The sequence below is a fragment of the Nocardioides luti genome, assembly GCF_014212315.1.
Lineage (GTDB): Bacteria > Actinomycetota > Actinomycetes > Propionibacteriales > Nocardioidaceae > Nocardioides > Nocardioides luti.
Window position 1 is genome coordinate 57672 of the sequence record NZ_JACKXE010000001.1, and the last position, 56386, is coordinate 114057.

Genomic DNA, 56386 nt, shown 5'->3' on the forward strand with positions numbered 1-56386 from the left:
CCACCTTCAAGGACGGCACGAACAAGCTGGTCGGCGGGCTCGACATCGACTCGCTGCGGAAGTTCCTCCTCGCGCACGACCCGGTGAGCCCCACGGCCACCGACCGGATCTCGCAGACGCCCTGACGCCTGGTCCGAGACCGCACGACGGACCCCCGCTCCCCTCAGGGAGCGGGGGTCCGGTGCTTCCCGGGGCCGGGCGCGAGGGCCGGCGGCAGCGGGTGGGGCGGACGGCCCGAGGTCGCCCACGCCCACAGGCGCAGCGCCACGACCAGCACGGCCAGCACGCCCACCGAGAGGAGCGCGGGGACCGCGACGACCAGGACACCCGTGCCGGGCAGGGCCGCGGGGACCAGCCCGAGGTGGGACACCGCGGCGCCGGTCAGCAGGACCGCACCCACCACCCCGAGCGCGGTCCCGAGCTGCCGCAGCACCAGTGCCCAGCGGGCCCGGCTGCTGCGACCCTGCAGGGTGCGGTGCAGCTCCACGACGGGCATCGCCAGTGCCAGCAGGACGTAGAACAGCCCACCCAGGCCGGTGCCCGGGAGTCCGGCGTTGTTCATCTCAGTGCCCCTTCTCGTAGACCAGCAACGGCCGGCGCAGGACCCACTCGGTCCACATCGCCTCCAGCATGTAGAGACCGTTGACCGCCCGCAGCACGAAGAAGCCGGGCAGCGAGGCGAGCGCCCGGCCGACCTCGCGCCGTGGCCAGGCGCGCACCAGCACGGGCACGAGCACCGCGGGGAGGTCGATGACGTAGGCCAGGAGGAACCACGGGTTGCCGAGCACCACGGCCAGGACCGGGATCACCACGAGGAAGACGAGCGAGGCCACCACCGCGTCGACGAGCGCCACCCCGACCATCGTGCTCAGGAACGGCAACGGGAGGATCCCGCGCCAGTGGAGCCCGACGTTCTGCACGAAGCCGTGCGACCAGCGCCGCAGCTGCTTGCCCATGAAGTCCAGGTCGTGCGGCTCGATCGGGTGGCAGACGGCCCCCGGCACGAAGCGGACCGAGCGACCGGTCCGGTAGAGGCTCCAGGTGAGATCCATGTCCTCGGCGCGGGTGCGCTCCGACCAGCCGCCGAGCCCGCGGAGGGCCTCGGCCCGGTAGGCCGAGAAGCAGCCGGAGGCGATCATCGGCTTGCCGTAGTAGTCCTGGGTGGGCTTGTAGAACGTGAACGACAGGAGGTACTCGACGTACCGTCCGCGCTCCCAGATGCTGCCCACGTGGCGGGGCACCACGAAGCCGCAGGTGGCGGCCACCTGCTCGTCGGCGACGAGCGGCACCATGAGCCGCTCCAGCGCGTCGGGGGCCAGCGTCGTGTCGGCGTCGATCGCCATGACGTACGGCGTGTCCACCTGGGCGAGGGCGAAGTTCTGCGCACCGGCCTTGGAGCCGGTGTTGGCAGGCGGCGTCAGCACCTCGGCGCCGGCCTCGCGGGCCAGGTCGCCGGTGCCGTCCGTGGAGCCGTCGTCGACCACGATCAGCCGGGCGGGCGGCGTCGACTGCGCCAGGATGCTGTGGACGGTCTCGGCGACGGACGCCGCCTCGTTGTAGGCGGGCACGATCACGGTCAGGGCGTCGGCGGGGGTCGGCAACGGGCACCTCCTCGGGGGTGGGGGAGCGGGGCGCGGTGATGAGACGGCGGCGACCGCGGTGCATGACGCGGTGGGCGTGGATCGGTGAACCAGGAGCAGGCGTCGACCTCAGCGCCTACGGTGGACTCCGGATGTCCGTATCTCGGACCGGCAGCCAGGAGTCGACGTGACGGGGACGGGGGAGCGCGTGACCTGGGCGGCGTATGCCCTGCTCGGGGTGCTGGTGGCTGCCTTCGCGGTCTCGACGGTGCCCGGGGTCCGGCAGCAGCCGGGCTTCCTGGTCCACGTCGACGGCTGGCTGCAGGGGACGGCGTACGTCGTCTGCGCGCTCGTGGCGGGTCTGGTGGCCTGGCGGTCCCGGGAGTCCCGGCGGCTGTGGGCGCTCGTGGCGGTGGCGATCGCCCTGCGGGCGCTCGGGTTCGTGCTGTTCCTGACGCACGTGCGCCGGCAGGTGCCCGTGCCCTACCCGTCGGTCGCGGACGCCGCCTGGCTCGCGATGGCGGTGGTGCTCCTGCTGGCGCTGCTGCTGCTGGTCCGCTGGCAGGTGCCCCGGCTGAGCACGACGCTCGCCCTCGACGGCCTGATGGCGGCCTGCGCGACGGCGGGCGCGGCGATCAGCATCCTCTTCGTGGCCCTGGACGGGCTGCTCCACCGCCAGATGGCGACCCGCGTCCTGGCGACGAACCTCGCCTACCCGGTGCTGGACACCGCGCTGCTGGTGCTGCTCGCCGGCGTCCTGACGGCACTGCGCTGGCGTCCCACGCGCTCGGTGCTGGTGCTGAGCGTCGGGGTGCTGGGCTTCGCCGTCGGCGACGCGACCTTCCTCTACGTCGTCACCACCGGGAGCTACCACCCCGGCACCTGGCTCGCGTCGCTGTCGATGGTCTCCACGGCCCTCATGGCGGTCGCGGGAGGAGTGCAGAACCGCGTGCTCCGCGACGACGTCGAGCAGCCCCCGCCCCGGCTGGGGGTCCCGATCGCCTTCGCGCTGGTGAGCCTCGCGGTGCTGGCCTACGCCTCCTTCGTCGAGGTGCCGGTCAGCGGCGTCGCGCTCAGCGTCGCCGCCCTGCTCGTCGCGATGGCGCGCGCCGTGCTGACGCTGGTGGGGGACCGCGCCGTCGCCAGTGCCGCCCTGGACCTGAGCAGGGAGGAGCTGCTGCGCTTCCGGGCGCTGGTCGAGGACTCGCAGGACTTCATCGGGATGGCGGAGCTGGACGGCCGGATCGTCTACCTCAACCCCGGCGGGCGCGAGCTGGTCGGGCTGGCGCCGGACGTCGACATCGGGACGGTCCGGATCCCCGACCTGCTGTCCGAGGCGGCGTACCAGCACTTCGTCGAGGAGGTGCGGCCGAACGTGCGGCGCCTGGGTGCCTGGCAGAGCGAGTCGACGCTGCTCGACCTGCGCGGCGGTCCGCCGATCCCCGTGGCCAGCTCCACCTTCCTCGTGCGGCCGGTCCGCGAGGGCGGGCAGCCGGTGCTGGCGACGGTGCAGCGCGACATCACCCGCCGGGTGGTCGACCAGCAGGCCCTGCAGCACCTGGCGGACGCACGCCAGGACCTCCTGCGGCGCCTCGTCCAGGCGCAGGAGGACGAGCGGGCCTCGATCGCCCAGGATGTGCACGACGACTCGGTGCAGGCGCTCGCGGCCGTCGACCTGCGGCTGGGGCTGCTCCGCCGCCAGCTCGAGGAGCGGGAGCCGGACCTCCTGGACAGCGTCGACAGCACGTTGGTGGCGGTCACGGAGGCGACCCGCCGGCTGCGCACGCTGCTCTTCGACCTCGAGTCGCCCGCCCAGGCCGCCGATCTCGCGACCGCGCTGACCGAGGCCGCGACGTACGTGTTCGACGAGTCGGGGGAGCGGTGGCGGATCACCGGCGACCGCACCGTCGACCTCCCGACGCCGAGCCGGGTGACGGCCTACCGGGTGGCCAAGGAGGCGCTCGTGAACGTACGCCGCCACGCGGGTGCCCAGCAGGTCGAGATCCACCTGGGGCGTGACGGCGAGGACGTCGTCGTCACCGTGCTCGACGACGGCGCCGGCATCCGCGCCGAGGACCTCGTCGACCAGGCGGGGCACCTCGGGCTGGCCTCGATGCGCGACCGGACCGCGATCGCGGGCGGCCGCGTCGAGGTGTCGGTGCGGCCCGAGGGCGGCACCCGGGTCCGGTTCTGGGTGCCGGGCGGCACGACGGTCCCGGTCACCACATCCACGGAGTGACGGTGTGCAGCACCTCCGCGAGCCGGTCGAGGACGGCCCGGCGGTGCACCACCTCGACCACCTCGTCGGGGCCGGTCCGGACCCCGCGGTCGACGAGCAGGTAGAGCATCCGCAGGGTGTGGAGCGTGTTGCTGACGTGCGCCGGCACCGGCCCGGGCTCGCCCGCCGCCAGGAGGTCCGCGACGGGGTCGAGCCAGCCCAGGGCGTCCGTGGCGGCGAGGTCGGGGCGCGCGAGCACCAGGGCGACGGCGTGCGCCAGCCGGTCGTGCTCCTGGTCGTGCCAGACCTCGTCGACCGGCGCGACCAGGCGGGCGGCGGCGAGGTCGAGCATCCGCCGTGGCACGACGTCCGGGTGGCGGCCGGCCTCGCCCAGCAGGTCGGCCCCGTGGGCGACCGCGTGCACCCAGCCCAGGTCCGCGTCGTGCCCCCGGAGGTCCGGCTCGGCGGCGTACCACTGCTCGAAGGCGTCGATCCACCCCGGCTCGCAGACGCCCCGCGACACGAGCGCCGCCAGGACGAGCGGTGCGAACGACCTCGCCTGCACCTCGTCGGCGGTGAACCGCGCCGCCACCAGGTGGCCGAGGGGCCGGAGCCGGTCGTCGGGCAGCACCCCGTCGCCGATCCAGGTCACGAGGGCGGCGTACGCCGTCTCGTCACGCTCGAGGGGATCCCGCGACGCCAGCAGGTCGGTCAGCTCGGCCACCAGGGCGTCGAGCCGGGCCGGGTCCCGGCGGACCTCGTCGGGGAGGGCGAAGTCGCTGCTGCGGAGCTGCTGCCAGTCGGTCATCCGTGGACGCTAACAAGCCCGTGCCTACGCTGAGGTGTGCGCGCGCTCGGTTCGGTCGTCGGGACGGCCCTGGTCCTCCTCCTGTCGTCGTGCGCCGCGTCGGACTCCGCACCACCCGTGAGCGCGCCGCCGGCGACCGCCCCTGCGTCGGCCGCGCCGCCCGCGACAGCCCCGACGTCGGCTGCGCCGTCAGCGTCGACCAGCAGCGCGCCGCCCGCGGCGCCACGGGTCACCAAGCTGATGGTCGTGATGGTCGAGAACCACTCGCTGGACCAGATGCGGACGCAGCTGCCCTACACCTTCGGGCTCGCGCAGGAGCACGGCTACGCCACGCACTACGCGGCGCTGACGCACCCGAGCCTGCCCAATTACCTCGCCATCGCCGGCGGCAGCACCTTCGGCGTGACCGACGACGACCCGCCGGTCGCCCACCCGGTGCGCGGGGCGTCCGTCTTCGGCCAGGCGCTGGCCCACGGTCGCACCGCGACGCTCTACGCCGAGGGGATGCCCTTCGGCTGCGCGCGGGAGGACGGCGGCGAGCGCTACGGCGTCCGCCACAACCCGTGGGCCTACTTCGCCGACGAGCAGGCGGCCTGCGAGCAGCACGACACGACGCTGGCCCAGCTGCCGGCCGACGTGGCCTCCGGCGACCTCCCGAACGCCGGGATGCTGGTCCCGGACACCTGCCACGACGCGCACGACTGCGACGCGTCGGTGGCCGACGCGTGGCTGCGGACCGAGCTCCCGCTGCTGATGAGCGGTCCGGACTGGCGGGCGGGACGGCTCGCGGTCGTGGTCACCGCGGACGAGGACGACCACAGCCAGGGCAACCTGGTGCTGACGACGGTGCTGCACCCGAGCCTGCACGGGGTCGTGGTGGACACCCCGCTGACGCACTACTCACTGACGCGGTTGTACGACGAGGTGCTCGGCGTCGCCCCGCTGCGGGCGGCCCGCCGCGCCCCGTCGATGGCGCAGGCGTTCGGCCTGCCGGTGGCCGGCCTGCGCTGAGCGTCCCGTCGGGCGCTCAGGCCGCGCGGAGGTGCGTGGGCGCGGGCGTCGGCGCCGGGGTCGAGAGCACGGCGCGGGCGGCCTCCGCCCCGAGCCGGATCAGGTCCTCGGTGTGGGTGAAGTCGAAGACCCCGCCGCAGTCGAAGGCCTCGTCGAGCTTGATCCGCCGGACCGTGACGCCGGACGGGACCGGCGGCTCGTCCCGGTTGCGCACGGACGCCACCAGGGAGGCGATGAGCACGTCGAGCGGGCTGCGCAGCGCGCGGGAGCTCTGGGGGGTGCGGGTGACGTCGAGGACCCAGACCGTGTCGCCCGGCTCGGCGACCGCGAGGGTCCCGGTGAGCGGCACGTTCTCGGAGATGCCCGCGTCGATGTGGGTGGCGGGCCCGGTGGCGCCCCGCAGCACGACGGGCGGGAAGAGCCCGGGGAGCGCGGCCGACGCGGCCAGCAGGTCGGGGATGTAGCCGTGCTCGTGGTGGACCGAGCGGCCGGTGAGCAGGTCGGTGGTGGCGACCCGGACCGGGATCCGGAGGTTCTCGAGGTGGTAGGTCGGGATCCACTCGGCGACCATCCGACGGAAGCGGTCCGCGGAGAAGAGGTAGGGCCGGCGACGGGCGACGTTGACGACGACGCCGCGGCGGTGGCCGCAGAGGGCCTCCTCGGTCATGCCGCGCCACTTCGCGGCCAGGGCCTCGACGCCCTCGAGGCCCGGGTGCGACCCGAGGAAGCAGGCGTTGATGGCGCCGACGGAGCCGCCGACGAGCACGTCGGGCTCGATCCCGGCGGTCATGAGCGTCTGGAGCATCCCCACCTGACCGGCGCCCCGAGATCCACCGCCAGAGAGGACGAAGAAGGTTCGTCCCGTTGTCATGGGAGTTCCTCTACCCACCCGCGAGCGAGTCCGAACCGCGGGGCCGGGACGTCTAGTCCAGTCGGCCCCGCGGTGCGGGTCGGGTGTGCGTCAGCGGCAGGTCAGGCGACGTCGAACCGGTCGAGGTCCATGACCTTGGCCCACGCGGCGACGAAGTCCGTCACGAACCGCTCCTGCATGTCGTCGCTGGCGTAGACCTCGGCCAGCGCGCGCAGCTCGGAGTTCGACCCGAAGACCAGGTCGACGCGGCTGCCGGTCCAGCGGACCGCACCGGACGCGTCGCGAGCCTCGAACGACTCCGAGGAGTCGTCGGTGGCGTGCCACGTCGTGCCGAGGTCGAGCAGGTTCACGAAGAAGTCGTTCGTGAGCGTGCCGGGCCGGTCGGTCAGGACCCCCTGCGTCGACTGGCCGGCGTTCGCACCGAGCACCCGCAGGCCACCGACGAGCACGGTCATCTCCGGGGCGCTGAGCGTCAGCAGGTTGGCGCGGTCGAGCAGGAGGTACTCGGTCGGGAGGCGGTGGCCCTTGCCGAGGTAGTTGCGGAACCCGTCGACGGTCGGCTCCAGGGCGGCGAACGACTCGACGTCGGTGTCCTCCTGGGTGGCGTCGCCGCGACCGGGCGTGAACGGCACCGTGACGTCGTGGCCGGCGTCGCGGGCGGCCTGCTCGATGCCGGCGGCCCCGCCCAGGACGATCAGGTCGGCCAGGCTGACCTGGCTGCCCTCGGCGTTGAACGCGTCGCGGACGCCCTCGAGCGCCCGCAGCACGACGCGGAGCTCGTCGGGGTCGTTGACGGTCCAGCCGTTCTGCGGCTCGAGGCGCAGGCGGGCGCCGTTCGCACCGCCGCGCTTGTCGCTGCCGCGGAACGTCGAGGCCGAGGCCCACGCGGTCGAGACGAGCTGGGACACGGTGAGGCCCGAGTCGAGCAGGTGGCGCTTGAGCGTCGCGACGTCGTCGTCCGAGAGCGACGCGTCGCCCGCGGGGACCGGGTCCTGCCAGAGCAGCGTCTCCTGCGGGACCTCGGGGCCGAGGTAGCGCTGGATCGGGCCCATGTCACGGTGCGTGAGCTTGAACCAGGCGCGGGCGAAGGCGTCGGCGAACTCCTCGGGGTGCTCGTGGAAGCGCCGCGAGATCTGCTCGTACGCCGGGTCGAACCGCAGCGACAGGTCGGTGGTGAGCATCGTCGGGACGCGTCGGGCCGAGTCGGCGGCGGGGCCGGGGACGGCGTCCTGGCCGGCGCCGTCCTTCGGCTGCCACTGGTGCGCGCCGGCGGGGCTCTTCGTGAGCTCCCACTCGAAGCCGAAGAGGTGGTCGAAGAAGTCGTTGCTCCAGCGCGTGGGCGTGGTGGTCCAGGTGACCTCGAGGCCGCTGGTGATCGCGTCCTCGCCCTTGCCGCTGCCGAACGAGTTCTTCCAGCCCAGGCCCATCTCCTCGAGGGCAGCACCCTCGGGCTCGGCGCCGACGTACTCGTCGGGGTCGGCGGCACCGTGCGTCTTGCCGAAGGTGTGGCCACCGGCGATCAGGGCGACGGTCTCCTCGTCGTTCATCGCCATCCGGCGGAACGTCTCGCGGATGTCGCGGGCCGCGGCGAGCGGGTCGGGGTTGCCGTTCGGGCCCTCGGGGTTGACGTAGATGAGGCCCATCTGGACGGCGGCGAGCGGGTTCTCGAGCTCGCGGTCACCGGTGTAGCGCTCGTCGCCCAGCCACTCGGTCTCGGGGCCCCAGTAGACGTCCTCGTCCGGCTCCCAGACGTCCTCGCGGCCGCCGGCGAAGCCGAACGTCGCGAAGCCCATCGACTCGAGGGCAACGTTGCCGGTGAGCACCATCAGGTCGGCCCACGAGAGGCTCTGGCCGTACTTCTTCTTGACCGGCCACAGCAGGCGGCGCGCCTTGTCCAGGTTGCCGTTGTCGGGCCAGCTGTTCAGCGGGGCGAAGCGCTGCTGCCCGGCACCGGCGCCGCCGCGGCCGTCGCTGATCCGGTAGGTCCCGGCGCTGTGCCAGGCCATCCGGATCATGAACGGGCCGTAGTGGCCGAAGTCGGCCGGCCACCAGTCCTGCGAGGTCGTGAGCACCTCGGTGATGTCCTGCTTCACCGCGGCCAGGTCGAGGGAGCGGAAGGCCGCGGCGTAGTCGAACGCGTCGCCGAGCGGGTTCGCGACGGCCGGGTTCTTCGCCAGGATCTTCAGGTTGAGCCGGTCCGGCCACCAGCCGCGGTTGCCGCCGCCCTGGGTGGGGTGCGGGGCCCGGTCGTGGGCGACGGGGCACTGGCTCGCCTTGGGCTCGCCGGCCTCCTCGTTCATCTCGCCGACGACGGCATCGTGGTGCTCAGGCATGGCATTCCTTCCGGTGCGGGATCAGGGGGCGCTCGTGGGTGGAGTGGTGGTGGAGCAGGCGGGGCAGGTGCCCCAGTAGACGACCTCGGCCTCGTCGATCGTGAAGCCGTGGTCGGCCGAGGCCGTGAGGCACGGGACGTCGCCGACGGCGCAGGGCACGTCGACGATGACGCCGCACGTGCGGCAGACCAGGTGGTGGTGGTTGTCGGCGAGCTCGGTCTCGTAGCGCGCGACCGAGCCGGACGGCTGGATGCGGCGGACCAGGCCGGCCGCGGTCAGCACACGGAGCACGTCGTACACCGCCTGGTGCGAGACCTCGCCGAGCTCGGCGCGGACGGCACCGATGATCGACTCGGTGTCGGCGTGCGGGTGGTCGTGCACGGCTCCCATCACGGCGAGCCGGGGCCGCGTCACGCGCAGCTCGGCGGCGCGCAGCGACAGCTCGAGCTCCGCGGTGGTGGGCATGGGCCGAGTCTGGCGCGCCATCTGGAACGAGTCAAGAAAGGGACTGACGGGGTGTCGCGGGTCAGGCGCAGCCGAGCGGCTCCCGCTCGCGGGGCCACATCTCGACGCCGTCCGGCCCGCCGACGTAGGCGCGCGAGCGGTCCGGCGCGAGCCACAGGCGCTCGCCGTCGCGCTCGAAGCCGGTGTCGTGCGCGTCGTCCGGCAGCGTCGTGGACGGGTCCCAGTCCTCCACGACGAAGCCGACGTCCCGGGCGAGGGCCATGTCGGGACGGCGGACGTACGTCGCGCGGCCGAGCTCGAGGAAGGTCATGTCCTGCCAGTCGCAGTGCTCGGGCCCGGCGTACGACGTGATCGTGCGGGTGTCGACCGGCGCGCCGGAGGCGTCCGTCCAGACCTGCGTGCCGGACGCCTCCGCCACCTCGGGCGGGAGCTCGGCGAGGTCGCAGCGGGCCCAGGACTCGACGTACCACCCGTCGTCGTCGACGGTCCGACCGTCCCTCACCACGACGGCCACCACCGTGCGGCCGCCGGCGTCGTAGGTGAAGAGCCGGCGGTCCTCCTCGGCGGCGGTCTCCCGCAGCTCGTCGAGCACGTCCGCGGGGGAGACCTGGTCCGCCGCGCCGGCCACGGCGGCCTCCGGGTCGTCGTAGGCCTCGCCGCCGTCGTAGACCCCGGTGTTCTCGCCGCGCTCGCCCAGCCGGCCGGCGCACGACACGGCATCGGCGGCCGTGCCGATCGCGGTTCCGGAGGGACGGTCGCGGACGTCGGGGCTCCCGTCGGTCGTGTCCCCGCAGGCGGCGAGGAACGGCAGCAGGAGCGGGAGGACGAGGGCGATCCGGAGCGGGCGCATGGATGTGTGACGTCGGCCACGCGCGGGGCGTTCCCGGCGTACGGTGACCGCATGTCGACACCGCGCCTCCGGCGCCCTCGGGTCCTGGGTCTGGCGGTGGCGCTCCTGGTGGGTGTCGCCGGCCTCCTGCCGCTGTCCTCGCCGGCCGTGGCGGGCGGTGGACCGGGCACCACGGCGGTCCGTGCCGACCACGTCGACGTACGCCACCACCGGGGTCACTGGACCACGGTCGACCGCCTCGTGCCCGTCACGACGGGTCCGGACGACGACATCGACCTGGAGCTCGACACCCGGCTCTACGTGCCGGACCGGGCGAGCCGTGCGCACCCGCAGCCGGCGATCCTGATGACCCACGGCTTCGGGCTGACGAAGACCTCGGCGGAGGTCGTCAGTACGGCCCGCTTCTTCGCGGCCCACGGCTACGTCGTGCTCACCTACACGTCCTCGGGGTTCGGCGAGAGCGGCGGCTGCGTGACCCTCCAGTCGGCCGACTACGACGTGAAGAGCGCCCGCCAGCTGATCGACAAGGTCCTCGAGCCGCGCCGCGACGTCCTGCACGACGGGAAGGGCGCCGTCGTCGGCACCATCGGCGGGTCGTACGGCGGCGGCATCCAGCTGCCGCTCGCGGCGGCCGACCACCGCATCCGCACCAGCGTGGTGGGCCGGACCTGGAACAACCTGATCTACTCCCTCGACCCGAACAACCGCGTGGTGCCCGGCGACCCGACGGGGCTGACCCACGGGCTCAACCAGCAGGGCGTCTTCAAGCAGGAGTGGACGTCGCTGTTCTACGCGCTCGGCAACACCCAGCCGGCGATGGGCGGCGGCGACTGCCCCGGGGCGAAGGCCGCCTCGCAGGACCCCGCCGAGATCGCGGGCGCGTCCGGCTGCCCCGGGTACTACCTGGCCCTGTGCCGCACCTACTCGCTGCTGAGCTCCTCCGGCGACTCCGACGAGGAGGCGCGTGAGTTGATCCGGCGCGCCTCCGCCTCGACGTTCGTGAAGCAGGTCGACGTACCCGTCCTGCTCGTCCAGGGCCAGAGCGACACCCTCTTCAACCTCAACGACGCGAGCGCGACCTACCGCGACCTGCGCCGGCGCCACGTGCCGGTCGGGATGATCTGGAACTCCGGCGGCCACGGCGGCTACACCTCGCAGCCGGGGGAGTGCGAGGCCTACGACGGCACCCTGCGGACCGTGCGGACGATGAACCACTGCTACCTCAGCCTGCGCTCGCTGGGCTGGATGGACCACTGGCTGCGCGGCACCCGGGGCGGGCGCGGCCCGGCGTTCACCTACTACCGCGACTGGGTGAGGTACCGCGGCCACGGCCCGGACGACGAGCAGTACGCCGCCGCCGGGCGCTTCCCGCTGGCACGCCACGCCACGACGTTCACGCTGTCCGGGACGGACCGGCTGGCCCGGTCGGCCCGCAAGGCCGCCGCCGGGTCGGCATCGTTCCTCAACCCCGACGGTGGCGAGCCGGCGGCCTACTCGGAGACCTCGAACTTCTCCGGCCCCGCGTCCGACCCCAGCTCCGCCGACGTCCCGCCCTCGGAGGTCGAGGGCCAGTTCGCCGCGTTCACCACGAAGCGCCTCCGGCACCGCGTCGACGCCGTGGGCATCCCGTCGGCCCGGCTGCGGATCACCAACACCAACACGCAGGACATGGTCTTCTTCGCCAAGGTGTACGACGTCGCCCGCGACGGCTCCGCCACCCTGGTGCACCGGCTGATCGCGCCGGTGCGCGTCCCGGCCGCCGCCGTCGGCAAGCCCGTCCGGATCAGGCTGGCCGGCTTCGCGCACCGCTTCCGCAAGGGCCACGCGGTCCGGCTGGTGCTCTGCAGCACCGACCAGACGTCGTACAACTCCAAGGTCGCGGACGTGCTCACCGTCGCCACCGGTACGGGCTCGACCTTCACGCTCCCCGGGCGGGTGCGGCGGCGCTGAGGGTCCTCGGGGCGCGCGCCCGGTCCGGGTGGTTTCGAGACGGTTGCTGCGCAACCTCCTCAACCACGGGGAGGCCAGGGTGGTTTCGAGACGGTTGCTGCGCAACCTCCTCAACCACCGGGGATCCCCGACCACCGGGGATCGCCGGCCACCGGAGGGGAGCCCACCGGCGCCGACGTACGGTCGGGATCGACCTCCCCCGACGAAAGTGAGCGCACATGACCAACCCCACGGTGGCCGTCCTCGGCCTGGGCACGATGGGGGCCGCGATGGCCCGCAACATCGCGGCGGCCGGGATGGACGTGCGCGTCTGGAACCGCTCGCCCGAGCGGGCCGAGCCGCTCGCCGACGTCGCGACCGTGGCCGGGTCGGTCCGCGAGGCCGTGACGGGTGCCGACGTCGTGCTGACGATGCTGTACGACGAGCGGGCGACCGCGGAGACCATGGGCGACGCCCGCGGGGCGTTCGCGGCAGACGCCGTGTGGCTCCAGCAGGCGACGGTCGGCATCGACGGCGCGGACCGTCTCGGCGCGCTCGCCGAGGAGCTCGGGCTGGTGCACGTGGACGCGCCGGTGCTCGGCACGAAGAAGCCCGCGGAGGACGGTGCGCTCGTGGTGCTCGCCTCGGGTCCCGAGGACGCCGAGGAGCGGCTCGCGCCGGTCCTCGAGGCGATCGGCAGCCGCACCATGTGGGTGGGGGAGGCGGGTGCCGGGCAGCGGCTCAAGCTGGCCGCGAACGCCTGGGTCTTCACGGTGCTCGAGGGCGTCGCGGAGTCGCTTGCGCTCACCCGCGACCTCGGGCTGGACCCGCACCTCTTCCTCGAGGCGGTGCAGGGCGGCGCCCTGGACGCGCCCTACGTCCAGCTCAAGGGCAACGCGATGCTCGACGGCGCCTTCGACCCGTCGTTCGCCCTGGCCGGCGCGCTCAAGGACGCGGACCTGATCCTCGCGGCGGCCGAGGCAGCGGGCAGCGACCTGGCGATCCTGCCCGGCGTCCGCCGCCACCTGGCGCGCGCCGTCGACGCCGGCCACGGTGACAAGGACATGGCCGCGACCTACCTGCCGCACTGACCGGGAGCCGACGAGGCGACGGGGCGGGCCTCACTGGCCCTGCATCACGCCCACGTGCTCGCGCTGGAAGCCGGGGAACACCGTCGACGTCGAGGCGCCGAAGCGCGAGGCGACGACCTCGGACAGCACCGAGCGGTAGTCCGTGGTGACGAGCAGGTCGGAGTCGAGGTCCTCGGACAGCCCGGGCCAGGTGCCGTAGTAGGTGCCGCCCTTGACGCCCGCGCCGGCGAGGAACATCGCGTTGCCGTAGCCGTGGTCGAGGCCGTAGTTGGCGTTCTCCACGACGCGGCGGCCGAACTCGCTGAGCGCCACGAGCGTGACCTTGTCGCCGAGCGGGCCGAGGTCGGTGAAGAACGCCGAGATCGAGCCGGCGAGCTCGCGGGCGTTGCGGTTCATCCGTCCCCACTCGACGGTGCCGAGGTCGGAGTGCATGTCCCAGTCGCCCTGGTCCACCGTGATCACCTCGACGCCCACGTCACCGCGCACCACGCGGGCCACGGCGGACATCGCGCGGCCCAGGTCGCTGTCGGGGTACGTCGCCCCGTTGGCCGGCACGTCGGAGGTCTCGTGCACGGGGGCGAACGCGTCCACCGCGCTGAAGGTGGAGCGGATCGCCCGCCCCAGGGTGGAGCCGTCCTTCTTCCACATCGCCTCGAGGGAGCGGCGCCGGCCGCCGTCGTGGTCCCACTGGTCGGCGCCGGCCACCTGCACCCGGTCCAGGTCGCCCGCGCCCATCACGTCCTCGGGACCGTAGAGCGAGGCCGGCGGAGCGCCCTCGCCCATGTTGAAGCCCTGCAGCGGCGAGCGGTCCGAGTCGGTGCCGATCAGGCGGTTCAGCCAGCCCACGCGGGTGGTGGAGCCGGGGTTGGCGTCCTCGACCTCCTCCATCGCGGCGAAGTGCGAGCGGTTCGGGGCCGGCAGCCCGGTGGCGTGCACCGCGGCGACCTTCCCGGCGTTCCAGAGCGGGAGCATCGACTCGAGCTCGGGGTGCAGGCCGAACTGGCCGTCCTTGGCCAGCAGGCGGTCCGAGGGGATCGCGATGTTCGGCCGGGCGAGGTAGTACGTCGGGTCCGCGTGGGGGACCACGAGCGACAGCCCGTCCGCGGCCCCGCGCATCGAGAGCACGACGAGCACCGAGGCGGCCGGGGTGACCGTGGCGGCCGAGGCCCGGACGACGGCGGAGCCGACGACCGTGCTGGTGCCGGCCAGGGCCAGCGCGCCGGTCAGCAGGCCGCGGCGGGACACGGCGGCGTACTCCGCGCAGCACGGGGCTGCCGCGGGGGTCCGGGAGGAGCGGGGCGGGGTCATGGCACTCACCTGGTCAGGAACGCGGGGCTGTCGAGGAAGGTGGTGAGCAGCCGCGGCATCTCCCACTTGATGACGGGGTGGTTGCGGGTGATCCGCGCGTCGGGAGGTGTCCCGGTCGCCTCGCAGCAGGCCTCCAGCAGCGCCGGCGTCGAGCGCAGGTGCAGGATCCGCTGGGACAGGGCATCGACGAGCTGGTCGAAGCGGATGGGGTACTCCGGCGCCCACGCGCGACGTCCCCGGTAGTGGATCTGCTCGTCGGGCCACCAGCTGCCGCTCATGCCGTAGTGCACGCCCATCGAGGCGAGCGCGCGGGCGGGGGAGGACCAGGAGGCGTTGTCGATCGGCTGCCCGTCTGGCCGCGGCCAGGTGAACGGCATCAGGCCGATGCTGCTGGCCTGCCAGAGCATCTGGTTGACCGCCGAGCGCTCGCTGGTCGGCGGCTGCAGGCGCACGCCGAGGGCGCGGTAGGTCGCCACGATGTCCTCGCCGGGGTCGCGGACCTTGGCGCCGACGGAGTCCTCGAAGGCGGCGGAGGCGACGAGCGCCCGCAGGACGGGGACGATCGCGGTGTCGTGGTCGAGGTAGACCTGCGCCAGCCGGTCCACGAGGTCCTGCGGCGGGTCGTCGCGGACGAACTTCACCGCGAGCTTCCGGGCGATCCGCTGCGCCGTGGCCGGGTGGTGCGCCAGGTGGGAGAGGTAGCGGCGGGTCAGGTCCCGGCCGTCCGGGGCGAGGTTCGCGTCCTCGAATCCCGCGACGGACACCGGTCCCGTCCAGTGGATCGACGGGCGGTAGGCCGGCGCCCAGGTGCGCCACAGGTCGACGGTCCAGCCGGTGAGGATGCGGGCGCTGCTCTTGACGTCGTCCTCGGTGTAGCTCGCGCGGCCGACCGTGTGCAGCTCGAGGAGCTCGCGGCCGAGGTTCTCGTTCGGGTGGGTCGCGGTCGAGACCGCGTTGTCGAGGTAGATCAGCATCGCCGGGTGCGTCACGGCGTTGCGCAGGAGGTCGTCGAAGCGGCCGAGGGCGCCGGCGCGGATCGTGTTGCCGTACGACGTGCGGTGGGTGTACTGCGCGTCACCGACCGCCGGGACGTTGAGGTGGTTCTCCCAGAACTCCGTCATCACCTCGAGGAGCTGGCGCCGCGACTTCATGCGGCGCATCAGCACCCAGCGGGAGTAGTCGTTCATGACCTCCCAGCCGCCCTCGACCTCGGTGATCTGCCGCTTCCAGAGCTCCGCGGGGCCGCGGACCAGGCTCGGCCACCAGGCGAGGTACTGATCGGCGCCCTGGTCCGCGATCGACGCAGGGTCGAGCTGCCGGTCGAACCAGCCCTGCGCACCCCCCATCCTGCGGACCTGGGCGGCGACCTGGGGGGTCACGCCGTACGAGAACCGCCCGACGAGGTGCCGTGCCTGGGCCGACAGCAGCGGCGGCGCCCCGCGGTAGTGCGCGGGGTGGTAGCGCGTCGCCGCCTGGGCGGCGGGTGCGACGGCGGGTGCGGCGACCACGGCCGTGGTGCCGACCGCGAGACCCCCGAGCAGGGCGCGCCGGCTCGGCGACGCGTCGGAGGCGGACGACATGAGGACTCCCGGACAGTGCTCGACGGCTCGTTGACCCCCTGAGTCTCCGGTGCCGACCCCGGCACGGACACGGGCGAGGGGACCATCCCGGGTAGTCCCAAGGGGCCATGCCGCTCGACCGATCGGCGCACGGCGGTAGAGTCGCGCTCGACGTGATCACGAGTCGAAAGAAGCAAGCCCCCTCTGATGGACGGCCCGCACAGTAGTTCGCTCTCCCTGATCACCCCGGGAGAGCGCCCATGACCGCCTGGCTCCTGCTCCTCGCCGCGCTGCTGCTCATCGTCGCGTGCGGTGTCTTCGTCGCCGCGGAGTTCTCGTTCGTCACCGTCGACCGCACCCGCGTCGAGCAGGCCGCCGCGAGCGGCGACGCCGGTGCCCTCGGCGTGCAGCAGGCGCTGCGCACGCTGTCGACGCAGCTGTCGGGTGCCCAGGTCGGCATCACCGTCACCAACCTCGCGGTCGGCTTCCTGGCCGAGCCGGCCATCGCGGACCTCATCGACGGCCCCCTCGGGGCGGTGGGCACCCCGGAGGGCGCCGTCCGCCCGGTCGCCGTCGGCATCGGCCTGACGCTCGGCACCATCCTGACGATGATCTTCGGCGAGCTCGTGCCGAAGAACCTCGCGCTCGCCAAGCCGATGGAGACCGCCCGCGCCACCCAGCGCTTCCAGCGCACCTTCACCACCGTCAACCGGATCCCGATCCAGGTGCTCAACGGCTCCGCCAACGCGTTCGTACGCCGGCTCGGCATCGAGCCGCAGGAGGAGCTGCGCTCGGCGCGCAGCTCGACCGAGCTCGCGTCGCTGATCCAGCGCTCGGCCGACCAGGGCACGCTCGACGCGGACACCGCCGAGCTGATGGAGCGCTCGGTGGAGTTCGGCTCGCGCACCGCCGGCGAGATCATGACGCCCCGGGTGCGGACCGTCAGCCTCGAGACGACGGACCGCGCGAGCGCGGTCATCGAGCAGGCCCGCCAGACCGGCCACTCCCGCTTCCCGGTGCTTGACGACGAGGAGAACGTCGTCGGCACCGTGCACGTCAAGCACGCCGTGGCCCTCCCGGTGCACGAGCGGGCCACCACCCGGGTCAAGCACCTGATGGCGCGCCCGATCGTGGTGCCGGACTCGCTGCGCCTGGACCCCCTGCTCGCGCTGCTGCGCAAGGACGGCTTCCAGCTCGCGGTGGTCCTCGACGAGTACGGCGGCCACGCGGGGATCGTCACGCTCGAGGACGTCATCGAGGAGATCGTCGGCGACATCTCCGACGAGCACGACCGCCTCGACGGGCGCGCCCGCCAGCGGCGCGACGGCAGCTGGTCGCTCTCCGGCCTCCTGCGCCCCGACGAGGTCGAGGACCTGACCGACATCGAGCTCCCGGACCACGAGGACTACGACACGATCGCCGGCCTGGTGATGCGCACGCTCGGGCGGATGCCCGAGACCGGTGACATCGCCGAGGTCCCGGTGCCCGACCACAGCGACCCCGACGTCGCGCGCGAGCAGCTCGCGGTGCTCACCGTCGAGCGGATGGACGGCCTGCGCATCGACCGGGTGGGCCTGCGCCTGCTGGACGGTCCCGCTGACGACTCGGCCGGAGAGCGGGGTGACGCCCGATGAGCAACCTCACCGCGGTCGTCGTCGCGATCCTGCTGCTGCTCGGCAACGCCTTCTTCGTGGGCGCGGAGTTCGCGCTGGTCTCCGCGCGACGTACCCAGATCGAGCCCAAGGCCGAGGCCGGCTCGCGGATGGCGAAGACCACGCTGAAGGCGATGGAGAACATCTCCCTCGTGATCGGCGTCAACCAGCTCGGGATCACGGTCTGCTCCCTCGTGCTCGGCGCCGTGGGCGAGCCCGCGGTCTCGCACCTGATCGAGCCGCTCCTGCACCTCGCCCACGTGCCCGAGTCGTTCCTGCACCCGATCGCCTTCGTCGTCGGGCTGGCGATCGTCGTCTACCTGCACGTCGTGATGGGGGAGATGATCCCCAAGAACCTCGCGCTCGCCGGCCCGGACCGCGCCGCCCTGCTCCTCGGGCCGCCGATCTGGGGCATCGTCACCGTGCTCCGCCCCGTCATCATCGTCATCAACGCGATGGCCTCCGGGGTGCTGCGCCTCTTCGGCGTCAAGCTGATGGACGAGGTGAGCTCGACGTACACCCGCGAGGAGGTCGCCGCGCTCGTCGAGGAGTCGCGCGGCGAGGGCCTGCTCGACAACGACGAGTACGACCGGCTCGCCGGTGCGCTCGGCTTCACCGAGAAGACGGTGGCCTCGGTGCTGATGCCGGCCGCCACGCTGAGCACGGTGCGTCGCGGCTCCAGCGCCGCCGACGTCGAGGCGCTGTGCGCGGCCACCGGCTTCAGCCGCTTCCCGGTCGCGTCGGAGTCGGGCGAGCTGCTCGGCTACCTCCACATCAAGGACGTGCTCGAGCCCGACGAGACCCGCCGCGAGCGCGCGATCGACGACAAGTGGATCCGCCCGTTCGCCCCCGTGACCCCCGAAGACTCGCTCCACGACACGCTCGAGACGCTGCAGCGCCGCGGGGCCCACATGGCCCGCGTCGTCGACCTCGAGGGTGCCACCCTGGGGCTCGCGACGCTGGAGGACGTGATCGAGGAGCTGGTCGGGGAGATCCGCGACGGCGCCCACCTGGAGGAGTCGGTCTGACGCCTGCACGGCGACCGCGATCGCGGCCCGTCCGGCGGCTAGGGTGTGCTCGCAGACAGGCTCCCGACTTCTCGAAATGCAGGCATCCGTGGCGGACGATTCGGCGCGCAACCGCGTGTGGACCCTCCCGAACCTGCTCAGCATGCTGCGGCTTGCCGGCGTGCCGGTCTTCCTGTGGCTGGTCCTCGGCCCGGAGGCCGACGGCTGGGCGCTCGGGCTGCTCGTCGCCTCCGGCATCACCGACTTCCTCGACGGCTGGCTGGCGCGCAAGCTCGACCAGACCTCGGTCGTCGGGCAGATCCTGGACCCGGTCGCCGACCGCCTCTACATCCTCGCCGTCGTCGTGGGCCTGGCCCTGCGCGACGTCATCCCGTGGTGGATGGCGGTCTCGCTGCCGCTGCGCGACGCCCTGATGTGGGGCCTGGTGCCGCTGCTGCGCACCCGCGGCTACAGCTCCTTGCCGGTGCACTTCCTCGGCAAGGCCGCCACCTTCAACCTGCTCTACGCCTTCCCGCTGCTCCTGCTCGGCGACGGCGAGGGCACGGTCGCGACGCTCGCCGAGGTCTTCGGCTGGGCCTTCGCGTTCTGGGGCATCGGGCTCTACTGGTGGGCCGGCATCCTCTACGCCTGGCAGGTCCGCAAGCTGCTGGCCACGACCGAGCGACGGACCCCGGCGACGCACGATGTCTGAGCGCCGGCCGGGCACCCCGCCCGACACCCCACGACCCGAGCTCCCGGCCCGGGTCACGCTGCCGCTGCTCACCCTGATCACCCAGCAGTCGCTCGATGAGGACTACCTGCACGCGGCCGAGCGGCGCGCGAGCGGGGCGACGCCCCCGCGGACGCCCGGCCTGCGCGGCCGGCACCGCACCGCGGCCGTCGTGGTCGCCGTCTTCGGGATCCTGGTCACCACCGCCGCCGTCCAGACCTCGCGCAACGCCGACGTCGACGACGCCAGCCGCGCGACCCTGCTCGACCGGATCGGCACCAAGCGCGACACGGTCTCGCGGCTGCAGGACGAGATCGTCCGCTTCCGCACCCGCAACGTCACCCTCGAGGGCCAGCTCGCGCAGGTGACCCGGACCGAGCAGGCGTCCGAGGCCCGGCTGCGCCGCCTCGAGACCGCGACCGGCTTCGGCGCCGTCACGGGGGAGGGCGTCCGCATCGTCGTCGACGACGCCCCCGACGGCGACGCCACCCAGACCGTGCGCGACGAGGACCTCGCCCTGCTCGTTGACGGCCTGTGGGGCGCCGGTGCCGAGGCGATCTCGATCAACGGCCAACGCATCACCGCGCTCACCGCGATCCGCAACGCCGGCATCGCGATCAACGTGAACACCCGCCCGCTGTCGCCGCCGTACGTCGTGCAGGCGATCGGCGACACCCGCACGCTGCAGGCGGACTTCCTGTCCACGACGCACGGCCAGGAGTTCACCAGCCTGGCCCAGCAGCTCGGCTTCGTGTTCGAGCGGCAGAATGAGGACCGGCTCACGCTGCCGCCCCAACGCCTGCGGCCGCTGCGCTCGGTGCTCGCCGGCACCGCCGAGGACAACAGCGACAAGCACCTGGAAGAGGAGAGCAAGCCGTGATCGCCGCGCTGGGACTGCTCGTGGGCATCGTGCTGGGACTCGTCTTCCAGCCCGACGTGCCGCTCGGGCTCGAGCCCTACCTGCCCATCGCCGTCGTGGCGGCGCTCGACGCCGTCTTCGGTGGTCTCCGCGCCTACCTCGACGGCATCTTCGACGACAAGGTCTTCGTCGTCTCGTTCGTCAGCAACGTCGTCATCGCCGCGGCGATCGTCTACCTCGGCGACAAGCTCGGCGTCGGCGGCCAGCTCTCGACCGGCGTGATCGTCGTCCTCGGCATCCGCATCTTCTCCAACGTCGCCGCGATCCGACGGCACCTGTTCCATGCCTGAGCCGACGCCGCCCCCCACCGACCCGGCCCCGTCCGGGCGGGCCCGCCTGGCCGCGGCCATGCGCAAGCCGTCGCGCGGGCAGGCCGTCGTGGGCGTGCTCCTGGCCGTGGTCGGCTTCGCGGCCGTCACCCAGGTGCGCTCCAACGACGTCGACGACACCTACGCCAGCTACCGCGAGCAGGACCTCATCGACGTGCTCAGCGGGCTGGCCGGCACTACCCAGCGCGCCCAGACCGAGATCTCGCGCCTCGAGAGCACCCGCCGCGACCTGCAGTCGAGCACCGACGCGCGCGCGGCCGCACTGGCCCAGGCCCAGGAGCGCTCCGACACCCTCAGCATCCTGGCCGGGCTGGTGCCCGTCACCGGGCCCGGCATCCGGATCACGATCTCCGAGACGACCACGCCGATCAGCATCGACGACATGCTCGACACCGTGCAGGAGCTGCGGGCCGCGGACGCCGAGTCGATGCAGATCAACGGGCAGGTGCGGGTGATCGCCCAGACCTCCTTCGAGGACGGCGTCGGCGGCATCTCGGTCGACGGCACGCTGCTCACCGCGCCGTACGTCATCGACGTGATCGGCGAGCCGCACACGCTGTCCGGTGCGCTCACCTTCCCGCGCGGCCCGCGCAGCGAGTTCGAGGAGGACGGCGCGACGGTCCAGATCGAGGAGCTCTCCTCACTCGACATCGAGAGCGTGGTCGAGCCGGAGCAGCCGGAGTACGCCCAGCCCGACACGACCCAGCCCTGACGCGACCAGGACCCCGCCCTGGCAGTAGCCTCGCCCTTCCGGATGCGCCCGCAGCCGGCGACCGACAGGAGACCCCCGTGTACCCCGACGACCTGAAGTACACCTCCGAGCACGAGTGGCTCCGGACGCCCGGCGACAGCGAGGGCTCGGTCCGCATCGGGATCACCCACTACGCGCAGGACGCCCTCGGGGACATCGTCTACGTCTCCCTGCCCGAGGTGGGCGACACCGTCACCGCCGGCAGCACCTGCGGCGAGCTCGAGTCGACCAAGTCGGTCAGCGACGTCTACGCGCCCGTCGACGGCGAGGTCGTGGCCCGCAACGACACCCTCGACGCGACGCCCGAGCTCGTGAACAACGACCCGTACGCCGGCGGCTGGCTCTTCGAGGTCGTCCCGTCCGACCCGACGCAGCTCGACGACCTGATGGACTCCGACGCGTACGTCGCCTCACTCGAGGGCTGATAGCGTGGCGAACAACCGTCAACCTCAGCCCGGCCTTGAGGGTTCCTCAGGGGTCGGGCAGGCTGGCGCCCCCCGCCCCGACCCGGAGGACTGACCGATGCCGTTCTGCACAGCATGTGGCAAGCAGAACCCCGACGACTCCCGCTTCTGCTCGCAGTGCGGGACCCGTCTGGTGACCGCCGACGCCCCGCCGGCCGAGTCCGGTGAGCCCGAGGGCGAGACGACCGCGACGATCGCGATCGGGCTGGGCGACGCCAAGACCGAGACCTCCGACCGCCAGCTCAACGCCGTGGACGCGGCCGCCGTGGACGCCCTGCCCAGCGGGCACGCGCTCCTCGTGGTCCAGCGGGGCCCCGGCTCCGGGAGCCGCTTCCTGCTCGACGCCGACGTGGTCAACGCCGGCCGGCACCCGGACAGCGAGATCTTCCTCGACGACGTGACCGTCTCGCGCCGGCACGCGGAGTTCAACCGCACCGGCGACACCTTCACGGTCAGCGACGTCGGCAGCCTCAACGGCACCTACGTCAACCGCGACCGGATCGACCGCGTCCAGCTCAAGGACGGCGACGAGGTGCAGATCGGGAAGTACCGCCTGGTCTTCTTCTCCGGGCACGAGGGCGCCTGAGCATGAGCTCCTCCTCGGTGTCCGCCGGCGCGGCCCCCGGGCCGTCCCGGGCGCGCATGAACATCGGCGAGGTCCTCGACCGGCTGCGCCCGGACTTCCCGGGCATCACGATCCCCAAGATCCGCTTCCTCGAGGACAAGGGGCTGATCAAGCCCGAGCGGACTCCGTCGGGCTACCGGAAGTTCTCCGGCGAGGACGTCGACCGGCTGCGCTACGTGCTGCGCATGCAGCGCGACCACTACCTCCCGCTCAAGGTCATCGGCGAGCACCTCGAGGCGATCGACCGCGGCCTGGAGCCGCCGCCGATCGACGCCGTCGTCCCTACCGTGCCCCAGGTCGCGCTGGCGGCGGACGGGCTGCCGAGCCCCGAGTCGTTCACCCGGCGCGACAACCTGCGGCTCTCGCGCCGCGAGCTGGTCAAGATCGCCGAGATCTCCGAGGAGCTGCTCGACCAGCTCGAGCAGTACGCCCTCATCACGCCGCGCGCCGGCACCGGCCACTACGACACCGATGCCCTGGTCGTCGCGCGGACGGCGCGGGAGCTGGCCGACTTCGGCTTCGAGCCGCGGCACCTGCGCGCCTTCAAGACCTCCGCCGACCGCGAGGTGGGGCTCGTCGAGCAGGTCATCGCCCCCCACCGCCGGGGTCGCGACGCCGCCGCCACGGCCCGCGCCGAGGAGGCCGTCAGCGAGATCGCCGCGCTCTCCGTGCGGCTGCACGCGACGCTGGTCAAGATCGGCCTGCGCTCGTCCTGACGGGTCGTGAGCCCTGTTCCCGTGGGGCCTGCGGGCGTCGTCGTACGCCCTCCACACCCGGAGTAGGGTGAGGATGTGCGCGAAGTCGATGTCATGGGTGTCCGGGTCGAGATGCCCTCGAACCAGCCGATCGTGCTGCTGCGCGAGGTGACGGGGGAGCGGTATCTCCCGATCTGGATCGGGGCGGTCGAGGCCACCGCGATCGCGTTCGCCCAGCAGGGGGTGATCCCGCCGCGGCCGCTGACCCACGACCTGATGAAGGACGTGCTGGAGGCGACCGGCAACGCGCTCAGCGAGGTGCGCATCACCGACGTCAAGGACGGCGTCTTCTTCGCGCTGCTCGTCTTCGAGTCCGGCGCCGAGGTGAGCGCCCGGCCCTCCGACTCGATCGCCCTCGCGCTGCGCACCGGCACCCGCATCCTGTGCGCCGAGGAGGTTCTCGACGAGGCCGGCCTGGCCGTGCCGGCGGAGCAGGAGGACGAGGTCGAGGCGTTCCGCGAGTTCCTCGACCACGTGACGCCCGAGGACTTCGAGGCGCCGACGGATTCGGACCAGTAGGTCCCGCTCGGTCCGGGTGAACTCTCACCCTCAAGTAGAGGTTGAGGGTTGCGACACGCCGCCCACGTCGTTGACCACCCTCAGGCGGAGCCTTACCTTGAACTGTCTCTGTTGTAACTCCACTGCTGTGGTTGTCCGGTTCCCGGCGTCACACTTCCCCTGAGGGTTACGGACAACGGAGTAGACCCGCGGAGGACCAGTGAACGAGAACGAGCAGGACCGGAGCGCCGACCAGGCAGTGTCGGTCGCTGTCGAGGCGGCGGAGGAGCAGGGTCTCCTCTTCACCGACGACGTGTCCCCGCTGCCGAGCGACACCGGCTACCGCGGCCCCACGGCGTGCAACGCCGCCGGCATCACCTACCGCCAGCTCGACTACTGGGCCCGCACCGGCCTGGTCGAGCCCACCGTGCGCGGCGCGACCGGCTCCGGCACCCAGCGGCTCTACTCCTTCCGCGACATCCTGATCCTCAAGGTCATCAAGCGCCTCCTCGACGCCGGCATCTCGCTGCAGCAGATCCGCACGGCCGTCCAGCACCTGCGCAAGCGCGGCACCGACGACCTGACCCGCGTCACCCTGATGAGCGATGGCGCCTCGGTCTACGAGTGCACCAGCAACGACGAGATCATCGACCTGCTCCAGGGCGGCCAGGGCGTCTTCGGCATCGCGATCGGCGGTGTCTGGCAGGAGATCGAGGGCACCCTCGCCCAGCTGCCCAGCGAGCGCACCGCCACCGACGAGTCCGCGGCGCCCAGCGCCAGCGACGAGCTCGCCGCCCGGCGTGCGGCCCGGCAGACCGGCTGAATCTCGATACGGTCGCTGCGCGACCTACTCGATCACCGAAAGCCGCACGACGGTCGCTGCGCGACCTACTCGATCACCGAAAGCCGCACGACGGTCGCTGCGCGACCTACTCGATCACCGAACGACCCACCTCGGCCCGTCACCTCACCGGTGGCGGGCCGCTGTGCTGCCCGGCTGGTAGATTGGCGACCGCTGACAATCCCGCACGGGAGAGTCTCCGCCCGCGGGCCCCGGCCCCGGAGCGGAGCGCCGAAGGGGCAATTCCTCCCCGGAACCTCTCAGGCGCCCGGACCGTGCGGACCAGGCAACTCTGGAGGTCACGACCGCAGGCGAGGGTCGGGGACGACAGAGGGGGAGGCGTCCCGATCGACCCCGATGAGGAGCCTCCGTGTCCGACCTCCCCACCCTGTCCGAGCTCGATGCCGCGCTGCCGTTCGTGGACCGTCACATCGGGCTGCGACCCGTCGACGTCGACGCGATGCTCGACCGCCTCGGCTTCGGGTCGATCGACGAGCTGATGAAGGCCGCGGTGCCCGGTGGCATCCGCGCCGCCGCCGAGCTCGACCTGCCGGCGCCGCTGACCGAGGAGGCCGCCGCCCGCGAGCTGCGCGCCCTCGCCGCGGCGAACCGGCCGGGCGAGACCATGATCGGTCTCGGCTACCACGGCACGATCACCCCGCCGGTGATCCGTCGCAACGTGCTCGAGGACCCGAGCTGGTACACCGCCTACACGCCGTACCAGCCCGAGATCTCGCAGGGCCGGCTCGAGGCGCTCATCAACTTCCAGACCGTGATCGGCGACCTCACCGGCCTGCCCACCGCGAACGCCTCGCTCCTCGACGAGGCCACCGCCGCCGCCGAGGCGATGACGCTGGTCCGGCGCGGCAACCGCAAGGCGTCCGGCCCCTTCGTGGTCGACGCCGACGCGCTGCCCCAGACGATCGACGTGGTGCGCACCCGGGCCGAGGCGATGGGCATCGACGTCGTCGTGGCCGACCTGACCGACGGCCTGCCCGAGGGCGAGCTGTGCGGCGTCCTCGTGCAGTACCCCGGCGCCTCCGGCCGCGTGCTCGACCCGCGCGCCGTGATCGAGGAGACCCATGCCCGCAACGGCCTGGCCGTCGTCGCCGCGGACCTGCTCGCGCTGACCCTCCTCGAGGCGCCCGGCGAGCTGGGTGCCGACGTGGTCGTCGGCTCCTCGCAGCGCTTCGGCGTCCCGCTCTTCTACGGCGGCCCGCACGCCGGCTACATGGCGGTCGCGAAGGGCCTCGAGCGGCACTTGCCCGGTCGCCTCGTCGGCGTCTCGGTCGACGCCGAGGGTCGTCCGGCGTACCGCCTGGCCCTCCAGACCCGCGAGCAGCACATCCGCCGCGACAAGGCGACCTCCAACATCTGCACCGCGCAGGTGCTGCTCGCGGTCGTCGCGTCGATGTACGCCGTCTACCACGGTCCTGCCGGGCTGCGGTCGATCGCGACCCGCGCGCACCGCTACGCCGCCGTGCTCGCCCGCGGCCTCGCGGACGGTGGCGTCACCGTCGAGACCGAGCAGTTCTTCGACACGATCACCGTGGCGGTGCCCGGCCGCGCGGCCGAGGTGGTCGCCGCGGCACGCTCCTTCGGCGTGCAGCTGCGACTCGTCGACGTCGACCGCGTCGGCATCTCCACCTCGGAGACCACGACCCGGTCGACGCTGACCAGCGTCTTCAAGGCCTTCGGCGTGGAGGCCGACCTCCGCGCGCTCGACCAGGCGACCGCCGACGCGCTGCCCGACGGGCTGCAGCGGCAGACGGCGTACCTCACCCACGAGGTCTTCTCGAGCCACCACAGCGAGACCTCCATGCTGCGCTACCTGCGCCGGCTCTCCGCGCGTGACTACGCGCTGGACCGCGGCATGATCCCGCTCGGCTCCTGCACGATGAAGCTGAACGCGACCACCGAGATGGAGCCGGTCTCGCTGCCGGGCTTCGCCGACCTGCACCCCTTCGCCCCCGCCGAGGACGCCGCGGGCTACCGCCAGCTCGTCGACGAGCTCGAGGGGTGGCTGGCCGAGGTCACGGGCTACGACAAGGTCTCGATCCAGCCGAACGCCGGCTCGCAGGGCGAGCTGGCCGGGCTGCTGGCGATCCGTGGCTACCACCGCGCGAACGGCGACCTCGACCGCAACGTCTGCCTGATCCCGTCCTCCGCGCACGGCACCAACGCCGCCTCGGCCGTGATGGCCGGCATGAAGGTCGTGGTCGTCAAGGCCGGCGACGACGGGGCCGTCGACCTCGCCGACCTGCGCACCGCCTGCGAGGCGCACGCCGACGACCTGGCCGCGATCATGGTGACCTACCCGTCGACGCACGGTGCCTACGAGGACACGATCACCGAACTCTGCGAGATCGTGCACGCGCACGGGGGGCAGGTGTACGTCGACGGCGCGAACCTCAACGCCCTGCTCGGCTACGCCAAGCCCGGCGAGTTCGGCGGCGACGTGTCGCACCTCAACCTGCACAAGACCTTCTGCATCCCGCACGGCGGCGGCGGCCCCGGTGTCGGACCGGTCGCGGTCCGCGCGCACCTCGCGCCGTTCCTGCCGTCCCACGCGATGCACCCGGAGGAGGCCAAGCGCTCCGGCATCGGACCGATCAGCGCGGCGCCGTACGGCTCCGCGGGGATCCTGCCGATCTCGTGGGCCTACATCCGGCTGATGGGCGCCGAGGGCCTGACCCGCGCCACCGCGTCCGCGGTGCTGTCGGCGAACTACGTCGCCGCGCGGCTGGGTGAGCACTACCCGGTCCTCTACAAGGGCCACGGCGGGCTCGTCGCCCACGAGTGCATCCTCGACGTGCGCGGCCTGACGCGGGACTCGGGCGTGACCGTGGACGACGTGGCCAAGCGCCTGGTCGACTACGGCTTCCACGCCCCGACCATGTCGTTCCCGGTCGCCGGCACGCTGATGGTCGAGCCGACGGAGTCCGAGGATCTCGCCGAGATCGACCGCTTCTGCGACGCGATGATCGCGATCAAGGCCGAGATCGACCGCGTCGCCGCGGGGGAGTGGACGCCCGAGGAGTCGCCGCTGCGCGGGGCCCCGCACACGTCCCGCGCCCTCGTCGGCGAATGGGACCGCGGCTACTCGCGCGAGCTCGCCGTCTTCCCGACCGGCATCGACCCTGACAAGTACTGGCCGCCCGTGGGCCGGATCGACCAGGCCTACGGCGACCGGAACCTCGTCTGCGCGTGCCCGCCGCCCGAGGCCTTCGCCGAATGAGCGCCCCGGCCGCGGGCGTCGGTGTCGCCGACCTGACCGGTCGGCGCCTGCACGCCCGGGTCGCGCACGCCCAGGCGGAGGGCCGGTTGCCCTCGGTCGTGGCGGGCGTGGTGCGCGACGGTCGCCTGGCCTGGGCGGGGGCGTACGGCGCCGATCTGCTCGAGGACCACGACCCGTTCGACGTGCAGTACCGCATCGGCTCGATCACCAAGACGATGACCGCGGTGCTCGTCCTGCAGCTGGTCCGGGACGGCCGGCTCTCGCTCGACGAGCCGGCCTCGGTCGTCCTCGGCGACGTCGGGTACGCCGACCGGACGCTCCGCTCCCTGCTCGCGCACAGCTCCGGCATGCAGTCCGAGCCCACCGGCTCGTGGTGGGAGCGCTCGGCGGGCCTGTCGTGGGACGAGCTCGCCGCCGCGAACGACGGCTCCGGCTCCGTGCTGCCCGGGCAGCGGCAGTTCCACTACTCGAACCTCGGCTACGCGCTGCTCGGCGAGGTCGCGGCCCGGGTGCTGGGGGAGTCGTGGTGGGACTGCGTGCTCACCCGGATCCTCGAGCCGCTGGGCCTGCACCGCACGACGTACCTCCCCGACGGGGCGGCCGCGCAGGGGCGCAGCGTGCACCCCTACGCCTCGACGCTCGTCGACGAGCCGGCCACCGACACCGGGGCCATGGCGCCCGCGGGGCAGGTGTGGGCCACGCTCGGCGACCTGGCGACGTACGCCTGCTTCCTGCTCGACGGGCACCCCGACGTCCTGTCGGCGGACCTGCTGGCCGAGGCCTTCGGGCCGCAGTCCGGCAGTGCGGCCGACGGGCTGGGCTACGCCCACGGGCTCGGGTTCCAGATCTTCCCCGGCGGCTCCGGCACGCTCGCCGGCCACACCGGCTCGATGCCGGGCTTCATCGCGACCGCGCTCGTCGACCGGCGGCGCTCGACCGGCGCCGTCGTGCTCGCGAACGCGACCACGGGCTACTCGCCCGCGGCGCTGGCGATCGAGCTGCTCGAGGAGCTCGAGCGCTGCGAGCCGACCCTCGCCCGGCCGTGGGTCGCGACCGCCGCCGTGCCCGCCGAGCTGGTCGACGCGCTCGGCGTCTGGCACTGGGGCAACACGCCGTTCGTCTTCCGCATGGAGGGCGCCGCGCTCGTGGCCCGTCGCAACGGTGTCGAGATGTACCGCTTCGTGGTCGTCGACGGCGAGGTCCGCGGCACCGGCGGCTACCACGCCGGCGAGCGGCTGCACGTCGTCCGTCGTGACGACGGGTCGGTCAGCCACCTCGACGTCGCGACCTTCATCTACACGCGCACGCCCTACGACCCCGACGCCCCGGCGCCGGGTGGGCACCCGGGGCCGGCGTACTGACGGCTTCGGTGGGCGGTGCCGGGTGAGCGGTGAGCTGCCCACCGTTGTCGTCGAGCGAACGGTGGCTGGCGCACCGCCGGATGGCGGGTGGCTGGGGGAGCGGTGGGTCAGCCACCGTTTCGTGAAGCCAGACGGTGGCTGGCGCACCGCCGGGCGAGCGGTGACCTGTCAACCCCCGGCAGGCCCGAGCAGGTTCACCAGTCACCGCCGGACCGGTGGCGCCTCGGGCAGCGGTGACCTGCCAACCCCCTGCGGAGCCGGGGTGGTTGACAGGTCACCGCCCAAGCGCCTCCCGCGTCGTCACTCGATGTCGGTCTTGGTGACCTCGAGGACGTAGCGGAACGCGTTGTCGCAGTCGAGCGGGACGGTGCGCGAGCCCCACCGCAGGGTGAGGTCGGTGGCGAGCCGCTTGTGGAAGCCGTCGACCGTGATGTGCTGGCCGGCGTCGTCCATCTCCTCGTGGACGGGGAGCTTCTTGCCGACGCGGTCGGCGGTGCCCTTCACGACGGCCTTCTTGCCGGCCAGCGTGAGGACGGCGCGGACGTCGCTGCCGTCGAGGAAGGGCTTCGCCGCCTCGCGGCTGGTGCCCTTCTCGCCGACGACGAGCTGGAAGACGTTGCCGTAGGTCTCGTTCTCGTAGACGCTCGCGTAGACGTCCTTGCCGTGGATCGTGCCGGTGCACTCGACGAGGTGACCGCGCTCGGTCTCGGTCGTGGTGGCGGCGTGCGCCGGAGCCGCGCCCAGCCCGATCAGGGCGGAGGTCGCGACGACGGCCAGGCTGCCGGTGATCAGCTGGGTGCGCATGGTAGTGGTGCTCCTGGGGTGTCGTTGGCGGATGAACGACGGGGATACGCCCGGGGAGCGGGGCCGGTTGCACGCCCGGCGGCCGGTCTGGACCGGCTGCTCCACGCAGAGCTCGTTGCCCTCGGGATCGGTCACCACGACCAGGTCGCCGCCGTCGTGGGTGGCGCACCCCCATCACATGGCCTGAGACACGCTCGACATGTTGAAGTCCGGGACCCGCAGGGCCGGCATCGCCGTCCTCGAGAAGTAGTCGTCGCCCCACTCGCGACTGAAGCTCGGGACGGTGGCGGAGGCGTGGGAGAACCTCCGCAGCAGGTCGACGGGCGACTCGTTGAAGCGGAAGTTGTTGACCGAGCCGGTGATCTCGCCGTTCTCGATGAGGTAGACGCCGTCGCGGGTCAGGCCGGTGAGCAGGAGGGTCTGCTCCTCCACGGCCCGGATGTACCACAGGCAGGTGAGCAGCAGCCCGCGCTCGGTGCCGGCGACCAGGTCCTCGACCGAGCCCGCGCCGCCGTCGACCGACAGCACCAGGTTGTCGACCATCGGGGTGACCGGCTGCTGGGTCATCGCGGCGGAGTGCCGGGTCTGGATCAACGACGTGAGGTCGCCGCCACGGATCCAGTCGGTGCGACCCAGCGGCAGGCCGTTGTCGAACACCGAGGACTCATTGTCCGAGGAGGCGGCGAGCGCGAAGGGCGCGCACTCGAGGCCGGGGTACGCCGGGTCCGAGAACAGGTCGACCTCCGGCCGGGCGATCGGGTCGCCGATGCGGGTGCCGACGCCGCGCTTGCTGTAGACCGACTGGCCCTCGTGGGCGACGCGCGCGCCGGCGTACCAGTAGGCGTCGATCATCAGGTCGGCCACCGCGGTGGGCGGCAGGATCGTGTCGTAGCGACCGGCCGGCAGGTCCACGCGGCGGGCACCCCAGCCGAGGCGCTGCTCGAGGGTGGCCTCCAGGGCGAGCGCGTCGACGTCGGCGAAGTCGCGGGTGGCGCCGCCGACCCACGCGCTCTCGGTGAGGTCGGCGGTCTTGCCCGTGCAGCCGTAGTGACCGGTCGGCTGGACGTGGCGCAGGCGCAGGCCGCTGGTGGAGCCGACGTACGTCGTCGTGGACTGGTGGTTCACGAAGCCGTAGAGGATCCGGCCGCCGCCCGACGCCCGGCCGAAGGCCTCGCCGAGCGCAGGGGCGAACGCGTCGTAGACGTGGATGTCGGTCGGGACCGGGGCGTCGTCCCAGTCGGGGGAGACCGCGTCCCGGACCAGGTCGTTCGCGTCTTCGGCGGGCGAGCCGGCCCGGGCGGCGGCGTCGGCCGCCTCGACCAGCGCGGTGACCTGCGCCTGGGTGGTGGCGCTGCCGGTCACGGACCCCGTGGCCGTGCCGTCCCCGCTGCGGATGAAGGACACGATCGTGACCGTGATTCCGTGCATCACGCCGTTGGTCGTCAGCGTGTTGTTGGCCCACCGCAGGTTGGCGCTCGTGGCGTCGCGGACGATCGCGATGCAGTCGTCGGCCGTCGAGGTCGTGACCGCGTGGTCGACCAGGCTCTGGGGTGTCATCACTTGCCTGCCTCGTCGTTGGTGTTGAGGATGTTGACGCCGCGGAACAGCGACGTCGGGCAGCCGTGGCTGACGCTCGCGACCTGGCCGGGCTGGGCCTTGCCGCAGTTGAAGGCGCCGCCGAGCACCCAGGTCTCCGGGCCGCCGACGGCCTCCATCGAGCCCCAGAACTCCGTGGTCGTGGCCTGGTAGGCGACGTCGCGGACCTGGCCCACGAGCTCGCCGTCGGTGATCGTGTAGAACCGCTGCCCGGTGAACTGGAAGTTGAAGCGCTGCATGTCGATGGACCACGACTTGTCGCCGACGATGTAGAGGCCGCGCTCGACGCGCCCGATCAGCTCCTCGGTGCTGGGGCCGTCGGGCGCCGGCTGCAGCGAGACGTTGGCCATCCGCTGGATCGGGATGTGGCCGGGCGAGTCGGCGTAGGCACAGCCGTTGGACCGGCCCCGACCGTCCGGCCCGGGGTTGAGCTCGGGCTTCATGTGCGCCATGGGGCGGTCCAGCTGGTAGCCCACCAGCACGCCGTCGCGCACGATGTCCCAGCTCTGGGTCTCGACGCCCTCGTCGTCGTAGCCGATCGTGGCGAGGCCGTGCTCGACCGTCCGGTCGCCGGTGACGTTCATGACGCCGGAGCCGTACTGCAGGGTCCCGAGCTTGTCGTACGTCGCGAACGACGTGCCGGCGTAGTTGGCCTCGTAGCCGAGCGCGCGGTCCAGCTCGGTGGCGTGCCCGATCGACTCGTGGATCGTGAGCCACAGGTTCGACGGGTGGATGACCAGGTCGTAGCTCCCGGCCTCGATGCTCGGGGCCTTGAGCTTCTCGGCGAGCAGCTCGGGGACCTGGTCGATCTCGTCGTCCCAGTCCCAGCTGCCGTCGGTGAGGTATTCCCACCCGCGCCCGACCGGCGGCGCGATCGACGCCATCGAGTCGAACGTGTCGGCGCCCGCGCCCATCGCCTCGAAGCCCGGCTGCAGCCGCACCCGCTGCTGCGTCGTGCGGGTGCCGGCCAGGTCGGCGTAGTACTTGTTCTCCTGCACCTGGAGGAGGTACGCCGAGGCGTGGTCGACCGCGGCGCCGGTGCGCAGCCGGTCGGTCCAGTCGATGAGGACGGCGGCCTTCTCGGCGACCGGCACCTCGAGCGGGTTCACGTCGTACGACGACACCCAGGTGACGTCGTCGTGGACCGGCTCGGGGGCGATCTCGATCGGCGTGCTGGTCATCTCGGCGGCGACCAGGGCGACGGCGACCGCGCTCTCGGTCACCCGCACGGCCTCGTCGGTCGTGAGGAAGACCCCCGACGCGAAGCCCCACGAGCCGTGGTGGATGACCCGGACCGCGAAGCCGAGGTCCTCGGTGTCGCTCGCACCCTGCAGGACGCCGTCGCGGACGCCGAGCCGTTGGTAGCGAACCCGCTCGAAGCGGAAGTCCGCGTGCGAGACGCCGAGCTCCCGGGCCCGCTGCAGGGCGGCGTCCCCGAGCGAGCGGTAGGGCAGCGAGCTGAAGGTCGGATCGAGGCCGGGTCCACTCATGCCGACGAACCTAGCCGATGCCCGCCACCGAGTTCCGGTCCGACGCGGTGGGCTCAGGGCCGTCCGCGCACCGCCCAGGCGGAGGCGGTGATCGAGAACGGGGCCGGGCCGAGGCGCTCGGCGCACCGGTCGCGCAGGCGGGCGCGGGCGGTGTCGTCGAGGGAGCGGACGTACTCGCCGAGAGGACCGACCCCGAAGGTGTACGGCTCCCACCACTCCTCGAACGACGCCGACGGCACCGTCACGGTCAGCACCCCGGAGACGACGTCGGACCAGCCGGCGGCGGCGGCGAGCTCCTCGAGGTGACCCGCACGGGCGCCGGGGAGCCCGTCCTCGGCGATCGCGCCCGGGTCGAGCTCACGGGCGACCTCCCAGACCGTGCTGAGCGGGCTGCGGCCGCCGTCGTGGTCCCAGACGCAGGCGGCGGCCACGCCGTCGGGCCTGGTCACCCGGGCCATCTCGCGGAGACCGCCGGCCGGGTCGCTCATGAAGTGCACGACCAGCTGGGCCACCGTGGCGTCGAACTCGCGGTCGGGGTGGGGAAGGTGCTCGGCCGTCCCGGTCACGACGTCGACGTCCGGCAGCCGCTCGTGCAGCCCGGCCACGAACGGCGGGGAGGGGTCGATCGCGGCCACGTGGTCGGCGCCCACCCGGCGTACGAGCTCGGTGGTGAGCGCGCCCGGGCCGCAGCCGACGTCGAGGACCCGCTGCCCGGGAGCGATCCCCGCGAAGTCGGCGAACTCGAGGCCGAGCGGGACGGCGAAGCGGCCCATGAACCGGGCGTAGGCGTCCGGCGGCACGAGGAAGGTCATACGTCGAAAGTAGACCTGTCGGGGCGTGTCCGACAGCCTGCCGGGTACGGCCCCCGCATGACTGACACCGAGGACACCAAGAAGCTCGTCGACCTGTTGAAGGACCAGCACATCGGCATGCTCACGACCTATGGCCCGGACGGCCCGCGCAGCCTGCCGATGGCCCGCCAGGAGGTGGAGCCGGACGCCGAGCTGTGGTTCATCTCGGCCCGCGACACCGCCCACACCCGCGCGATCCAGTCCGAGCCGAGCGTGGCGCTCACGTTCTCCTCGCGCGACAGCTGGGTGGCCCTCACGGGTCGCGCCGCGGTCGTCGACGACGACGCCAAGCTCAAGGAGCTGTGGAACACGTTCGCCGAGGCGTGGCTGCCCGGCGGCCCCGAGGACCCGAACGCCGTGCTCATCAAGGTCGAGGTCGACCACGGGGAGTACTGGGACACCCCCGGCAGCAAGGTCGCGTCGCTGATCAGCTTCGCGAAGAGCAAGCTCACGGGCGAGCCGTACGAGTCCGACCACGGGACCGTCACCCCCTGACGGACGGCCGCACCGGTCCGGCCGGCTCCAGGTCAGCGCGACAGCGCGAGCGTGGAGCCGGTGCGGGCCTTGCTCACCCGCAGCTGGGTCGGGATGCGGTCGCGCATCTCGGCGACGTGGCTGACCACGCCGACGATCCGGCCGCCGTCGCGCAGCGAGTCGAGCGTGTCCATCACGTCGTCGAGCGTGTCGGCGTCGAGCGAGCCGAAGCCCTCGTCCACGAAGAGCGTGTCGAGCCGTGAGTCGCCCCGGTCCCCGTCACCGGACTCCTGCGTGATGACGTCCGCGAGGCCGAGGGCCAGCGCGAGGGAGACGACGAACGTCTCGCCGCCCGAGAGCGTGGCCGGGTCCCGGGCCTCGCCCGACCAGTCGTCGCGCACCAGCAGGCTGAGCCCGCCCCGGGTCTCCCCGGCACCCCGCCGCCCGGTGTGCTCGAGGGAGTAGCGCCGGTCGCTCATCTGCGCCAGGCGCTCGTTCGCGGCGGCGACGACCTGGGTGAGCCGGTAGGCCAGGACGTACGCCGAGAGCCGCATCTGCAGCCGGTTGTCGGGTGACTTGCCGTCGACGAAGGTCGCCAGGCGGGTGGTGAGGTCGAGCTCCTCGCGCAGCGGCGCCCAGTCGTCGAGGGCGGTGGCGAGGTCGTCGGCCAGCGTCGTGAGGCGCTCCACGCGGGTGGCCCACACCCCGGCCCGCGACCGGGCGTCCCCCAGGGCGGCCAGGGCCGCCGCGTGGGCGCGCTGCGCAGCGGGAACGTCGGGTGTCGGCGACGCGAGCAGCCCGGCGGCGTCCTCGTCGGCGAGCACGGCGGTCACCGCGGCCAGCCGTCGCTCGTGGTCGGCCAGCGTGCGCTCGAGGGAGCGCAGGTCGTCGGCGGGCAGCGCGGCCCCGGCCGCCTCCTCGGGCGTCGCGAAGCCGGCCTCGGACACGGCCGCTGCGAGCGCGGCGCGGGCCTCGTCGGCCGCCGTGGTGGCGGCCGCGAGCTCCGCCAGCGCCTGCAGGGCGGCCCGCCCGGCGGCGGCCCGCTCGAGGTGCCGGTCGAGCTGGGTGGCCAGGTCGCGGGCCCCGTCGAGCAGCCCGTCGAGCTCGACCTTGAGGGCGGTGTGCTCGGTGGTGCGTGCCCGGACCGTGTCGGTGAGGGCGGCGCTCTCCCGGTCGAGGGCGGCGACCTCGGCGAGCAGTCGCTCGCTGGCGGCCTCGGCCTCCTCCAGCGCCTCGCGGGCGGCGGGCAGGCCGTCGGCCAGGGCGCGCAGCCGCTCGGCACCCTCCCGGACCGCTGCTGCCCGGGCCTGCAGCTCGTCGAGGGGGAGGGGGCCGGCGTTGCCGGTGGCCACGGCGAGCGCCGTCGCGAGGGTGCGGACCTGCTCGTCGTGGACCTGGGTGGTCGACTTCGCGGTGTCGAGCCGCTTGAGGGCGGCCTTCTCGGCGGCGGCGTCCGGGGCGCCCTCGGCGCGGGCGGCCTTGTGCGGGTGCTCGGCGGAGCCGCACACCGGGCAGCAGGCACCGACCGCGAGGGCCCCGGCGATCTCGGCCGCCATCCCCTCCAGCCGCGCCTCGCGCAGGTCGAGCCACGCTTCCCGGAGCACCTGCTCCTCGGCCTGGGCGACGGCGAGGTCGGCGCGGGCGTCCGCGAGCTCGCGGGTCAGCCCCCCGACGAGGGAGTACGCCGTGACGCGGGCGTCCAGGGCGGCCAGTCGCTCCTCCTCGACCGCGACCCGCTCGCCGGCCGCGGTGGCCTCGACCAGCTCGCGCCGCAGCACGAGCAGCCGCTCGGGCAGGGCCGCCCGGGCGCGGGCGACGGCGTCGCGGCGCTCGCCCAGCTGCTCCTGCCGGGCCCGGGCCTCGGCGATCTCACGGGTCAGCCGGCGCTGCGTCTGCTGGCGGGGCAGCGCGGCCCGGACCCGGGCGGCGTCGTCCACGGCGCGCTGCAGCGCCTCGGTCAGCGTGTCCTCGTCGACCATGAGCAGGCCGAGCGCGTCGGCGGCGCGCTGACCGGCGGCCTCGGCCGCTCCCGCAGCCCGCTCCAGCGCCGTGCGTGCGGTCCGGTCGATGCGGTGCAGCGGCAGCACCCCGGCGGCCCGCCGGGCGGCGTCGACCCGGTCGCGGCCCCGAGCGTGGTCGTCCGCCGCGGCGAGCAGCGCCTGCTGCTCGGCGGCGGCCGCCTCCACGCGCCGGCGCTGCTCCAACGTCGTGCGGACCTCGTCGAGGACGTCGCGTGCCACCGTCTCCGCACCCGCGGCCGTCTCGGCGTCGGCCTCGCTGCTCGCGCGGGTGGTCAGGGCGGCGTCACGCAGGCCCGTGGCCCAGGTGAGCAGGGTGCCGTCGGCCGCGGGCCCCAGGAGGTCACGGATGTCCCAGTCGGCGGGGAGCCGCACCTCCGTGGCCTCGCTGACCCGGCTGACCAGGTCGGCGACCCGCTGGTGGGACGCCTCGGAGCGGCGGCGCAGCAGCGAGCGGCGCTCCTTGAACCAGCGCTCGACCTCGTCGAAGCGGCCGGTGCGGAAGAGCTGCTGCAGCAGCCGGTGCCGCTCGTCGGACCGGGCCCGGAGGAAGGCCTGGAAGCGGCCCTGCGGCAGCATCGCGACCTGGGTGAACTGGGTGACGTTCATGCCGACGAGGGCCGTGACCAGGTGACCGGTCTCGTCGAGACGGCTGGACAGCGGCTGCCAGGCCCCGTCGACGCGCTCGGTGATCGTGACCGAGGCCTGCTCGGTGGTGGTGCCGGTGCCGCGCTTCTTGGGGCGCTCCCACGCCGGCGAGCGGCTGATCCGGAAGCGGCGGCCCGACAGGGTCGTCTCGAGCGTGACGCGCGGGGCGACGCCCGGCGCCGCCTGGTCGGCCCGCAGCCGCTTGGCGGCGTTGCGATCGCCGGGGACGTCGCCGTACAGCGCGAAGCAGACCGCGTCGAGCACGCTGGTCTTGCCGGACCCGGTCGGGCCGGTGAGCAGGAAGAGCCCGGCGTCGGAGAGCCGGTCGAAGTCGACGCTGACGGTCTCGGCGAACGGGCCGAAGCCGGTCACCTCGAGCTGGTGCAGCCTCATGACGCCCCGTCCGTCACCAGGGTGTCGAGATCGGGGTCCTCGCAGCACGCGTCGAACGCCTCGCGCAGCAGCAGCGCCTCGTCGTCGGTGGCGGCGCTCCCGCGCATCTCGGCGACGAAGTCGAGGGCGATCTCGTGGTCGGAGCGCCCCTGCACGCGCGCGGCGGGCACGCCGCCCGGCGCGCCGCTCGCGGGCTCGAAGCCGAGGACCAGCGCGTGCGGGAAGCGGCTCCGCAGGCGGTCCATCGCCTGCAGCGGCCGGGTGTCGTCGGTGAGGGTCGCCTGGACCCAGGCCGCCTCGTGCACCACCAGCCGCGGCTCGGCCAGCAGCTCGTCCAGGGTGCCCCGCAACCGCGCGAGGGGGCGGGGGACCGGGGCGTCGACGAAGGTGCAGGACGTGACGCCGACCGGGCCGAGGTCGACGAGCCAGGACCCCTTGCGCTGGTCGGCCTCGGAGAACGAGTAGGCCAGCGGCGAGCCGCTGTAGCGGATCGCGTCGGTGAGCGTGTGCCGCCCGTGCAGGTGGCCGAGCGCGGTGTAGGAGATCCCGTCGAAGACGGACGTCGGCACGAGCGAGACGCCGCCGACGCTGATGTCGCGCTCGGAGTCGCTCGGCCGGACGTCGAGGGCGCCGCCGCCGACGAAGGCGTGGGCCAGCACGACCGAGCGGGTGGCGGACGAGCGGGTCGCCAGGTCGGCGCGGACGCGCCGCATCGCCTCGGTCAGGGCGGCCTCGTGGGAGCGGGCGGCCAGGCCCCAGGGCTCGCGCACGGAGTCGGGGTCGAGGTAGGGCAGGCCGTGCACCGCCACCGGGCCGTGCTCGTCCTCGAGGAGGACGGGCGTGCCGACACCGCCGGCGTCGGTGCGGATGAAGACGCCCGCGGCGTCGATCAGCCGCGAGCTGAAGCCGAGCCGTTGCGCGGAGTCGTGGTTGCCGCTGGTGAGCACCACCTGCGCCCGGGAGGCGGCCAGCCGGGCCAGCGCCTCGTCGGCCAGCCGGACGGCGTCGACGTGGGGCAGCGCGCGGTCGTAGACGTCCCCGGCGACGACCACGAGGTCGACGCACTCCGCGGCGACCACCTCCAGCAGGTGGTCGACGTACGTCGCCTGGTGCGCCAGCATCCCCTCACGGTGGAACGACCGGCCCAGGTGCCAGTCGGACGTGTGGAGGATGCGCATGCGACCAACCTAGGAACAGGCACCGACAGTCCGGCGGACCCACGCCGCCGGACCGCCGGTGTGAGGCGGTCGACCCGGTCGCTCAGTCCTCGAGCGCGGCCATGTCGATGACGAACCGGTAGCGCACGTCGGAGGCGACGACGCGCTCGTAGGCCTCGTCGATGACGGCCGGCTCGGGGGCCAGCACCTCGACCTCGGCGCCGATGCCGTGCTCGGCGCAGAAGTCGAGCATCTCCTGGGTCTCGCGGATGCCGCCGATCTTGGAGCCGGCCAGCGAGCGCCGCATCCCGGCGAGCGAGAACGCGTGGAACGAGTCGGCGTCCGACGGGATGCCGACGTTCACCATGGCGCCGTCGAGGCGGAGCAGCGAGAGGTACTTGTCGACGGGGAGGTTCGCCGCGACGGTGTTGACGATCAGGTCGAAGGTGCCGCGCAGGTCCTTGAAGGTCTGCTTGTCCTCGGTGGCGTGGTAGTGCTGCGCCCCGAGGCGACGGCCGTCCTCCTCCTTCTTGAGCGACTGGCTGAGCACGGTGACCTCGGCGCCCATCGCGACCGCGATCTTCACGCCGAGGTGGCCGAGGCCACCCATGCCGACGATCGCGACCTTCTTGCCGGGACCGGCGCCCCAGTGGTGGAGGGGGGAGTACGTCGTGATGCCGGCGCACAGCAGCGGCGCGGCCTCCTCGAGCGAGATGCCCTCGGGGATGCGCAGCGTGTAGTCCTCGTGCACCACGAAGTGCTTGCTGTAGCCGCCGTAGGTGTCGCCACCCTCGTAGAAGCGGCCGTTGTAGGTGGGGACCTCGCCCTTGAGGCAGTACTGCTCCTCGCCGGCCTCGCAGTTCTCGCACTCGCGGCAGGAGTCGACGAAGCAGCCGACGCCGACGCGGTCGCCGACCGCGAACTTCGTGACCTCGTCGCCGACGGCGGTGACGGTGCCCGCGACCTCGTGGCCGGGGACCATCGGGAAGATGCCCTCGGCCCACTCGTTGCGGGCCTGGTGGATGTCGGAGTGGCAGATGCCGCAGAAGGCGACGTCGAAGGCGACGTCGTGCGCGCCGACGTCGCGGCGCTCGATCGTCGAGCGCTCGAAGGCGGCGCTCGGGGTGGGGACGGACAGGACGGGGGTGGTCGTCGTCATGCGTCGAGCCTAGGGGCCGCGGTCAACGCTGCACCGGGAGCGTGACCGGGCTCGGCGGACCGAAGCCGGTGGTCGCGTGGACGGTGAACGTGACGTCCTTCGCCCCCGCGGGCACGGCCTTCGGCAGCCGCAGCGTCCTGGTGGACTCCTCGGCGAGCTGGATCGGCAGGCTGCCGAGGTCGGTCGAGCCCGAGGTCACGTCCACCGTGCCTGCGCAGCCGCGGTCGCCGGAGCCGCAGGTGAGCTGCACCGTGGCGCCACCGCTGGCGTCCGGCGTCACCGTGGTGCTGGCGACGGCGAGGACCGAGGGGAAGACCACGCCGGTCGGGCTGTTGTCGGTCGCCGGGTCGAAGCACCCGTCGAACTCGAACAGCGGGTTCGTCACCACCCGGCCGCGGGTGTCGGTCATCGTCAGGAAGCCGGTCAGCTTGCTCGGACCGCTCGCGGTGTAGCAGTCGTTGCTGTGCACGTTCAGCTCGAACTTGCCGTAGCCCTCGGGCGGCATCGGCACGTCGGGGTCGTTCCAGCTCATCAGGCAGTTCCAGTCGCCGCCCGGACCGACGTCCTTGTTCTCGGCGCCGGCCTTGTCGCACATGGCGGTGGCGTGCAGCGACGCGGCGGAGACGGTGCGGCCCTGGAGGCCGGCCGTGTGGACGTAGAGGTGGGTGAAGGTCGCGGTGAGGGACCGCTCCAGGCGGGGCCGGGTGACGGTGCTGCTGCCCGAGCTGCCGGCCACGACGGCCGAGGCCAGGCCGAGCACGACGACGAGGGCGGCGAGGACGGTGAGAAGGGTACGGCGCATGGTGGTCAGCCTCCGGTGATGTCGCGACGGCGGAGCATGAGGTAGGCCGCACCGAGGCTGACGGCGCACCAGACGGCGCTCGTGACCAGTCCCTCGGTGAGCGGGCCGGTGAAGCGGGGGTCGGCGAGCAGCCCGTGCCAGGCCTCGAACGGCGTGGTCAGCAGGAACGGGCGCACGGCCTCCACCCCGCCGAGCGCGCCCACGAGCTGCATGACCATGCCGATGACCACGGGGGCGGCGACACCGACGGCCGGGTTGCGCGACCAGACGGACAGCAGGATCGCCAGGCAGGTGAAGCCCAGCATCGGCGGGACCGTGGTGGCCCAGCTCAGCGTGACGAGCCGCAGCGCCTCGCCCGCGGGGATCGTCTGGCCCGTGAGGCCGAGCAGCGGCTGGTGGCCCACGATCAGCAGGCTCGACGCGATCGTCGACGCCGCCAGCACCACCAGGACCAGGACGCCGAACCCGGCGGCGGTCACGGTCTTGGCGGCGAAGAGATCGGTGCGGCTCGTGGAGCGGGTGAGCACGGTCTTCCAGGTGCCGTGCTGGTCCTCGCTGGCGAAGATGTCGCCGGCGACGACTGCGGTGAGCAGCGGGATGACCCACTGCGCCGCGAAGCCCAGGACGAGCAGCGCCAGCGCGAAGCCGTTGTCCGTGGCGAACCGGCCGAAGAGCGTGTCCTTGGGGGGACGGGACTGGCCGTGGATGACCACGACCACGACCACGGGGAGCAGGAGCGAGCCGATCAGGACGGCCCGCGCGCGCTGCTGGGCCCGGAGCTTGCGCAGCTCCCAGCGCAGCGGCGCCAGGCGTCCGGGGCGTCGCGGCGCACCGGCCGCCGGCGCCCGGGTGGCCACGTCGGCAGCGGCGGCCGGGGCGCTCATCGGACGGCCCCCGCCGGCGCGGCCGGGCGGTCGAGGGTCTGGTGGTGGGCGTCGTCGGTGAGCATGAAGAACAGGGCCTCCAGGGGCGTCTGGGTCTGGCTGAGCGCCAGCAGGTCGATGCGGGCCTGCACGATCGCGGCGACGTACGCCGACACCTGGGGCGTCGGGCCGGTCACGACGAGACCGGTGGCGGCCCCGCGGACGACCCGCAGGCCGGGGTGCTCCCGGGCGAGGCCCAGGGCGCGGTCGTCGTCGGTGGTCGCGAGCAGGTGGCCCGGGTCCGGCGCGCGGGTGCGCAGGGCGGCGATGGTGCCGTGGAAGGCGACGGTGCCGCGCTTCATGATGGTGACGTTGTCGCAGATCTCCTCGACCTCGTCCATGTCGTGCGAGCTCAGCAGCACGGTCAGCCCGCTCGCGGCGAGCCGCTTGACCAGGGCCCGCATGTCCCGGATGCCGGCCGGGTCGAGGCCGTTGGCGGGCTCGTCCAGCACCAGGAGCCGCGGCTCGCGCAGGAGGCTCGCGGCGACCCCGAGGCGCTGGCGCATGCCGTAGGAGTAGCCGCCGACCTTCTGGTCGACGCGGTCGCTCATCTCGACCAGGTCGAGGACCTCGTCGAGCAGCCCGGCCGGGGCGCCGCCGTCGAGGAGGAGCAGGCCCTCGAGGTTCTGGCGGCCGGTGAGGTACGGGTAGAACCGGGGGCTCTCGATGAAGCCACCGACGCCGTCGAGGACCGCGACGCCGTCCTCGTCCCAGGTCCTGCCGAGCACGCGGATGGTGCCGGCGTCCGGACGGATCAGGCCGAAGAGCATCCGGAGGAAGGTGGTCTTGCCGGCCCCGTTGGGCCCGAGCACGCCGTACACCTCGCCCTCGGCCACCCGCACGGTGATGTCGTCGACGGCGCGGACCGGTCCGAAGTTCTTGGTGACGCCCACGGCGTCGACGGCGAGCGATTCCATGCTGCGCACCGTAGGAGGAGCAAGATGAAGGGACCGTGAACCGCCCTGCGACGGTGCAGGGTGGTCCTGCCCGCCCCACCTGCCCGCCCGCCTGCCTGCCCCGAGAGGACGACCGTGCGCATCCTGGTCGCCGAGGACGACCGACGGCTCGCCGCCCTGCTCGAGCAGACGCTCGTCGAGGCGGGCTGGGACGTCGAGGTGGTCCACGACGGCACGGCGGCCTACGGCCGCGCGCTGCCCGGCGGTCTGGCGTACGACGTCCTGCTGCTCGACTGGATGCTGCCGGGCACCGACGGGCTGGCCGTGTGCCGGCGGCTCCGGGAGCTCGGTGTCCTGACACCGGTCCTGATGCTGACCGCCCGCGCGGACGTCCGCGACCGGATCGACGGGCTCGACGCCGGCGCCGACGACTACCTGCCCAAGCCCTTCGACCTCGACGAGCTGCTGGCCCGGCTGCGGGCGCTCGTGCGGCGCACGTCGTACGGCGAGGAGGTGGTCGTCGAGGTCGACGACCTCGTCGTGGACCCGGGCTCGCGGACCGTGCGGCGGGCCGGCACCGCGATCGAGCTGTCGGCGCGGGAGTTCGACATCCTGCACCTGCTCGTGGCCCGCGCCGGGCGAGTGGTCAGCCGCTACACGATCCTCGACGAGGTGTGGGACGGCGAGACCGACCTGAGCAGCAACGTCATCGACGTCCACCTCGCGGCGATCCGGGCGAAGATCGACCGTCCGTTCGGGACGAGCACCATCACCACCGTCCGGGGCGCGGGCTACCGGGTCGACACCCGGGAGACCCGGTGAGCCGGCTGCCGCTGCGGGTCCGGCTGGTCGCCGGCTTCGTCGTCGCGATGCTGGTGCTGCTGTCCGCCGCGGGCGCCTTCGTCTACTGGCGCGTGGAGTACGCCCTCGACCGGGGCCTCGACACCGAGCTCACCCAGGCGGGTGCGGTGGTCGCGCCCCTGGTCGCGCCGTCCGGACGGGTCACCTCCACGGCAGCCGCCGACGCGACCGGCACCGGCTGGCAGGTCCTCGACGCCCGGGGCCGGGTGCTGGACTCGGGCGGCACCGCTCCGGACACGCCCCTCGTCCCGGCCTCGGACCTCGCCGGGGTCGGCCCCGGCGGCGTCACCGAGGACATGGGGGCGCTGCTGCCGGTCGCGGCGAAGCCCTACCGCGTCCGGATCACGCCGCTGGCCGGCGGGAGCCGCTTCCTCGTCCTCGGCGTGCGCCGCGACCACCGGGACGAGGCCCTGCGCGAGCTGCTGCTCCAGCTGGCCCTGGCCGGCCTCGGCGCGCTCGCCGTGGCGGCACTGGTCGGCGACCTCCTGGCCCGCGCGGCGCTGCGTCCGGTCGAGACCTACCGCCGTCGCGCCGACGAGATCGCCGGTGGCGGGGAGCGCCTCCGCCTGGACGTGCCCGCCGGGCGGGACGCCGAGGTGACCCGGCTGGGGCACACGCTCAACGACATGCTCGACGCCCTCGAGCGCTCGCTCGAGCACGAGCGCCGCTTCGTCAACGACGCCAGCCACGAGCTGCGGACCCCGCTGACGCTGCTCTCCGCGCGCCTCCAGCTGGCCCGGCGGCGGACCCGCACGGTGGCCGAGCACGAGACCACGCTCGACGAGCTGGCGGTGGACGTCGCGCGGCTCACCGACCTGGCCACCCAGCTGCTGGCCCTGGGTGCCCCGGCCAGCGGCGAGCCTGTCGGCAGCGACGTCGCCCGGGTCGTCCGCGACGTGGTGGCCCGACGCCGGGCGACCGTCCCGGACGGGGCGCCCGGCACCGACCTCCCGGCGGGGGACGCGCCCAGCAGCCTGGCGCCCCAGGAGGTCGAGCGGATCGTGACCAACCTGCTCGACAACGCCGCGCTGCACGGGGCCGCGCCCGTGCTGGTGCGGGTCCGGGTGGTCGCGCCGGCGTGGACGGTCGTGGAGGTGCGGGACGGGGGGCCGGGGATGAGCGGGGAGCTGCTCACCACGGCGACCGGGCGGTTCACCCGCTCGGCCGAGGCGCGATCACGACCCGGCGCCGGCCTCGGTCTCGCCCTCGTCGACCAGCTGGTCCGGCAGGCCGACGGCGAGCTGCGCCTGTGCTCCGGCGGGGAGCACCGCACCCACGGGCGGGCCGTGCCCGAGGTCGCGTGCGAGCACGGCGCGGCGACGACCGTCACGGTGGTGCTGCCGCAGAGCGGTCAGGAGTAGCGCACGCACCTCGAGGCCGAGGTGAAGCCGTAGAGCGCCATCCCGCTCTCGGACGCCAGCCGCGCCGACAGGCTCGTCGGTGCCCCGACCGAGACCAGCGCCCCGACGCCGGCGGTCGCGGCCTTCTGCACCAGCTCGAAGCCGGCGCGGCCGCTCACCACCAGGCACGCGGCGGCCGGGGACTCGGCCGCCAGCACGCGCGCGCCGGTCACCTTGTCCACGGCGTTGTGCCGGCCGACGTCCTCGCGCACGACGAGCAGGGTGCCGTCCGCGTCGAAGAGACCGGCGGCGTGCACCCCGCCGGTGCGCGCGAAGACGGCCTGCCGCTCCCGCAGCGCCTCCGGCAGCCGGCGTACGACGTCGGGCGCGGGGAGCGCGCCCGCCCACCGCTGGGCGGGGGTCACGCTGAGCGCCGCGGCGACGCTGTCCTTGCCGCAGACCCCGCAGGCCGACGACCCCGCCGACTGCGCGTCGTGGCGGTGGCCGGGGTCGTTGACCGGGGGAGCGGAGAGGGTCACGGTGACGACGTTGAACTCCTGCTCGGGCGCCAGGTCGACGTCGGTGCAGTAGGCGACCCCCGCGATGGCGTCGGCCGGGGCCAGGCCCTCGTGCACGAGCCAGCCGGCCGCCAGCTCGAAGTCGTTGCCGGGCGTCCGCATGGTCACCCAGACGCGGCGCGCGGGCGCGCCCGGCCAGGCGAGCCGGATCTCGAGCGGCTCCTCGGTGGCCAGGCGGTCCTCGTGGCGGCGCTCCGTGCCGTCGGCGAAGAGCTCCTCCACACGGGTCCGCACGGTCGGTCCCGGCCGCCGCGCCCGGTCGCTCACGAGGCGCTCACAGGGTGCTCACGAGGGGGAGTACCGCTGGCGGATCGCCATCCGGCGCCCGAGCTCGTCGGCCTCGTCGACCAGGCGCCGCCGGATCGCGAGGTCGAGGCTCTCGTCGGTGATCAGCGCGTGCGCCTGGGCGAGCGTCGACTCGGTCAGCGACGTGGACGGGAAGAACGACTCCGCCGCGTCGGCGAGCAGCCAGCCGCTGCGCTTCTCGACGGTGCCCGGCAGGTCGGCGAAGTAGCGGTCGACGTAGGGATCCGTCAGCTGCTCCTGGCCGACCCGCCACATGCCGAGGCCGATCGCCTCGAGCTCGTAGTTCGGGACGTCCAGCTCGCCGGTGAAGTGCTGCCACGCCCAGGCCTTGGCCTGGGCGTCCGGCAGCGACGCGACCGCGCGGGCGTGCTCGACGCGGGAGCGGGCGGTCGGCTCGGCGTCGAGCGCGGCCTGCAGCTCCTCGCGGTCGGTCTCACCGAGCACGGCCAGCTGGACGAGGATCCGCCAGCGCAGGTCCAGGTCGATCTCGAGGCCGTCGGCCAGCACCCGGCCGGCCAGCCAGCTGCGCAGCTCCCCGGAGTCGGTCGCCGAGCTCACCGCGGCCTGGAAGGCGGACAGCTGCAGCGTCGAGCCGGCCTCCGCGGTCGCGCCCTTGGCGGTGGCGGCCGCGTGGATGCGGACGAGGGCGGCCCGGGGGTCGGCGGCCAGGGCCGCGACCTTCGTGAGCAGCCACGGCAGCGTGTAGAAGACGGCGTCGTCGACGTCCTCGATCGGGAGCCCGGCCTCGAGCAGGTCGAGCACGTCGGCCGGGTCGACGGCGGCGTTGTGGAAGCCGCTGCGGACGGAGTTCCAGATGCCGGCGCGCAGCAGGCTGTCGTCGGTCGTCGGGAGCAGCGTCTTGAGCGCCTGCACCGTCGTGTCGTCGGGCAGCACCAGCGCCCAGGTGTCCTCGTAGGGGTCGAGCACGACGGCCGCCCCCTCCTCCACGGCGTACGCCGTGGTGTCGGCGTCCACGGTGAGCGGCTCGACCTGCCAGGTCCCCCCGGGCGCGGCGCTGGCGACCCGCAGCGCGTGCGACCGCTCGGCCGGGTGCCCGTCGGGTGCGGTCCGGCGGACCACCCCGGCGGCGCGGTCGAGCGCGATCGTGTCGGGGCCCGCGGTGCGCAGCCAGTTGCTCGTGAACGACGACAGGTCACCCGCGCCGGCGGACTCCCAGCTCGCGAACAGGTCGTGCATCGTGGCGTTGCCGAAGCGGTGCTGCGTGAAGTGGTCGATCGCCCCGGCGAAGAAGACCTCGTCGCCGAGCGTCGCGTTGAGCTGCTTGAGGATGCTCGAGCCCTTGGCGTAGGAGATGCCGTCGAAGTTCTGCAGCGCGGCCGAGGCGTCGAAGGCGCCGTTGCCGGCCACGGAGTGCGTGCTCGGGCGCTGGTCGGCCACCAGCCCCCACTGGCGGCGGGCGTAGGCGTTGTGCACCCACGCGTCGTCGTACTCCGTCACGTCGGCGGTGACGCGGTTGCCCATGTACTCGGCGAAGGACTCGTTGAGCCAGAGGTCGTCCCACCAGCGCGGCGTCACGATGTTGCCGAACCACTGGTGCGCCATCTCGTGGGCGACGGTGGTGGCCCGCGCGATCCGGACCCCGCGGGTCACCCGCGACGAGAAGATCAATGGGTCGCGGAAGGTCACGCAGCCGGGGTTCTCCATCGCGCCGGCGTTGAACTCGGGCACGAACGCCTGGTGGTAGTCGCCGAACGGGTAGCGGATGCCGAACAGCCGGTGGAACTCGTCGAAGCACTGCCTGGTCATCGTGAAGAGCTCGTCCGCGTCGGCGTCGAGGTCCTTCGCGATGCTGGCGCGGGCCGAGAGCCCGAGCGGAATGCCGTCGTGCTCGTCGCGGACCAGGTGGTACGGACCGGCGACCAGCGTGACGAAGTACGTCGACAGCGGCGGCGTGGTCGCGAACTCCCAGCGTCCGGTCTCCACCTGCGTGCCGGGGGCGTTGCCGACGACCACCCAGTCGGCCGGCGCGGTGACGTGGAAGGTGTACGGCGCCTTGAGGTCGGGCTGGTCGAAGCAGGCGAAGATGCTGGGCGCCGCGTCCATGAAGGACATGCCGTACACGTAGTGCTTGCCGTCCGCCGGGTCGACCGAGCGGTGCAGGCCCTCACCGTCGTTGCGGAAGCGCATCGTCGCGTCGACGACGAGCTCGTTGTCGCCGGCGACCGTGTCGAGGGGCAGGCGGCCGCGGTCCAGCAGGTCCGCGTCGAGCGGGCTGCCGTTGAGGTGCAGCGACGTGACGCCGACCGGCTTGAGGTCGACGAAGGTCGGCCCGCCGCGCGAGGTGAACCGGACCGTCGTGACGGACCGGAAGGTCGCCTCGTCGGAGGCGAGGTCGAGGTCCACGTCGTACGACGTGACGTCCAGGAGGTCGAAGCGGGCCTGGGCCTCGCTGTGCTGGAGGCTCTGGGTGGGGGTGCTCACGCGCCCACCCTATGACGGCGTCGGGCGGCGTCGACGGGGGACTGAAATGCGCCGTTTCCGCTGCGCCGGGAGCCCCCGGGACCTACGGTCTGGGCGGGCGGGGAATCGCAGGCAACCAAACCGGTCGCCGCGGCGTCTGAGGTGCACACGGGGGCGTGATGTCACGCCACACAATTTCGGGAGGAAGTGACGTCATGTCACGAACAGTCATGAGCCGGGGCCGCGCCCTGGTCTCGTTGGCCGCCACGATCGGGCTGAGCCTGAGCGCAGCAGCGGTCGTCACGGGGGCCACGCCGGCCCAGTCGGCCGAGCCGGCCGGCGACTGCAAGGCCGCCTACCCGGTGGGCGACCTCGCCAGGGGCGACGACGTCACCGGTCTCACGGTGACCTCGGGCACCACGCCCACCGGCTTCACCGGTGACGTCATCGGCGTCCTGGACGACGGCATCGGGCCGGACCTCGACATGGTCATCGTCGAGCTGAGCTCGCCGGAGATCGACCGCGTCGGCGGGATCTGGCAGGGCATGTCCGGCTCGCCGGTCTACGCCTCCGACGGCCGCCTCATCGGCGCCGTCGCCTACGGCCTGTCGTACGGCGCCTCGCCGGTCGCCGGCGTCACGCCGTTCGCCGACATGGACGACTACCTCGCCTCCGCGGGTCGGCCCGGCACCATCGAGGTGTCCGACGCGCAGGCCCGCGCCATCGCGCGCAGCAGCGACGTGTCCCGCGCCCAGGCGGCGCAGGGCTTCAGCCAGCTCAAGATGCCGCTCGGGGTCTCCGGCGTCAGCGCCCAGCGCCTCGCCCAGGCCAAGCACTCCAAGAAGCACGCCTGGCTGCCGAAGAGCGCCTACTCGATCGGTGCCGCCGCGGCACCCGCCGCCGGGCCCGGCCCGGAGACCGTGGTCGCCGGCGGCAACCTGGCCGCCTCGCTGTCCTACGGCGACGTCACCCAGGCCGGGGTCGGCACGGCCACCTCGGTCTGCAACGGCAAGGTCGTCGGCTTCGGCCACCCGCTCGGCTTCCTCGGCGAGACCAGCCTGACGCTCCACCCGGCCGACGCCCTCTACATCCAGAAGGACACCCTCGGCCCGCCGTTCAAGGTCGCCAACCTCGGCGCGCCGGCCGGCACCATCACCGACGACCACCTGACCGGGATCACCGGCAGCTTCGCCGGCCTGCCGGAGACCTCGGACGTCACGTCGACCGTCACCTACCGCGACCGGTCCCGCACCGGCGCCAGCCACGTGTCGGTGCCCGAGGGCACGGCCGGCACGGTCTTCTACGAGGCGATCGGCAACCACGACCGCGTGGTCGACGGTGTCATCTCCGGCTCCGAGCTCCTGTCCTGGACGATCAACGGGCACCAGGCGGACGGCTCGACCTTCAGCCTCCCGGTGACCGACCGCTACGCCTCGGACTACGACATCACCTTCGAGTCGTCCTACGACCTGGCCGACTTCACGTACGCCCTCAGCGCCATCAAGGGCGTCACGATCGACGACGTCACGATGACCTCCGCGGTCGACGACGACAACTCGACCTACGCCCTCACGCAGGTCCAGCAGCGGCGCGGCGGCAAGTGGGTGACGCTGGGCAAGGGCTCGCCCGCCGTGGGCAAGCCGGGCAAGAAGCTGCACCTGCGCACGCTCCTGACCAGCCCGACCGACACCAGGTACGTCAAGGTCTCGGTCGGCGTGCCGTCGAAGCTGCGCCACGGCCGCGCCCGGATCGGCGTCTTCGGCGGGAGCTACAACTACTCGCCGTACGCCTACCCGAGCACGCTCGCGCGGGCCAAGAAGTACGTCGACACCTACGTCCGCAACGACCAGGTCGTCGCGTCCTTCGGGGGCTTCTACGGGGGCGAGGAGGACGTCTACTTCCGTGGCGGCAGCGCGTCCGCGCCCACCCAGGGCGTCAGCGCCCCGCAGGCGCACGTGGTGACCGGCAGCCGCAACGTGAAGCTGGTCGTCCGGTAGGTCCCCGGCCCCGTCCCGGGCCTATCCTCAGGGGCATGGAGCACCACGACGAGGCGGAGCAGCGCGAGGCGCTGCTCCGCCTCATCCGCGAGTCTGTCATCGGGGACGACCAGGTCATGCAGACGCCGTACGGCGCCCGCCGGGTCACCTACGCCGACTACACGGCCTCGGGCCGGGCCCTGACCTTCCTGGAGGACTTCCTCCGCGACCAGGTGCTGCCGGGCTACGCCAACACGCACACCGAGTCGAGCGGCACCGGGCTGCAGACGACCCGCCTGCGCGACGACGCCCGTGCGATCATCCACGCGGCGGTCGGCGGCGACGACGACACCGTCGTGCTGTTCGCCGGGTCCGGCTGCACCGGCGCGATCGCCAAGCTGATCGGCGTCCTGGGCCTGCGCATCCCGTCGGTCCTCGACGACCTGCACGACCTGAGCGGGCACATCCCACCCTCCCAGCGGCCCGTCGTCTTCGTCGGGCCCTACGAGCACCACTCCAACGAGATCCCGTGGCGCGAGTCGATCGCCGACGTCGTGGTGATCCGGCAGGACGCCGACGGGGGAGTGGACCAGGCGGACCTGCGCGAGCAGCTGGAGAAGCACGCCGAGCGACCGCTCAAGATCGGCACGTTCTCGGCCGCCTCCAACGTCACCGGGATCGTCTCGGACACCGCGGGCATCTCGACGCTGCTGCACGAGCACGGGGCGCTGTCGTTCTGGGACTTCGCCGCGGCCGCGCCGTACGTCGACATCGAGATGGGCGTCGTCGACCCCGCCCGCCCGCTGTCCTACAAGGACGCGATCTTCCTCTCGCCGCACAAGTTCATCGGCGGCCCGCAGACCCCCGGGGTGCTCGTGGCCCGCCGCGAGCTCTTCGCCAACCGGGTGCCGGACGTGCCCGGTGGCGGCACGGTCGCCTACGTCAACGACGACGACCACCGCTACCTCGACGACCCGACCCACCGCGAGGAGGGCGGCACGCCGGCGATCATCGAGTCGGTGCGCGCCGGGCTGGTCTTCCAGCTCAAGCAGGCCGTCGGCACGACCACGATCCGCGAGCAGGAGGACCGCCACCTCGCCCGGGCGGTGGCCGCCTGGCAGGACGAGCCGGGCATCGAGCTGCTCGGCAACCTCGACGCGAAGCGGCTCTCGATCGTCTCGTTCGTGCTGCGCTCGCCGTCGGGGCGCTACCTCCACCACAACTACGTCGTGGCGCTCCTCAACGACCTCTTCGGCATCCAGTCGCGCGGCGGCTGCTCGTGCGCGGGCCCCTACGGCCACCGGCTCCTCGGCATCGACCTGGCCCGCTCGCACGAGTTCGAGCGCGAGATCACCGGCGGCTGCGAGGGCATCAAGCCGGGCTGGGTGCGCATCAACTTCAACTACTTCGTCTCCGACACCGTGGCCGACTACCTCGTCGAGGCCGTGCGCCTGGTGGCCCGCGACGGGTGGCGGCTGCTGGCCGACTACCGCTTCGACACGGCCACCGGGATGTGGCGGCACCGCGACGGCGTGGTGCTCCCGCCGCTCAGCCTGCACGACATCTCGTACGCCGGCGGGCGCGCGTCGATGCCGACCGGGCGCGCCACCGGGGGAGAGGGGCTGCTCGCCGAGCACCTGCGCGACGGCGCGGCGATCCTGGCCGCCGCGAGCGGTCCCGACCTGTCCGAGCACCCGGCGAGCCTGAGCGCCGACTTCGAGCACCTGCGGTGGTTCGACCTGCCGCGTGCCTGCATCGCGGAGGGGTGAGTGCCTACCTGACCCGGACCATCTTGGTGAGGGTCGCGCCGGTCAGCGTCGACGAGCCGGCGTAGCGGAACCGCAGCTTCATCGGACCGGGCTCGAGGTGGCGCAGCGCGAAGTTGCGGGTGCCGGTGCGCACCGGCACCTCCTTGAGGACGACGCCGTGCGAGAGGACCTGGACGGTGCCGGAGACGACGTCGACGCCGTCGGCCGCGAGCCGCAGCACCAGGTCGAGGCGGCCGTGGCCGGGGTGCGTGGAGCGCACGCGGATCGTCGGGCGGCTCTTGACCAGCGTCGTCGCCGCGGTCGGCTGGACGAGCGGGGTGTACCCGGCCCGGGTGACGGTGACCGAGGCCGCGATCCGCTGGCCGAGGTCCTCGGGGCCCAGGACGTACGTCGTCCCGGTGACGCCCTCGACGGGCAGCCCGCCGCGGAACCACGTGATCGTCGCCGTGGCGTCGGTGGCGGGTGACCAGGACCCGGGGTCGAGCGTCAGCGACTCGCCGAGCCGCGGGCTGCCGGTCAGCGTCGGAGCGTGCTTGACGACGAAGTCGGCGAGGGCGACCGGGTCGGTCGGCGCCGTGACGACGGCGACGTCGTCGTACCCGGCCCGGGAGGCCGTGACCCGGACGGTGAGCACGTGGTCGACGTCGTCGGGGGTGGGGGAGTAGGTGGTGGCGGTCGCGCCGTCGATCGGCGCGCCGTCGCGCAGCCACTGGTAGGCGAGGGACGGCGAGGCCGGGTCCCAGGTGCCGGCGGTGACGCTGAGGACCTGGTCGACGGTGGCCTCACCGCTGAGGACGGGCGCGACGGTGCTGCTCAGGACGCCCGACTCGACGACCGGCGTCTTCGTCGACACGGCCGTCGCGGCCGGGAAGCCGGCGCGGCTGGCGGTGACGGCGACCTGGATCCGCTTGCCCTTCTCGTCGGCCCGCAGCGTCAGGGTGGCCTTGGTCGCTCGGGTGATCGGCTCGCCGCCGGCCTTCCACGCGTAGGAGTAGGTCGTGTCGGTGCTGGCGGGGCTCCACGAGCCGGTGGTGGCCGTCAGGACGCCGCCGACCTTGGTGTCGCCGGAGACCGTCGGCTTGGCGGTGTTGTCGAAGGACACGTCGTTGAAGTGCACGAAGCCGCTCGGCCAGCTGCCGCCGGCACGCGTGATCCGGGCCCAGGAGAAGTCGCCGCCCCAGCTGTCCTGGGACACGATGATCTCGTCCTCGGAGATCACCTTCTCGACGTACGCCACGTGGCCCGCGGACCCGGCCGGGCGGACGTTCTCCGCCCACCAGGCCACCGCGCCGACCTTCGGGACGTCGTCGGTAATCTCCTTGTTGTAGAGACCCCAGTACTCCGCGTTGCCGCCCCCGGACCACGGCCGCTCGTTCGGCAGCCCGCTGTGCACCATCCGGTACGCCGCGTAGTTGGTGCAGTTGTGGCCGGAGTACATCCGCCAGTACATCGTCCCGTTGGCCGCGGCGTACCCCGCGCTGCCCATGCCCTGGCTCTTGCAGCTCGCGTAGCCGCTGCACAGGAGCGTCATGCTCCGGGCGACCGGGACGGCCAGCTCCTGGGGCTTGTCGTCGGTGAGGCTCGAGCCCTTGTCGGCGGTCGCGGGCGCGACGCCGAGGCTGCCGAGCAGCAGCGACGCGCAGAGCGCCACGACGGCGCGACGGAGAAGGGTCACGGGTGGGAGTGTAGGGACGAATGTGACGTGAGTGAAGAGTTCGTCGGAATGTCAACCTTGTAATTCGGCGTGTCGCCGATTGGTCGAGATTTCCGGGCCGCGCTCCCTCAGAGGCGGACCAGCATCTTGCCGGTGTTCGCGCCGCGCATCAGGTCCAGGAAGGCGTCGACCGCATGGTCGAGGCCGTCGACGACGGTCTCGCGGCTGGTGAGCCGGCCCTCGGCCACCCACGCGCCGGCGCGGCGGTAGAACTCGCCGGCCAGGTCGGCGTGGTCGGTCACGATGAAGCCGCGCAGGGTCAGCCGCTTGCTGACGATCATCATCATGTTGCGGGGTCCGGGCGTCGGCTGCTCGTCGTTGTACTGCGCGATGGCGCCGCAGGCGGCGATCCGGCCGTTGTCGTTGAGGTGGAACATCGCGGCCTCGAGGTGGTCGCCGCCGACGTTGTCGAAGTAGACGTCGAAGGGGGCGTGCGGCGTGAGCAGCTTGCCGACCGGGCCGTCCTTGTAGTTGACCGCGGCGTCGAAGCCGAGCTCGTCGGTCAGCCAGGCGACCTTCTCGGCGGAGCCGGCGGTGCCGACCACCTTCGAGGCGCCCAGCAGCTTCGCGAGCTGGCCGGCGACCGAGCCGACCGCGCCCGCGGCGCCCGACACGAGGACCGCGTCGTCCTCCTGGAGGCCGGCCACGCGGGTGAGGCCGGCGTACGCCGTCAGGCCCGGCATGCCGAGCACGCCGAGGTGCGCCGAGGCCGGCACCTGCGCGACGTCGACCTTGCGGACCGCGGCGACCGGCAGCAGGGCGTGCGCGCGCCACCCGGCCTGGTGCAGCACGGTGTCGCCGACCGCCAGCGACGCCTCGGCTCCGTCGCCGAGGGCCACGACCTCGCCCACGGCGCCGCCGTCCATGGGCTCACCGAGCTGGAACGGGGGGACGTAGGACTTCACGTCGTTCATGCGTCCGCGCATGTACGGGTCGACGGACATCACGGTGTTGCGGACCAGCACCTGGCCCGGCTCGGGGTCCGGCAGCTCGACGTCGACGAGGCGGAAGTTCTCCGCGGTGGGCCAGCCGGAGGGACGTGAGGCGAGGTGGACCTCGCGGGTCGAGGTGGTCATGACCCGATCCTCTCAGGCGCCACGCCGGGCCCGGGTGGTGGGCGACGTCACGTCGTCGGCGAGGAATGTCCGGCGGCTCCGGACGCTTAGGATGTAAGAGTCGCTGACGCGGCCACAGTCATTACAGAAGATCACACACACAGCGACCCGGGGACCGGGTCGAAGGGGGATGGACCATCATGAACACCCAGCTGCACCTGGCCTACGGGATCGTCGACATGCGGGCGCGCTCCGACCAGGACCAGGCCCTGCTGCGCGACGTCGCCCTGGCCCGCCAGGACGCCCGCCGCGCGCGCCGCGCCGGCCGCCAGCGCACCCGCTGACACCGACTCGGCGCATCTGCAGAACCTGAGGGTGCCGAGTCGGCGCATCTGCAGACGGAGGCGCGCTCGACCGGCCCCGATTTCTGCATCAGCGCCGACTCGGCGCCCCAACAATCTGCAGTAGCGCCGACTCGGCGTGCTTCGGACGTGACGAACCCCGGACCAGGTGGTCCGGGGTTCGTCGTACGTCGGGGGGTGCGTCAGGCCTGGAGGCCCAGCGCGAACTCCACGCGACCCTCGGGGTCGACGGCGGCGTCGAGGACCTTGTCCTCGAGCATGACGGCGGCGCCCTGGTCGAGGTAGACCGTCGCGCCGTCCTGGTCGACCGTCTGGTCGCCCGGCTCGGGCGCGGCGGCGGCCGTGACCTCGAAGGTCGGCTCGCCGGCGGCCTGCTCGGTGGTGATCCGCAGGCCGGTGGTGTCCTCGAGGCCGGGCTGCGTGGTGATGTCCTTGACGATCGTGCTGGCGTTCTCGGTGAGGGTGAGCATGTACTCGCCTTTCCGGTTCGGCTGCAGGGAAGCGTCCACCGTCCCCGACGCGTCCGCCTGATGCAAACGCGGACCCGTCCCGGGCGTGTCATGGCTGGCCGCTCTGGCAGGCTGTCGCCATGAGCGACCCGACCCCCGACCCCACCCTGCGCAGCATCGACCTGACCCGGATCGGCGAGCGGCGCTACAAGGCCACGAACGGGCGCGGCGGCCAGCTGCCGATCGGCTCCGGTGACGACCCGGACTTCACGCCGGTCGAGCTGCTCCTCGCGGCGCTCGCGGGCTGCGGCGCCGTCGACCTGGACCACATCACCGGCAAGCGCGCCGAGCCGGTGCGGTTCGACGCCACCGCCGAGGGCCACAAGGTCCGCGACGAGCAGGGCAGCCACCTCGTCGGGCTGCGCGTGACCTTCGACGTGATCTTCCCCGAGGGCGAGGACGGCGACCGGGCCCGTGAGGTCGTGCCGCGCACCCTCCAGCAGATCCAGGACCGGCTCTGCACCGTCGGTCGGACCGTGGCGCTCGGCGAGCCGGTCGCGTACGTCGAGAAGGCCTGACCGGTGGCGCGGGCGGCCCGCACCGGGCCGTGGACCGCGGTGCCGCCCCAGCACGGCCGGCGCTTCGTCGTCACCGGCGCCAGCGGGGGCATCGGCCTCGAGACGACCCGGCGTCTCGTCCCGGCCGGCGCCCACGTCGTGCTCGCCGTCCGGGACCCGGAGAAGGGCGAGCGGGTCGCGGCGCCGCTGCGCGCCTCGCTCGTCGGCAGCGTGGAGGTCGCCCGGCTCGACGTGGCCGACCTGTCCTCGGTGCGCGCCTTCGCGGACGCCGTCGGCCCGGTCGACGTGCTCGTCAACAACGCCGGCGTGCTCGGGCTGCCCTTCTCCCGCACGGTCGACGGCTTCGAGACCCAGCTCGCCACCAACCACCTCGGCCACTTCGCCCTGACCAACCTGCTGCTGCCCCGGCTGACCGACCGGGTCGTCGTGGTCGCCTCCGCTTCGCACCGCGGCGGCGACCTGGACGTCACCGACCTGGACTGGTCGCGGCGCGGCTACCGCCCGTACGCCGCCTACGCCGCGTCGAAGCTCGCCAACCTGCTGTTCGTGGCCGAGCTGCAGCGCCGCCTCACG

Annotated in this window: 50 protein-coding genes and 1 riboswitch (2 of these 51 only partly in view); of the genes, 26 read left to right on the plus strand and 24 right to left on the minus strand. The window is 73.2% G+C overall.

Translation table 11 applies throughout. The features are described 5' to 3' along the window. Positions 1-125, plus strand: partial view of a bifunctional metallophosphatase/5'-nucleotidase gene (locus tag H5V45_RS00220; RefSeq protein WP_185251076.1) — the end only. It extends 1738 nt beyond the left edge of the window; 125 of the gene's 1863 nt are visible here — the last part of the coding sequence; the start codon falls outside the window, past its left edge; it ends in the stop codon at positions 123-125. Between the two features lie 38 nt (positions 126-163). On the opposite strand, the gene H5V45_RS00225 is transcribed toward H5V45_RS00220, so the two are convergent. Together H5V45_RS00225 and H5V45_RS00230 are read right to left on the minus strand one after the other, a co-directional pair. Then, a complete protein-coding gene (locus H5V45_RS00225) occupies positions 164-562 on the minus strand; it encodes a hypothetical protein (RefSeq protein ID WP_185251077.1) in 399 nt (132 codons plus the stop codon). Position 563: 1 nt separating this feature from the next. Further along, entirely contained in the window at positions 564-1601 is a 1038-nt protein-coding gene (locus tag H5V45_RS00230) for a glycosyltransferase family 2 protein (protein ID WP_185251078.1), read from the minus strand. A 166-nt stretch (positions 1602-1767) separates the two neighbouring features. On the opposite strand from H5V45_RS00230, the gene H5V45_RS22495 reads away from it, so the two are divergent. Next, a complete protein-coding gene (locus H5V45_RS22495) occupies positions 1768-3819 on the plus strand; it encodes an ATP-binding protein (protein ID WP_185251079.1) in 2052 nt (683 codons plus the stop codon). Here the strand turns inward: H5V45_RS22495 and H5V45_RS00240 are convergent. Then, positions 3800-4606, minus strand: a complete 807-nt coding sequence (locus H5V45_RS00240) for a DUF2785 domain-containing protein (protein WP_185251080.1) — start codon at positions 4604-4606, stop codon at positions 3800-3802. The two genes, H5V45_RS22495 and H5V45_RS00240, sit on opposite strands and share 20 nt — an antisense overlap. 249 nt (positions 4607-4855) lie before the next feature. Between H5V45_RS00240 and H5V45_RS00245 the strand changes: the two genes are divergently transcribed. Beyond that, positions 4856-5617 (plus strand): alkaline phosphatase family protein, encoded by a 762-nt coding sequence (locus tag H5V45_RS00245; RefSeq protein WP_246415938.1) that lies wholly within the window; start codon positions 4856-4858, stop codon positions 5615-5617. Positions 5618-5633: 16 nt separating this feature from the next. Here H5V45_RS00245 and H5V45_RS00250 read toward each other — a convergent pair whose 3' ends face one another. The 4 genes from H5V45_RS00250 to H5V45_RS00265 all read right to left on the minus strand — a co-directional run bounded on the left by H5V45_RS00250 (position 5634) and on the right by H5V45_RS00265 (position 10136). Next, a complete protein-coding gene (locus H5V45_RS00250; protein ID WP_185251081.1) occupies positions 5634-6488 on the minus strand; it encodes a patatin-like phospholipase family protein in 855 nt (284 codons plus the stop codon). Positions 6489-6589: 101 nt separating this feature from the next. After that, a complete protein-coding gene (gene katG, locus H5V45_RS00255) occupies positions 6590-8821 on the minus strand; it encodes a catalase/peroxidase HPI (RefSeq protein ID WP_185251082.1) in 2232 nt (743 codons plus the stop codon). 21 nt (positions 8822-8842) lie between these two features. Next, the gene (locus H5V45_RS00260; protein ID WP_185251083.1) at positions 8843-9286 is read right to left on the minus strand and encodes a Fur family transcriptional regulator; all 444 of its coding nucleotides are present in this window, start codon (positions 9284-9286) and stop codon (positions 8843-8845) included. Between the two features lie 61 nt (positions 9287-9347). Beyond that, positions 9348-10136, minus strand: coding sequence for a hypothetical protein (locus tag H5V45_RS00265; RefSeq protein WP_185251084.1), 789 nt, complete (start codon positions 10134-10136; stop codon positions 9348-9350). A gap of 51 nt (positions 10137-10187) precedes the next feature. Here H5V45_RS00265 and H5V45_RS00270 point away from each other — a divergent pair, with 51 nt between their 5' ends. Further along, positions 10188-12086, plus strand: coding sequence for a CocE/NonD family hydrolase (locus tag H5V45_RS00270; protein ID WP_185251085.1), 1899 nt, complete (start codon positions 10188-10190; stop codon positions 12084-12086). A 218-nt stretch (positions 12087-12304) separates the two neighbouring features. Further along, positions 12305-13156, plus strand: a complete 852-nt coding sequence (locus H5V45_RS00275; protein ID WP_185251086.1) for an NAD(P)-dependent oxidoreductase — start codon at positions 12305-12307, stop codon at positions 13154-13156. A gap of 30 nt (positions 13157-13186) precedes the next feature. Here the strand turns inward: H5V45_RS00275 and H5V45_RS00280 are convergent, their stop codons facing one another. Continuing rightward, positions 13187-14464 carry a DUF1501 domain-containing protein gene (locus tag H5V45_RS00280; RefSeq protein ID WP_185251087.1) on the minus strand — a complete coding sequence of 426 codons (1278 nt, stop codon included), beginning with the start codon at positions 14462-14464 and terminating at the stop codon, positions 13187-13189. A gap of 5 nt (positions 14465-14469) precedes the next feature. Next, positions 14470-16044, minus strand: coding sequence for a DUF1800 domain-containing protein (locus H5V45_RS00285; protein ID WP_185251088.1), 1575 nt, complete (start codon positions 16042-16044; stop codon positions 14470-14472). A 239-nt stretch (positions 16045-16283) separates the two neighbouring features. Between H5V45_RS00285 and H5V45_RS00290 the strand changes: the two genes are divergently transcribed. The 13 genes from H5V45_RS00290 to H5V45_RS00350 all read left to right on the plus strand — a co-directional run bounded on the left by H5V45_RS00290 (position 16284) and on the right by H5V45_RS00350 (position 29193). Then, the gene (locus H5V45_RS00290) at positions 16284-17657 is read left to right on the plus strand and encodes a hemolysin family protein (protein WP_185251089.1); all 1374 of its coding nucleotides are present in this window, start codon (positions 16284-16286) and stop codon (positions 17655-17657) included. Continuing rightward, positions 17654-18703 (plus strand): hemolysin family protein, encoded by a 1050-nt coding sequence (locus H5V45_RS00295; protein WP_185251090.1) that lies wholly within the window; start codon positions 17654-17656, stop codon positions 18701-18703. Before H5V45_RS00290 ends, H5V45_RS00295 begins: the two co-directional genes overlap by 4 nt. Before the next feature lie 76 nt (positions 18704-18779). After that, on the plus strand, positions 18780-19394 hold the full coding sequence (gene clsA, locus H5V45_RS00300) for a cardiolipin synthase ClsA (RefSeq protein ID WP_185251091.1): 615 nt from the start codon (positions 18780-18782) through the stop codon (positions 19392-19394). Continuing rightward, on the plus strand, positions 19387-20292 hold the full coding sequence (locus H5V45_RS00305) for a DUF881 domain-containing protein (protein ID WP_185251092.1): 906 nt from the start codon (positions 19387-19389) through the stop codon (positions 20290-20292). The genes clsA and H5V45_RS00305 overlap by 8 nt, the downstream gene beginning before the upstream one ends. After that, positions 20289-20621: a small basic family protein gene (locus tag H5V45_RS00310; protein WP_166194335.1), complete on the plus strand. Its 333-nt coding sequence runs from the start codon at positions 20289-20291 to the stop codon at positions 20619-20621. The genes H5V45_RS00305 and H5V45_RS00310 overlap by 4 nt, the downstream gene beginning before the upstream one ends. Then, positions 20614-21372, plus strand: coding sequence for a DUF881 domain-containing protein (locus H5V45_RS00315; protein ID WP_185251093.1), 759 nt, complete (start codon positions 20614-20616; stop codon positions 21370-21372). Before H5V45_RS00310 ends, H5V45_RS00315 begins: the two co-directional genes overlap by 8 nt. Before the next feature lie 77 nt (positions 21373-21449). Next, positions 21450-21836, plus strand: a complete 387-nt coding sequence (gene gcvH / locus H5V45_RS00320) for a glycine cleavage system protein GcvH (RefSeq protein ID WP_185251094.1) — start codon at positions 21450-21452, stop codon at positions 21834-21836. 97 nt (positions 21837-21933) lie between these two features. After that, a complete protein-coding gene (locus H5V45_RS00325) occupies positions 21934-22461 on the plus strand; it encodes a zinc-ribbon and FHA domain-containing protein (protein ID WP_185251095.1) in 528 nt (175 codons plus the stop codon). Between the two features lie 2 nt (positions 22462-22463). After that, complete coding sequence (gene ftsR, locus H5V45_RS00330; protein WP_185251096.1) at positions 22464-23216, plus strand: transcriptional regulator FtsR; 753 nt, start codon at positions 22464-22466, stop codon at positions 23214-23216. Between the two features lie 75 nt (positions 23217-23291). Continuing rightward, on the plus strand, positions 23292-23774 hold the full coding sequence (locus H5V45_RS00335) for a bifunctional nuclease domain-containing protein (protein ID WP_185251097.1): 483 nt from the start codon (positions 23292-23294) through the stop codon (positions 23772-23774). 199 nt (positions 23775-23973) lie between these two features. Further along, a complete protein-coding gene (locus tag H5V45_RS00340; protein WP_185251098.1) occupies positions 23974-24576 on the plus strand; it encodes a MerR family transcriptional regulator in 603 nt (200 codons plus the stop codon). Positions 24577-24772: 196 nt separating this feature from the next. Then, positions 24773-24880: riboswitch (glycine riboswitch) on the plus strand. Between the two features lie 84 nt (positions 24881-24964). Next, the gene (gcvP, locus tag H5V45_RS00345) at positions 24965-27832 is read left to right on the plus strand and encodes an aminomethyl-transferring glycine dehydrogenase (protein ID WP_185251099.1); all 2868 of its coding nucleotides are present in this window, start codon (positions 24965-24967) and stop codon (positions 27830-27832) included. Then, positions 27829-29193, plus strand: coding sequence for a serine hydrolase domain-containing protein (locus H5V45_RS00350; protein WP_185251100.1), 1365 nt, complete (start codon positions 27829-27831; stop codon positions 29191-29193). The genes gcvP and H5V45_RS00350 overlap by 4 nt, the downstream gene beginning before the upstream one ends. A gap of 300 nt (positions 29194-29493) precedes the next feature. Here the strand turns inward: H5V45_RS00350 and H5V45_RS00355 are convergent, their stop codons facing one another. From H5V45_RS00355 to H5V45_RS00370, 4 genes are all read right to left on the minus strand, one after another. Next, entirely contained in the window at positions 29494-29997 is a 504-nt protein-coding gene (locus H5V45_RS00355; RefSeq protein ID WP_185251101.1) for a hypothetical protein, read from the minus strand. 174 nt (positions 29998-30171) lie between these two features. Further along, positions 30172-31554: a metallopeptidase TldD-related protein gene (locus H5V45_RS00360; protein WP_185251102.1), complete on the minus strand. Its 1383-nt coding sequence runs from the start codon at positions 31552-31554 to the stop codon at positions 30172-30174. After that, positions 31554-33083 (minus strand): TldD/PmbA family protein, encoded by a 1530-nt coding sequence (locus H5V45_RS00365; protein WP_185251103.1) that lies wholly within the window; start codon positions 33081-33083, stop codon positions 31554-31556. Before H5V45_RS00365 ends, H5V45_RS00360 begins: the two co-directional genes overlap by 1 nt. Positions 33084-33136: 53 nt before the next feature. Further along, the gene (locus H5V45_RS00370; RefSeq protein WP_185251104.1) at positions 33137-33895 is read right to left on the minus strand and encodes a class I SAM-dependent methyltransferase; all 759 of its coding nucleotides are present in this window, start codon (positions 33893-33895) and stop codon (positions 33137-33139) included. Between the two features lie 57 nt (positions 33896-33952). Between H5V45_RS00370 and H5V45_RS00375 the strand changes: the two genes are divergently transcribed. Next, the gene (locus H5V45_RS00375; protein ID WP_185251105.1) at positions 33953-34429 is read left to right on the plus strand and encodes a pyridoxamine 5'-phosphate oxidase family protein; all 477 of its coding nucleotides are present in this window, start codon (positions 33953-33955) and stop codon (positions 34427-34429) included. A gap of 32 nt (positions 34430-34461) precedes the next feature. Here the strand turns inward: H5V45_RS00375 and H5V45_RS00380 are convergent, their stop codons facing one another. From H5V45_RS00380 to H5V45_RS00405, 6 genes are all read right to left on the minus strand, one after another. Beyond that, entirely contained in the window at positions 34462-37467 is a 3006-nt protein-coding gene (locus tag H5V45_RS00380) for an AAA family ATPase (protein ID WP_185251106.1), read from the minus strand. Continuing rightward, the gene (locus H5V45_RS00385) at positions 37464-38645 is read right to left on the minus strand and encodes an exonuclease SbcCD subunit D (protein ID WP_185251107.1); all 1182 of its coding nucleotides are present in this window, start codon (positions 38643-38645) and stop codon (positions 37464-37466) included. The genes H5V45_RS00380 and H5V45_RS00385 overlap by 4 nt, the downstream gene beginning before the upstream one ends. 82 nt (positions 38646-38727) lie before the next feature. After that, positions 38728-39783 (minus strand): NAD(P)-dependent alcohol dehydrogenase, encoded by a 1056-nt coding sequence (locus tag H5V45_RS00390; protein WP_185251108.1) that lies wholly within the window; start codon positions 39781-39783, stop codon positions 38728-38730. A gap of 22 nt (positions 39784-39805) precedes the next feature. After that, a complete protein-coding gene (locus H5V45_RS00395; RefSeq protein ID WP_185251109.1) occupies positions 39806-40585 on the minus strand; it encodes a hypothetical protein in 780 nt (259 codons plus the stop codon). Positions 40586-40590: 5 nt separating this feature from the next. Further along, entirely contained in the window at positions 40591-41469 is an 879-nt protein-coding gene (locus tag H5V45_RS00400) for an ABC transporter permease (protein WP_185251110.1), read from the minus strand. Further along, positions 41466-42425, minus strand: a complete 960-nt coding sequence (locus H5V45_RS00405) for an ABC transporter ATP-binding protein (protein ID WP_185251111.1) — start codon at positions 42423-42425, stop codon at positions 41466-41468. The genes H5V45_RS00400 and H5V45_RS00405 overlap by 4 nt, the downstream gene beginning before the upstream one ends. A 114-nt stretch (positions 42426-42539) precedes the next feature. On the opposite strand from H5V45_RS00405, the gene H5V45_RS00410 reads away from it, so the two are divergent. Beyond that, a complete protein-coding gene (locus H5V45_RS00410) occupies positions 42540-43226 on the plus strand; it encodes a response regulator (protein WP_185251112.1) in 687 nt (228 codons plus the stop codon). After that, positions 43223-44626: a sensor histidine kinase gene (locus tag H5V45_RS00415; protein ID WP_343061349.1), complete on the plus strand. Its 1404-nt coding sequence runs from the start codon at positions 43223-43225 to the stop codon at positions 44624-44626. Before H5V45_RS00410 ends, H5V45_RS00415 begins: the two co-directional genes overlap by 4 nt. Here H5V45_RS00415 and H5V45_RS00420 read toward each other — a convergent pair. Then, positions 44617-45417 (minus strand): formate dehydrogenase accessory sulfurtransferase FdhD, encoded by an 801-nt coding sequence (locus H5V45_RS00420; RefSeq protein ID WP_185251113.1) that lies wholly within the window; start codon positions 45415-45417, stop codon positions 44617-44619. The two genes, H5V45_RS00415 and H5V45_RS00420, sit on opposite strands and share 10 nt — an antisense overlap. A 51-nt stretch (positions 45418-45468) precedes the next feature. Continuing rightward, on the minus strand, positions 45469-47931 hold the full coding sequence (gene pepN / locus H5V45_RS00425; RefSeq protein ID WP_185251114.1) for an aminopeptidase N: 2463 nt from the start codon (positions 47929-47931) through the stop codon (positions 45469-45471). 209 nt (positions 47932-48140) lie between these two features. Here pepN and H5V45_RS00430 point away from each other — a divergent pair, with 209 nt between their 5' ends. Then, positions 48141-49907: a SpoIVB peptidase S55 domain-containing protein gene (locus H5V45_RS00430; RefSeq protein ID WP_185251115.1), complete on the plus strand. Its 1767-nt coding sequence runs from the start codon at positions 48141-48143 to the stop codon at positions 49905-49907. Positions 49908-49942: 35 nt separating this feature from the next. Then, positions 49943-51655 (plus strand): aminotransferase class V-fold PLP-dependent enzyme, encoded by a 1713-nt coding sequence (locus H5V45_RS00435; RefSeq protein WP_185251116.1) that lies wholly within the window; start codon positions 49943-49945, stop codon positions 51653-51655. Between the two features lie 4 nt (positions 51656-51659). Here the strand turns inward: H5V45_RS00435 and H5V45_RS00440 are convergent, their stop codons facing one another. Together H5V45_RS00440 and H5V45_RS00445 are read right to left on the minus strand one after the other, a co-directional pair. Then, positions 51660-53330 (minus strand): CHAP domain-containing protein, encoded by a 1671-nt coding sequence (locus H5V45_RS00440; RefSeq protein ID WP_185251117.1) that lies wholly within the window; start codon positions 53328-53330, stop codon positions 51660-51662. A gap of 107 nt (positions 53331-53437) precedes the next feature. After that, positions 53438-54445, minus strand: coding sequence for an NADP-dependent oxidoreductase (locus tag H5V45_RS00445; RefSeq protein WP_185251118.1), 1008 nt, complete (start codon positions 54443-54445; stop codon positions 53438-53440). Between the two features lie 179 nt (positions 54446-54624). Here H5V45_RS00445 and H5V45_RS00450 point away from each other — a divergent pair, with 179 nt between their 5' ends. Further along, positions 54625-54768, plus strand: a complete 144-nt coding sequence (locus H5V45_RS00450) for a hypothetical protein (protein WP_185251119.1) — start codon at positions 54625-54627, stop codon at positions 54766-54768. A gap of 200 nt (positions 54769-54968) precedes the next feature. Here the strand turns inward: H5V45_RS00450 and H5V45_RS00455 are convergent, their stop codons facing one another. After that, the gene (locus tag H5V45_RS00455) at positions 54969-55256 is read right to left on the minus strand and encodes a Fe-S cluster assembly protein HesB (RefSeq protein ID WP_185251120.1); all 288 of its coding nucleotides are present in this window, start codon (positions 55254-55256) and stop codon (positions 54969-54971) included. A gap of 119 nt (positions 55257-55375) precedes the next feature. Here H5V45_RS00455 and H5V45_RS00460 point away from each other — a divergent pair, with 119 nt between their 5' ends. Both H5V45_RS00460 and H5V45_RS00465 read left to right on the plus strand, forming a co-directional pair. After that, positions 55376-55813, plus strand: coding sequence for an OsmC family protein (locus H5V45_RS00460; protein ID WP_185251121.1), 438 nt, complete (start codon positions 55376-55378; stop codon positions 55811-55813). A gap of 3 nt (positions 55814-55816) precedes the next feature. After that, positions 55817-56386 carry the 5' portion of an oxidoreductase gene (locus H5V45_RS00465; protein ID WP_185251122.1) on the plus strand. 342 nt of this gene lie beyond the right edge of the window, so the window shows 570 of its 912 coding nt (coding positions 1-570); the start codon lies at positions 55817-55819; the stop codon falls past the right edge of the window.

Excerpts from the sequence above, each read along its gene's own strand:
- H5V45_RS00225 (WP_185251077.1), bottom strand. The coding sequence starts at position 562 with ATGAACAACGCCGGACTCCCGGGCACCGGCCTGGGTGGGCTGTTCTAC.
- H5V45_RS00240 (WP_185251080.1), bottom strand. The coding sequence starts at position 4,606 with ATGACCGACTGGCAGCAGCTCCGCAGCAGCGACTTCGCCCTCCCCGAC.
- H5V45_RS00245 (WP_246415938.1), top strand. The coding sequence starts at position 4,856 with ATGGTCGAGAACCACTCGCTGGACCAGATGCGGACGCAGCTGCCCTAC.
- H5V45_RS00250 (WP_185251081.1), bottom strand. The coding sequence starts at position 6,488 with ATGACAACGGGACGAACCTTCTTCGTCCTCTCTGGCGGTGGATCTCGG.
- katG (WP_185251082.1), bottom strand. The coding sequence starts at position 8,821 with ATGCCTGAGCACCACGATGCCGTCGTCGGCGAGATGAACGAGGAGGCC.
- H5V45_RS00260 (WP_185251083.1), bottom strand. The coding sequence starts at position 9,286 with ATGCCCACCACCGCGGAGCTCGAGCTGTCGCTGCGCGCCGCCGAGCTG.
- H5V45_RS00265 (WP_185251084.1), bottom strand. The coding sequence starts at position 10,136 with ATGCGCCCGCTCCGGATCGCCCTCGTCCTCCCGCTCCTGCTGCCGTTC.
- H5V45_RS00270 (WP_185251085.1), top strand. The coding sequence starts at position 10,188 with ATGTCGACACCGCGCCTCCGGCGCCCTCGGGTCCTGGGTCTGGCGGTG.
- H5V45_RS00275 (WP_185251086.1), top strand. The coding sequence starts at position 12,305 with ATGACCAACCCCACGGTGGCCGTCCTCGGCCTGGGCACGATGGGGGCC.
- H5V45_RS00280 (WP_185251087.1), bottom strand. The coding sequence starts at position 14,464 with ATGACCCCGCCCCGCTCCTCCCGGACCCCCGCGGCAGCCCCGTGCTGC.
- H5V45_RS00285 (WP_185251088.1), bottom strand. The coding sequence starts at position 16,044 with ATGTCGTCCGCCTCCGACGCGTCGCCGAGCCGGCGCGCCCTGCTCGGG.
- H5V45_RS00290 (WP_185251089.1), top strand. The coding sequence starts at position 16,284 with ATGACCGCCTGGCTCCTGCTCCTCGCCGCGCTGCTGCTCATCGTCGCG.
- H5V45_RS00295 (WP_185251090.1), top strand. The coding sequence starts at position 17,654 with ATGAGCAACCTCACCGCGGTCGTCGTCGCGATCCTGCTGCTGCTCGGC.
- clsA (WP_185251091.1), top strand. The coding sequence starts at position 18,780 with ATGCAGGCATCCGTGGCGGACGATTCGGCGCGCAACCGCGTGTGGACC.
- H5V45_RS00305 (WP_185251092.1), top strand. The coding sequence starts at position 19,387 with ATGTCTGAGCGCCGGCCGGGCACCCCGCCCGACACCCCACGACCCGAG.
- H5V45_RS00315 (WP_185251093.1), top strand. The coding sequence starts at position 20,614 with ATGCCTGAGCCGACGCCGCCCCCCACCGACCCGGCCCCGTCCGGGCGG.
- H5V45_RS00325 (WP_185251095.1), top strand. The coding sequence starts at position 21,934 with ATGCCGTTCTGCACAGCATGTGGCAAGCAGAACCCCGACGACTCCCGC.
- ftsR (WP_185251096.1), top strand. The coding sequence starts at position 22,464 with ATGAGCTCCTCCTCGGTGTCCGCCGGCGCGGCCCCCGGGCCGTCCCGG.
- H5V45_RS00350 (WP_185251100.1), top strand. The coding sequence starts at position 27,829 with ATGAGCGCCCCGGCCGCGGGCGTCGGTGTCGCCGACCTGACCGGTCGG.
- H5V45_RS00355 (WP_185251101.1), bottom strand. The coding sequence starts at position 29,997 with ATGCGCACCCAGCTGATCACCGGCAGCCTGGCCGTCGTCGCGACCTCC.
- H5V45_RS00360 (WP_185251102.1), bottom strand. The coding sequence starts at position 31,554 with ATGACACCCCAGAGCCTGGTCGACCACGCGGTCACGACCTCGACGGCC.
- H5V45_RS00365 (WP_185251103.1), bottom strand. The coding sequence starts at position 33,083 with ATGAGTGGACCCGGCCTCGATCCGACCTTCAGCTCGCTGCCCTACCGC.
- H5V45_RS00370 (WP_185251104.1), bottom strand. The coding sequence starts at position 33,895 with ATGACCTTCCTCGTGCCGCCGGACGCCTACGCCCGGTTCATGGGCCGC.
- H5V45_RS00375 (WP_185251105.1), top strand. The coding sequence starts at position 33,953 with ATGACTGACACCGAGGACACCAAGAAGCTCGTCGACCTGTTGAAGGAC.
- H5V45_RS00380 (WP_185251106.1), bottom strand. The coding sequence starts at position 37,467 with ATGAGGCTGCACCAGCTCGAGGTGACCGGCTTCGGCCCGTTCGCCGAG.
- H5V45_RS00385 (WP_185251107.1), bottom strand. The coding sequence starts at position 38,645 with ATGCGCATCCTCCACACGTCCGACTGGCACCTGGGCCGGTCGTTCCAC.
- H5V45_RS00390 (WP_185251108.1), bottom strand. The coding sequence starts at position 39,783 with ATGACGACGACCACCCCCGTCCTGTCCGTCCCCACCCCGAGCGCCGCC.
- H5V45_RS00395 (WP_185251109.1), bottom strand. The coding sequence starts at position 40,585 with ATGCGCCGTACCCTTCTCACCGTCCTCGCCGCCCTCGTCGTCGTGCTC.
- H5V45_RS00400 (WP_185251110.1), bottom strand. The coding sequence starts at position 41,469 with ATGAGCGCCCCGGCCGCCGCTGCCGACGTGGCCACCCGGGCGCCGGCG.
- H5V45_RS00405 (WP_185251111.1), bottom strand. The coding sequence starts at position 42,425 with ATGGAATCGCTCGCCGTCGACGCCGTGGGCGTCACCAAGAACTTCGGA.
- H5V45_RS00430 (WP_185251115.1), top strand. The coding sequence starts at position 48,141 with ATGAGCCGGGGCCGCGCCCTGGTCTCGTTGGCCGCCACGATCGGGCTG.
- H5V45_RS00435 (WP_185251116.1), top strand. The coding sequence starts at position 49,943 with ATGGAGCACCACGACGAGGCGGAGCAGCGCGAGGCGCTGCTCCGCCTC.
- H5V45_RS00445 (WP_185251118.1), bottom strand. The coding sequence starts at position 54,445 with ATGACCACCTCGACCCGCGAGGTCCACCTCGCCTCACGTCCCTCCGGC.
- H5V45_RS00450 (WP_185251119.1), top strand. The coding sequence starts at position 54,625 with ATGAACACCCAGCTGCACCTGGCCTACGGGATCGTCGACATGCGGGCG.
- H5V45_RS00455 (WP_185251120.1), bottom strand. The coding sequence starts at position 55,256 with ATGCTCACCCTCACCGAGAACGCCAGCACGATCGTCAAGGACATCACC.
- H5V45_RS00460 (WP_185251121.1), top strand. The coding sequence starts at position 55,376 with ATGAGCGACCCGACCCCCGACCCCACCCTGCGCAGCATCGACCTGACC.